Consider the following 51,404-nt stretch of genomic DNA (forward strand, 5'->3'; position numbering starts at 1 on the left):
GGTCAGCCAGTAGCGCGGGTGCAGCAGGGCAGCACGAAAACGGGGTTTTTCCATAAGTTGCGGACAGCAGAGATCGGGGAACAGGCACCAGGCGGCCAATGCCCCCGGACGAAAACGGCGCATTATAGCCGCGCAGCACCGCCCTAGGGTACTCCCGGCGGCCCGCCCGCCCTGTGACCGATCTCTTTTGGACGCAACAAACTCCAGAGAGTCTCAGTGCCGCAGCAGTGCGTCCAGCTCGTCCACCACTTCGCACCAGTCGGAATCTTCCAGAATCGCATCGTGCAGGAATTTGCGCTGGCTCTCGTTCCAGAATCTGGCGTGGAAGAGCTTGTCCTCACCGTCCAGGTGATGTTTACCGAGAAATTCCTCGATGGCGCGATCGTCAGAACGCAACCCCAGCTGGGCGAACAGATCGTTGAGGGTGTGGTAACCAGCCTGCATGAATACTCCCTTTGACCCGAGCATCGAATCAGCGTTGATCGGCGCGAAACACTACCTCGAAGTATAGACATTCAGAGGTGGGGTTCACGCCTTACGGTATTGTTCACGGTGCCGGATTGGGATTCTGCCGGTGCACCGCCTCAATGGCTTCCAGTTGCTCGCTACTCAACTGCAGCTGACTGCTGGAGATATTGGCACGGAGCTGTTCCATGGTAGTGGCACCAATGATATTGGATGTCACAAACGGCTGCTGGTTCACAAACGCCAGCGCCATCTGCACCGGGTCGAGGCCGAACGCCGCCGCCAGTTTCACGTACTGCTCGGTGGCTGATACCGCGCGCTCATTGGTATAGCGCTGGAACCGCTCGAACAGGGTCAGGCGCGCGCCCGCAGGTCTCGCTCCATTCAGGTACTTGCCGCTCAGAGTGCCAAACGCCAGGGGTGAATAGGCCAGCAGGCCGCACTGTTCGCGAATGGCCATTTCCGCCAGTCCCACTTCGAAGGTGCGGTTCAGCAGATTGTAGGGATTCTGAATCGAGGCGATGCGCGGCCTGTTGCCGTGGGAGGCGAGGCGCAGGTAGCGGTGCACACCCCAGGGCGTCTCATTCGAAAGGCCGATGTGGCGCACCTTGCCCGCCGCCACAAGCTCCTGCAGCGCGCTCAGGGTTTCACTGATATCCACACCGTCGTCACCGCCATGCCGGTATCCGAGTTGCCCGAAGTAGTTGGACTGACGCTCCGGCCAGTGCACCTGGTAGAGATCGATGTAGTCGGTCTTGAGCCGAGCCAGGGAATCGTCACAGGCCCGCAGTATCTGGTCGCGGTCGAGGCGTGGGCCGCCACGAATGTGGCCGACACCGGAGTTGCCCTCACCGCGCCCTGTCACCTTGGTCGCCAGCACCAGCGACTGCCGCTTACCACGCTTCTCCAGCCAGTTGCCGATGATCTCCTCTGTGCGGCCGTAGGTCTCGGGTTTTGGCGGTACCGGGTACATTTCCGCGCAGTCGATAAAATTCACTCCCTGAGCAACCGCATAATCCAGCTGCTCGAAGGCCTCCGTCTCGCTGTTCTGTTCGCCATAGGTCATGGTACCGAGGCAGATCTTGCTTACCTCGAGATCGGTTTTTCCGAGCTTGCGGGTTTCCATGAAACGTCTCCTGCGGAATCAAAAGTGCGCAATTATAAAACGGAAACGCCGGGCAATTGCCCGGCGTTTCTTTTCGACGCAATTTTTAAAATGCCATGGGGCAGCGCTTATTTGAAGTCCGCTGCCACTAAAGGACTGATGTCGGCATCGTAATCGATACCTTTTACACCAAAGCCGAACAGTTTGAGGAAGTCGTCGGCGTAACCTTTGTAGTCAGTCAGCTCGAACAGATTTTCCTCGGTCACTTCCGGCCACAGTTTTTCGATTTTGGCCTGGGTTTCCGCGCGCAGTTCTTTCTCGTCCATACGGAAGCGGTTGGCGTCGTCGAGGCGCGGAGCGTCGGTGTACAGGCCTTCCGTGTAGAGGCGGTACAGCTGTTCAATACAGCCCTCGTGAGTGCCCTCTTCCTTCATCACTTTGTAAACAAGAGAGATATACAGTGGCATCACAGGAATCGCCGAGCTGGACTGAGTGACCAGAGCTTTCAGCACGGCGACATTGGCGCTCGCGCTGCCACTGTCACTGATGGCTTTGGCGGCGCGATCCAGATCTTCCTTGGCCTTGCCAATGGTGGCGTGACCGTAGATCGGCCAGGTGAGTTTGTCACCAATATAGGTGTAGGCGACGGTTTTGCAGTCGTCCGCCAGTACGCCGGCGTCGTTCAGGGCCTGCATCCACAGTTCCCAGTCTTCGCCGCCCATCACTTTGACCGTGGCCGCGATTTCTTCTTCGTTCGCAGGCTCGACGCTGATGTCGGAGATTTCCAGCTTGTCGGTGTTGAGGTTTTTCGCGGTATAGGATTTGCCGATGGGCTTCAATACGGAGCTGTACAGTTCGCCGGTTTTCGGGTCGGTACGTCTTGGAGAGGCGAGACTGTAGATGACCAGGTCGATCTTACCCATGTCCTGTTTGATCAGGTCGATAGCCTGGGCTTTGATTTCGTCGGAGAACGCATCGCCATTGATGCTCTTGGCATAAAGGCCGGCGTCATGCGCTTCTTCTTCGAAGGCTGCGGCATTGTAGTATCCTGCGGAGGCAGTACGCTTGTCGGTCGGCGGCTTTTCAAAGAATACACCGAGGGTACTGGCGCCACAGCCGAAGGCGGCGGTGATGCGGGACGCGAGGCCATAGCCGGTGGAGGCGCCGACCACAAGCACGTTCTTGGGACCGTTTTCAATGGCGGGCTGGGATTTGATGTATTCGATCTGCTCGCGCACGTTGGCGGCGCAGCCCTGTGGGTGGGCGTTGGTGCAGATGAATCCGCGAACTTTCGGCTGGATGATCATGCCGGGCTCTCTCCGTTGGGTGATTCCTAATTGACGGGACCGCTGAAAACCGTAACGAGCGGGGGGCTGGTGGCGACCGCCGGAGCGGAGCAACCGGAACGTACTGAAGTACGTGAGGATTGCGAGCACCGCCGGACGCCGCCAGACGCACGCGCAGTAGGTTTTCAGTGGTACCTAGGCCGACTGGCCGGCCATAAAGGCGCACATTCTAATGGCGTTTGCGGGCGACTCCCAGAGTGGCAAGTCACGATACGGTAATTTCGCGGCCAGAATATCTAGTGTTGCGGCCAGTTTAGCCAAGTTGGACTCCAAGTCCCCGCCCTCGAAAAGAGCGGGGCGCACATTTTTTGCACACTTTTGACTAAACCAGGCTTAGGGGTCCTCTTATTCAAGTTCAGTGGCGGAAAGCCACCGGGTGAAAGGTTTCAGAACCGCTGTGGATCCCCGCAAGCGGGCCCGGCCACCAATCACAGTATGGCGTCGTTCGCCTGCGCGCGAAGCAATGCTTCACAAACGCTTGTCTCACCCTTGTACGCTACGTCGGCGGCGTGGCCCGGCCGCTTCAGCGCGGCGCCTTCGGCCCCTGTCGCCGACGCTTCTGAAACCTTTCACCCGGCACCTTTCCTTCGCATTCAGGTATTCACTTCGAACCAGAAAATATTCACAGCTTCTTGGCACGCTAAATGCAATTTCTCTCCTGGGGCCGTTATGGAATACGGCAATATTTTCCCCCCAACCCAGGGTCAACCAGCGAGGTAAATTCTCATGAAGTACTACTCACGTCATTTCGTAAAACCCGGCGACCTGAATCCGGCCCAGCGTCTGTTTGGCGGCCAGGCACTGGCGTGGATAGATGAGGAGGCGGCTATTTTTGCAGGGTGCCAGATGGGCACCGCCAACATCGTGACCAAGCTGATGTCTGAAATTGATTTTGTGAGTTCCGCGGTGTGCGGGGATATCGTGGAGTTTGGGTTTGAGGTAGTGGATATTGGTCGCACGTCGCTGACGGTGCACTGCGAAATGCGCAACAAACAGACCCGGGACCTGATTGTGCGGGTGGATCGTATCGTGTTTGTGGCACTGGATGCGGAAGGGAAGCCGACGCCGCACAAAAAGGCGGGGATGAGTGTCGAGCAGGCGGCAAATGCAGCCAATTCGGAAAGCAGACTCGCCAGCTGATTTTCCCGTTGAAGAGGCCCGGAGCGTCATGCTCCGGGCTTTCAGTTTTCCGCCGGATTACGTCAACGCAGTAGCAGCAGTGGTTGATTGGTCCCCAACAACATTTTGGCAGTGACACTGCCAAGTAGCAGATCGCGCAATTTGCTGTGGCTGAACGCCCCCATCACCGTCAGGTCGATATCGTGCTCCTGCTGGTAGCTGATCAGCGTATCCACCGTCTTGCCCTGCAGGTTGGCGCTGGTTACCGAAACACCGCCAACACTCAACGCCTGAGCCCCTTCCGCCAGCACCGTCTCGGCGCCATCGCCCACATATACCAGATGGCACTCCACATGTTTGAACAGCGCACTGTGTGCCACCATATCCAGCGCCTTGCGCGCTGCTTCGCTGCCATCGTAGGCCAGCATGATGGAACGCGGCGCACAGAACTCGCGGTTCACCACCAGAATCGGCTTGTGCAGTGACCGCACGATCGACTCCAACTGCGCACCCAAACCCCGATTCTCCTCCCCGTGCTCCTCGCCGCGAATCCCCAGCACCAGAACCCGGATATGATCCTCCAGCTCCACCAGCGACTCGATCAGCGAACCGTGACGCTGGCAGGTAACCACCCTCTCAGCCCCCGCATCCACCGCCCGCTCCCGCGCACGCTCCAACATCTGCCGCCCCTGCTCAAGCTGCAACTTTGAGCGCTGCTGCTCCAGACTCGTCAGCTCCTCCAGCAATTCCTCCTGGCTGCCGAGCCCGATGCTCCCGGTCAGATCCGCTACCGCAGGTGTAGAGATTCGTTCGATGTTGTGCAGAAGCTTGATGGGCGCACCAACGGTGGTGGCAATCCACGTGGCATAGTCGCAGACAGCACCGCTGAAACGGGAGCCGTCGATACAGGAGAGTACAACAGGATCTTTCTGTTCGGTCATTATTATTTTCTCTCGTTATCGCAAGTCATTTTCGAAGTGCAAACATCAGACTTGAAGCTCTGGTGGCGGGGGAATGATTTCAAAAGCGTCGCAAACAGGGACGTTTGCGACGCAGCTTACATGGGTTAGGCAAGCGTTTGCGAAGCATGCTTCGCGCGCCGCCTAACGACGCCAATCTGTGATTGGCGGCCGGCCCCGCTTGCGGGTATTCACAGGGGGGCGCCTAGCCCGGTTTTGAAATCATTCCCCCGGTGCCTGAGCGCCACAGGGCGACACTACGAAGTACCCGACCAAACGAGGCCGGATCAGTGCCCGCCCAATACCTTCTCAATTTCCTCAGGCTTATCGTGCACCCCAAAGCGGTCCACAATCGTCGCACTGGCATCATTCAAGCCGATCAACTCAACCTCCGCGCCCTCGCGACGGAACTTCACCACCGCCTTGTCCAGGGAATACACCGCCGAAACATCCCAGAAATGCGCCCGGCTCAGGTCAATCACCACCTTATCCAGCGCCTCCTTGAAATCAAACGCCGCCACAAACTTATCCGCCGAATTGAAGAACACCTGCCCGATCACCTTATAAGTCCGGCAATTCTTCTCCTCATCCAGCTCCGAGCTCACATACATAAAGTGGCTCACCTTGTTGGCAAAGAACAGCGACGCCAACAGCACCCCAACAAAAACCCCAAAGGCCAGATTGTGGGTAAACACTACCACAATCACCGTCGACAACATCACCAGATTAGTCGACAGCGGCAGGCGCTTCAGATCGCGGATCGACCCCCAATTGAAGGTACCGATAGACACCATGATCATCACCGCCACCAGCGCCGCCATCGGGATTACCGCCACATAATCGCTCAGGAACACCACCAGCGTCAGCAAACCAACACCCGCCACCAGCGTGGAAAGGCGCCCGCGTCCGCCCGACTTCACATTGATCACCGACTGGCCGATCATCGCGCAACCCGCCATACCACCCAGCAGGCCCGCACCGATATTGGCGATACCCTGACCTTTGCACTCACGGTTCTTGTCACTGCTGGTATCCGTCAGATCGTCCACGATGGTGGCGGTCATCAGGGATTCCAGCAACCCCACCACCGCAAGACCGGCGGAATACGGAAAGATGATTTTCAGAGTCTCGAAATTGAGCGGCACGTCCGGCCACAGGAACACCGGCAATGTGTCCGGCAGATCGCCCATATCGCCCACGGTGCGGATATCCAGCCCCAGCGCTACGGCTGCCGCAGTACAGGCGAGAATGCACACCAGCGGCGACGGCAGGATCTTGCCCACCACCGGCACATAGGGAAACAGGTAGATGATGCCGAGGCCCGCCGCAGTCATCGCGTACACATGCCAGGTGACATCGACAAGTTCCGGTAGCTGCGCCATAAAGATCAGGATCGCGAGCGCATTCACAAACCCAGTAACCACCGCCCGCGATACGAAGCTCATCAGGCTGCCGAGTTTGAGATAGCCGGCGATGATCTGCAGAACCCCGGTCAGCAGCGTTGCCGCCAGCAGGTATTGCAGTCCATGCTCCTTCACCAGAGTCACCATCAACAGCGCCATGGCACCGGTGGCCGCGGAGATCATTCCCGGGCGACCGCCAACAAAGGCGATGACGACGGCGATACAGAAGGAGGCGTAGAGGCCTACACGGGGATCAACCCCGGCGATGATGGAGAAAGCGATGGCCTCGGGAATGAGAGCGAGGGCAACCACGAGGCCGGCGAGCACGTCGCGGCGGATATTGCCGAACCAGTCGTTTCTGGTGGACGACAACAGGGTGTTGGAGAACTGCATAATCGAAAGAGCCTGTCTGGAGAGTCTTGTTCTGGCCCTGAAAAGGGGGCGCGGATTCTAGCATCTCGGGGTTGCTGGCTAAACAACCGTCAGGGTTTCATCTCTCGAGCCTGCAAGGCAGGCTCCTACACGATCCACGTCGACCTATGTCGCTTTTTACCACCCCTGTCCGCTTCCGTGGACACGCCCTGTCCGGACACTTTTTCCGGACACTTCGACGGCTCCAATAAAATATTTAAAAAATTTATTTCCTTTAATTTTCAATGACTTAAATCCTAAATTCGCATTGGCACGGCAATTGCGATAAGGCCACTGCATCCGGAATTTCAACCGTGCATCCGCGGCGCAAGAAGCCCGCGTCTCACTGGCAGAACAAGACAAACCGATATTCAGTACTTGGGAGCAACATGATCAGAGATACCTCCGGGCAGGACGTCCAACTCACACCGCAAAGCCCCTGGAAGAACCCGCGCCTGCTGAAACGCGCTGGCCTCGGCCTCGGCGCCGCGGCTTTCGTGGTTTGGGGGATGATGAGCTGGCAGAGCACCAGTGCGGTGGACGCAAGCCTATCGCTGTCGCGTATCAACGTTGCCGCGGTAGAACGCGGGGACCTGGTGCGGGATCTGGTGGTGCAGGGCAAGGTGGTAGCGGCCAACAGCCCCACCCTGTTCAGCCCCGCCCAGGGCATCGTGAAATTTGCGGTAAAGGCCGGCGATGCGGTGGCCCAGGGGCAGTTGCTGGCAGAAGTGGAGAGCCCGCAGCTGCAGAACCAGCTTGCCCAGGAAAGTGCACTGTACAACAAACTGAGCGTGGAGCTGGCGCGCCAGAAGATCCAGGCCAAGCGCCAACGCCTTGAAAACACCCAGAAGGCAGACCTCGCCGAAGTGAATCTCATCGCGGCCCGCCGCGAGCTGAAGCGCGCGGAAATATCCATGGAAAAGCAGATCATCTCCCAACTGGACTTTGAAAAGGCCAGCGACGACCTGGCCCGCGCGGAACTCGAACACGCGCAGGCGGTACAAAACGCGGCGCTGGAAAACGAAGCGCTTACATTTGAAACCCAGACCCTGCAACTGCAGGTGGACCAGCAGAAACTGCAGATGGAAGAACTGCAGCGCAAGGTCAACGAGCTGCAGATCGTCTCCCCGGTCGACGGCACCATCGGCAGCCTCGCCGCCACCCAGCGCGCCGCCGTAGCCGCCAACGCACCACTGCTCACCGTCGTCGACCTCACCAGCTTCGAACTGGAAGCCGCGGTACCGGAAAACTACGCCGACGACCTCGGCCTCGCCATGGAAGTGGAAATCAACATGGCCGGTAAAAAACTGCCCGGCGAAATTACCGCAATCGCGCCTGAGGTGATCGACAACCAGGTCGTCGCCCGCGTGCGTTTCACCGGCGAGCAACCGGCCAACCTGCGCCAGAACCTGCGCCTCACCGCCCGCGTGCTGCTGGAAAACCGCAGCGATGTGCTGCTGGTCAAACGCGGCGCCTTCCTCGATCAGAGCGGCGGGCGTTTTGCGTGGAAGCTGAACGACCAGAGCCAGGCGGTGAAGGTGCCGATCACCATCGGCGCGCTGGGATTGAATCAGGTGGAGATCGTCTCGGGCCTCGACGTTGGAGACCGGATCATCACCTCTTCCGCGGAAGAACTGGACAAGGCGCAACTGGTCGCACTGAAAGATTGATAAACCGTAGGAGCCTGCTTGCAGGCGAACGAAATTGGCACCGAAGGTTCGCCTGCAAGCAGGCTCCTACGGCGAAGAACGATTTAGAACCGCACGGTGGATCGGCGCAGCGAATCCACCATTCGAAATACGGCGAAATACTTTTAATTCGAATCAAATGACAAGGAAATCCACCATGCTGAAAATGCACAACATCCGCAAAAGCTACCGCACCGACACCATTGAGACACACGCGCTCCGGGATTTCAGCCTGGAAGTGAACGAGGGAGAGTTCGTATCCGTCACCGGCCCCAGTGGCTCCGGTAAAACCACCTTCCTCAATATCGCCGGCCTGCTGGAAACCCCAACCGGCGGCCAGTACCTGTTGGATGGGCAGGAAGTGGGCAACCTCTCCGACCGCGAGCGCTCGCACCTGCGCAATGAAAAAATCGGCTTTATTTTCCAGGGGTTCAACCTGATTCCCGACCTCAGCCTGTTCGACAACATCGACGTGCCGCTGCGCTACCGTGGCTTCAACGCCAAGGAACGCCGCCGCCGTATCGAAAAATCTCTCGAACAGGTCGGCCTTTCCGCCCGCGCCAAACACCTGCCCGCACAGCTTTCCGGTGGCCAGCAACAGCGCGTTGCCATCGCCCGCGCACTGGCTGGCGAACCCCGCTTCCTGCTCGCGGACGAACCCACCGGTAACCTGGACTCCCTGATGGCACGTCAGGTGATGGAACTGCTGGAATTTATCAACCAATGGGGCACCACCATTGTTATGGTCACCCACGACCCGGATCTTGCGCGCCGCGCCCATCGGAATATCCAGATCGTCGATGGCCAGGTGTCCGACCTGCGCCAAAACATTGCTGCAGATGAAGCGGCCATCGCCTGAGGACGTTGCCATGATTGGATATTACATTTCTCTCGCGCTGCGCAGCCTGCGGCGCACCCCGATATTGAGCGCACTGATGGTCGCGGCCATTGCCGTGGGTGTGGGCGCCGCCATGACTACGCTCACCCTGAACTACATGATGTCGCGCAACGCACTTGCGGACAAAGACGATGTGCTTTACGCCGTGCAACTGGACAACTGGGATCCGCACGAGGCCGCCGACAACCCCAGCGAAATGCCGTGGGAGATCACCTATAAAGATGCCATCAGCCTGCTGCGCTCGGACATCCCGACCTATCACGTAGCGATGCACCGCTGGGGCGGGCCCATTACCCTTGAAGACTCCACCTTACGGCCCTACACAGCACAGGCGCGCGTAACCAGCCGCGACTTCTTTGCGCTGTTTGATGTTTCGTTTGTCTACGGCGGCACCTGGGCCGGGGAAGCAGACAACAATGCCGTGTTCCAGGTCGTTCTGAACAAGTCCACCAATGAAAAACTGTTCAACGGCGAAAATAGTGTGGGCCGCACGATCAACTTCAACGGAGCTCCCTTTACGGTGGTCGGCGTGGTCGAGGACTGGCATCCGAGCCCCAAGGTCCACGATCTGAACAATGGCGACTTCATGAAATCCGCGGACATTTATATTCCTTTCGGCCTGCATCGCGTGCTCGAAATCCAGACCTGGGGCAACACCAATGGCTGGAAGCCGGAAAAAATTGAAAGCTACGAGGATGGCCTCGGTGCCGAGTACGTGTGGGTTCAATACTGGGTGCAACTTGATAGCGCGGAGCAACGCCAGCGCTATGAAGACTTCCTGACCGGTTTTATCCAGGAACAGAAGAGCCAGGGCCGCTTCCCGCGCCCGCTGAAATTCGGCCTGAGCAAACCGTCCGAGTGGCTGGTGCTGAACGAAGTGGTCGACGGCGATGATCGTATGCTGAACTGGCTGTCGCTCGCCTTTCTGCTGGTTTGCCTGGTCAATGCTGTTGCCCTGCTGCTGGCGAAGTTCCTGCGCAAGGCACCGGAAACCGGTGTGCGCCGCGCCCTCGGCGCAAGCCGCAGCGCCGTGTTCAGCCAGCACTTGGTGGAAAGCGGCTGCATCGGACTCGCCGGTGGTCTGATCGGCATTCTGCTGACGCTGGCCGGGCTGGCACTGATCCGCCAACTGTCGATGGGTTATATGGACAGCGTCGCGTCCATGGACTGGCTGATGATGCTCAGCGCGATCGGGCTCGCGATACTTTCCAGTCTCCTGGCAGGGCTGTATCCCGCGTGGCGCATCAGCCGCACCAACCCATCCATCTATCTGAAAACCCAGTAAGGCCACACGTCAGCAAGACCCACAAGGAAACTACCATGCTGGAACTTAGACCTATTTTATCCGCGCTCTGGCGCCACAAGATTTCCGCGCTTCTGATCGCACTGCAGCTCGGCCTCACGCTGGCCATCGTCAGCAACGCGAGCGTCGTCATCCAGGAGCGCGAAGAGAGAATTGCCCGCCCCACCGGCATAGCCGAAGCGGACATCGTCACCGCCCATTTCATGCCGATCCCAAAGGACTATGACTTGCTCGAGGCCTTCCGCCTGGACATGGACATGATCCGCCAGCTACCCGGTGTTGCCGCCGCCACCATCAGTCGCGCACCCTTGGCCGGCAGTGGTTCCTCCGGTGGATTCCACACCAAGCCCCACCAGGAAGTCGGCTCCACCGGGGCCGCGTTCTTTAGCGGGGACGAACACTTCATCGATGCCCTCGGGATGAAGCTGGTCGCCGGCCGCAATTTCACTCCGAGTGAAATTCGGATAATGGAAAGCAGCTCCAGTGAACGTCCAACCATAACCATTATTACCCAGCAACTGGCGGACACCCTGTTCCCCGAAGGCAATGCGCTAGGCAAATCCCTCTACTTCGGTGGCGACGACAATCCAATGGAAATAGTAGGCATTGTCGAGCGCAATCTGGGCCCCTGGCCAAACTCGTCGGTCGCCGGCAACACTGTTTTTTTCCCGGCCATTATGGAGACCCAGTGGTACGACTATATTGTGCGCGCCGAACCCGGCCAGCGCGACGCCGTACTGAAACTGCTGGAGGAAAAAATGGCGGAGCGCGACGCAGAGCGGGTGATTGAAGTGAAAACCCTGACAGAGCAGAAAACCCGCTACTACGCCGGTGACAACACCATGATCAAGGTACTGACCGGCGTCGTTAGCCTACTGACGTTTATCGTCGCCCTCGGTATCGTCGGGCTCACCGTGTTCTGGATTACCCAGCGCCAGAAGCAGATCGGCGTGCGCCGCGCCCTCGGTGCCACCCGCACCGCCATCAGCCGCTACTTCCTGCTGGAGAACCTGATGATCGCTGCAACTGGCGTCGCACTCGGCACCGCCGCCGCACAGATCTTCAACCAGTTCCTGGCCAGTGAATTCGGCCAACCGGCACTGCCGCTGTCTACAACCCTGGTCTGTGCCTTTATACTGCTCGCTGTCAGCCTTACCTCGGCCCTGGTGCCGGCACTGCGCGCCGCGAATATCTCGCCGGCGATGGCAACGCGCAGCGTGTAAATTTTCCGGCACGGATGTAGGAGCCAGCCTGCTGGCGAACAGGAATAAGCACAAGAGACGGTTTGCCTGTAGGAGCCTGCCTGCAGGCGAACGAGATCTCGCACGCGAACCGGTTCGCATGCAAGCAGGCTCCTACAGGAACTGAGCTAATCAATCAGGGAGAGTTGGACTTGGACAAGGTCCTAATCATCGACGACAACACCGGCATCATCACCGCTCTCTCGCTGTTGTTGTCTCTCCACGACATCCACACCTTTTCCGCCATCACACCCCAGGCGGGCCTGCAGCTGCTGCGGGAAAACCCGGACATCGGCCTTGTCATCCAGGACATGAACTTCACCGCCGATACCACCTCCGGCGAAGAGGGCCGAGCGCTGTTTTTTGCCCTGCGCGAACTGCAACCGGATATCCCCGTCATCCTGCTCACTGCCTGGACCCAGCTGGAAATGGCGGTGGAACTGGTTAAGGCCGGCGCAGCCGATTATGTCGGCAAACCCTGGGACGACAACAAACTTATCGCCACCATTAAAAACCTGCTTGAGCTGCACGATCTGCAGCAACAGCAACGCCAGACCCAGCGCCGCGAACAACAGGCGCGGGAACAGCTGCAACAACAGTTCGACTTACAGGGTATCGTCTACCGCAGCAGCAGCGTGCAGAAGCTGCTGGAAGTGGCCACCCAGGTCGCCCACGCCGATGTACCGGTGCTGATCACCGGCCCCAATGGCGCCGGCAAGGAAAAGATCGCAGACATAGTGCAGGCCAACTCAAGCGTAAAAGACGGCCCCTATATCAAGGTCAATGTCGGCGCCCTGCCGGAAGAACTGATGGAAGCAGAGCTGTTTGGCGCGGAAGCGGGTGCCTATACCGGCGCTGGGAATAAAGTGCGGCAGGGCAGATTCGAAGCCGCCGACGGCGGCACCCTGTTTCTCGACGAGATCGGCGAGCTCTCAGCCAGCGGCCAGGTTAAACTGTTGCGGGTGTTACAGACCGGGGAATTTCAGCGCCTCGGCAGCAGCCAGACGCGCAAGGTCAAGGTGCGTGTGATCAGTGCAACCAACAGCAACCTGCCGCAGATGATCAGCGATGGCCGCTTCCGCCAGGACCTGTTTTACCGGCTGAACGTCATCGAACTCAAACTGCCGCCACTGGCGGACAGGCCAGAAGACGTCCTGCCGCTCGCGCGCGCCTTTCTCGCCTGGACCGGAAAACAGTTGAGCCCACAGGCTCAACAGCAAATGATGCGCTATAGCTGGCCCGGGAATGTGCGCGAGCTGCAGAATGTCATGCAGCGCGCCGCGGTCCTGACCCGCGGCGATATTATTGACGAAGCCACCCTCGCGCTACCGGAAGAAGCTCTGCAAAAAATCCCGGAGCACAGTTTCGAACCCGGCCGTGAACTGCTGGAACAGACACTCGCCAGCTGCAACGGCATCATCGCCCAGGCCGCGCGCGAGCTGGGCCTCAGCCGTCAGGCTCTGTATCGGCGCCTGGACAAATACGGAATTCCCTATTGATGCCCCGCACCTCCGTTGAAGGCAGGATTTTCGCCTGTACACTGTTCGCCGTCGCCATCGGGACCGGCCTTCCCTTTGCGCTACAGGAACTCGGCGCCGATGCCCGGCTCGCCTGGAGCGCGGGCCTGCTGCTGGCCATGGTCACCACCTGGTTGCTGCTGCGACCACTTACCCGCTCACTAAACCGCGCCCTCAGCAGCCTGCAAAGCGGCCTGCTGAATTTTCGTGACGGCGACTTTTCCATTTCCCTTGCACTCAAAGGCAACGACCAACTGGGTGAACTCGCCGAACTGTATAACGAAGTGGGAGAAATCCTGCGACGGGAGCGCGCGCACATTCACCAGCGGGAACTGCTGTTGGACACCGTCATCCAGAGTTCTCCGCTGGCACTACTGCTGATCGACCACAGTGAACACATCATCTACGCCAACACCAGTGCGCGGCACCTGCTGCATGGCGGCAGACCGCTGCAGGGGCACACACTTGCGCAGATTCTGCCCCACTGCCCCCCGGAACTGGCGCAAGCGATCGAGAAAAAGCAGGACGGCCTCACCAGTTATCTCGACAAGGAAAGCAGCCATACCCTGCACATCAGCAACAGCACCTTCGTGTTGAACTCGCAGAAACACCGCTTGATTCTGTTGCGCGAAATGACCCGGGAATTGACCCGCGCCGAAGTGCAGGTGTGGAAAAAAGTCATCCGCCTGATCAGCCACGAGCTGAACAATTCCCTCGCCCCCATTTCCTCGATGGCGCACAGCGGCAAAATGCTTTCGGAAAAGCTGCACTCGGAACAACTGGCCGGCGTATTTGATGTTATTGCCGAACGCTGCCGGCACCTGACTGACTTTACCCAGGGCTACGCCCGCTTTGCCAAACTACCTCCCCCCGTATGTGAGGAAGTTTCGTGGCACAAGCTGGTATCGCGGTTACAGCCATTACAGCCGTTTCAGTTACAGGGAAATGTCCCAGCGCGCCCGGGTTATTTTGATCCCGCGCAAATGGAACAGGCATTACTGAACCTGCTGAAGAACGCCGCAGAATCGGGCAGTGCAGAGGAGGAAATTACGCTGCGTATCGAAACCGATGTTCACGGACAACTGCTGACCGTCAGTGATCGCGGCACCGGCATGAGCGAGAAAGTACTGCAACAGGCACTGTTGCCATTCTTTTCCACCAAGCCCCAAGGGGTTGGCCTGGGGCTAGCCTTGTGCCGGGAAATTGTCGATGCTCACGACGGACAGATTCAACTGCACAACCGCGCCGGAGGCGGCCTGCAAATCAGCCTGTGGCTGCCATGGGCAAAAGGAAACCCAGCGCATTGAGTGTATGAATCCAGGTTCTGAAACAACCTGCCATTCCCGACCGCCAGTGAATATCAGGCTGATACCTGCTGTTCCCCGCGCAGCTTATTCACATCCGCGCGCGGCGGTGCACCAAACATACGGCTGTACTCGCGGCTGAAGTGGGATGGGCTCTCGTAGCCCACGCGGTAACTCGCAGAAGCCGCTTCCAGTCCCTCACTCAGCATCAACCGGCGCGCTTCATGCAAACGCAGTTTTTTCTGGAACTGCAACGGCGACATTCGCGTGACCTGTTTGAAGCTGTGGAACAGCGACGACTCACTCATATTGGCACGATCCGCCAGTTCGCGAATGCGCAGCGGTTCAGCGAAGTGGTCCTTGAGCAGAGCGATCACCCGCGAGATCCGGTTGGCCTGACTATCCGCCACGGCAAACTTGCGAATGCGCGCGCCCATTTCTCCTCTCAGCACACGGTAAAGAATTTCCTTGCGCGCCAGCGGCGCCAGAATCGGCGCATCCGCGGGATTGTCCAGCAAATTCAGTAGGCGGCTCACCGCATTCAGCAAGCCGATATCCATCTGCGCCATACACAGGCCACAGTTCACTTCCGGACAGCTGAAGTCCGCCTCCACAACCGGTGCCTTTTCTCCCAGCTCCAGAATCAGATCGGTCACTTCCTTGGGTTCCACCACCAGTTTGACGGCAAGGTACGGCTGCTCCGCCGAGGCGACCACCACCCTGGCCGACACCGGCAGGTGAACCGAGGAGGCCAGATAGTTTAGAGGGCCGTAGGCAATTTCCTTGTCGCCCAGCTGCAACACTTTTTCACCCTGCACGATAAAACCGAGTGAGGGTTCGTACACACTGGAAATACAACTCGTGGTGGCCACGTCTGAGCGGATCAGGCCGACGCCCGCGAGCGCGGACTGCTGCATCCCGGTTTCCGGTACCCAGCGCAGGATATTGCGCACCAGACCTTTGCGCATGGCTTCCATTTCCCGCTCGACCGCTTTACTGCGTTGTTCCCCCGGCATACGCCCTCCCGATAACACTTAAGACAGACCGCTGGCCAGTATACGGAGTTTCAGGCAAGCCACTTAGAACTTTGCAGTATTGGGCAAGCACTGGGCAGTAATATGCAAGCCACCCCCAGAATGTGACAAAAGCGCTACCAGTTCGGCAGGCAAGAACAACGCAAAAAAATATACGGCGGAGAATCGCGGCGACTCGGCCGCGAGTCCAACAACTCACCAATTGCGCGGGGATTACAGAATCAGGCAATCAGACAACAGTAACCGGATACCGTCCGATGGCGTGGAGCCGCTAAGGTATGCGACCGGTGGGGAGCTGTTCTCCCCACTCAAGTAAAGGAGTAAGCACCCAATGCCAAAACATATCCTGATCGGTCTCGCGGCCCTGTTACTGGCAGGATGCAATGCCGATGATACGGAAGGGCAGCGGCCGCCGCCCATGCCCGTGGAGGTGGTAGAAATAACCGCGGAACCAGCGACCCTGTGGAGTGACTTTACCGGGCGTGTGGCGGCACCGGAAACGGTGCAGCTGCGCGCGCGGGTCAGCGGTTATATCGATAAGGTCGCGTTTACCGAGGGCGAACTGGTGGCGCGCGGGGATCTGTTGTTTGAGATAGACCCTCGCCCCTACCGTGCGCGCGAGCGCGCCGCACAGGCGGAATTAACCCGCGCCCGCAGCCAGCTGACCCTGAGTGAAAGCCGCGCGCAACGCGCCAGCCAGTTACTCGCAAGCCGCGCCATTTCCCGCGAGGAAAACGACCAGCGTCAGGCCGCACTGGCATCCGACCGCGCCGCCGTCAGTGCTGCAGAAGCGGCGCTGGAAAGCGCGCGCCTGGACCTGCAGTTCACTCAGGTCAAGGCGCCCATCAGCGGCCGCGTGGGCCGCGCGCAAATCACCCGCGGCAACCTCGCCAGTGCCGACGATACGCTGTTGACCACACTGGTGTCCGTCGATCCCATGTATGTCTATTTCGAAAGCGACCAGACCAGCTTCGCCGGCAGCCGCGATTTCTTCACCCTGAAAGAGCGCCCGCAGGTGCATATCGGGCTGGTGGGTGAAAGCGGATTCCCGCACACAGGCGAGCTGGATTTTATCGACAACCGCCTGAACAGCCACACCGGTACCATGCAGTTCCGCGCCCTGGTGGCCAACCCTGAGGGCAGCTTCCGGCCCGGGCAGTTCGCGCGCGTGCAGATGCCCACCGCACAACTCGGCGATGCACTGCTGCTGAACCGCAAAGCGGTGCTCACGGACCAGGACCGGCGCTACGTGTATGTGGTGAACGCGCAGAACCTCACCGAACGCCGCGAGGTGCAGACCGGTCCGGAGCAGGATGAACGGGTCCTCATTCGCAGCGGGCTAGAGCCCGGCGAGCGGGTTGTGGTCAACGGCCTGCAGAAAATCCTGTTTCCCGGTATGCCGGTGGAACCGCAGCTGGTGCAAATGCGAGAAACAAAAACCTCGCAACAGATCGCCGGTCGCTGAACGCCTCTCCCCTCCCGTTAAAAATGACTGAATTTCAAATTTCCGTGCGGTTTCTCCCTCCGCACACGGGGTAACGCTGTATGAATTTTTCCCGATTTTTTGTCGACAGGCCGATCTTTGCCTCGGTGCTGTCGATCATCATCTTCGTGGTTGGCCTGATCAGTATCCCGGTGCTGCCGGTGAGCGAATACCCGGAAGTGGTACCGCCGAGCGTCGCGGTGACCGCACGCTACCCGGGCGCCAACCCCAAAACCATTGCCGAAACCGTCGCCACGCCGCTGGAGGAAGCCATCAACGGCGTGGAGGACATGATCTACATGAAATCCGTCGCCGGCAGTGACGGCACCCTGTCGCTGACCGTGACCTTCAAGCTGGGAACAGATCCGGACCAGGCCCAGGTGCAGGTGCAGAACCGGGTATCCCAGGCGCTGCCGCGGTTGCCGGAAGACGTGCGCCGCCAGGGCGTCACCACCCAGAAGCAGTCCCCCAACCTGATGATGGCGGTGCACCTGCTGTCGCCAGACGACCGCTTCGATGCGACCTACATCCGCAACTACGCGGTGCTGCATATTCGCGATGAACTGGCGCGCATCCCCGGCGTGGGTCAGGCGGGGCTGTTCGGCTCCGGCGACTACGCCATGCGCCTATGGGTAGACCCGCAGAAAGCCGCAGCCCTTGGCGTGACTGCGTCCGACATTGCCAGCGCGGTGCGCGAGCAGAACGTGCAGGTTTCCGCCGGCCAGATCGGCGCCCAGCCGATGCCGGGGGAAAACGACTTTCTGATCTCCATCAACGCCAAGGGACGTCTGACGAGCGCGGAAGAATTTGGCGATGTGGTGCTGAAAACCGGCAATGACGGCGAGATCACGCGCCTGCGGGATGTCGCGCGTATCGAGCTGGCCGCATCGGAGGACACCTTGCGCGCGCTGCTGAACGGCCGCCAGGCCGTGGGCCTGCCGATCTTCCAGGCACCCGGCTCCAACTCGCTGGAGGTCGCACAGGCGGTGCGCGAGAAAATGGCCGAGCTGGACGATCACTTCCCGGAGGGACTGGAGTGGGAGATCGCCTACGACCCGACGGTATTTGTCAGCACCTCGATCAAGGCAGTGATCAAGACCCTGCTGGAGGCGGTGCTGCTGGTGGTGCTGGTGGTGATCCTGTTCCTGCAGACCTGGCGCGCATCGCTGATTCCGCTGTTGGCTGTGCCGGTGTCCATCATCGGTACCTTCGCCGTGCTGCAGCTGCTGGGCTTTTCCATCAATACCCTGACCCTCTTCGGCATGGTGCTGGCAATCGGCATCGTGGTGGACGATGCCATCGTGGTGGTGGAGAACGTCGAGCGCAATATCGAAGAAGGGCTGAAACCACTGGCCGCCGCGCACCAGGCGATGCGCGAGGTGAGCGGGCCCATCGTCGCCATCAGTCTGGTGCTGTGCGCGGTGTTTATCCCCATGGCATTCCTGGATGGCATCACCGGCCAGTTCTACCGCCAGTTCGCCATGACCATTGCCATTGCCACGGTGATCTCCGCGGTCAATTCACTGACCTTGTCACCGGCGCTGGCGGCGACGCTGCTGAAACCCCACGGCGCCGCGCCAGACCTGCCCGCGCGGGTGATCGACCGCCTGTTTGGCTGGATATTCCGCCCGTTCAACCGCTTCTTCAACAAGAACGCCGAGCGCTACCAGCACCTTGTGGGCCGCAGCCTGAACCGGCGCGGCCTGGTGTTCGCGGTCTACGCGCTGCTGCTGGCGGGCACGGTATTCATGTTCAATCAGGTTCCCGGCGGATTTATCCCGACCCAGGACAAAACCTACCTGGTGGGCAGCATCCGGTTGCCGGAGGGCGCCTCGCTGGATCGCACCGAGGCCGTGGCGCGGCGCGTAAGTGAACTGGCACAGGAAACCGAGGGCGTGTCCCACGCCGCCGCGTTTGTGGGTTTCAATGCACTGCAGCGCACCAACACGCCGAACGTCGGTACGGTGTTTGTGCTGTTCGACGATTTCAGCGAGCGCGATCGCAGTGCCGAGGAGATTGCCGCGGAGCTGAACGGTAAGCTCGCGGGTATCAAGGAGGGGTTTGCGGTCAGCTTTATGCCGCCGCCGATCTTTGGCCTCGGTGCCGGTTCCGGTTACTCGCTGTACATTCAGAATCGCAGCGGCGCCCAAGACCCCACCGGCGCCGGTTACGGCGAGCTGCAAACCGCCACCAACGGACTGGCGGGCGCCCTCAGCCAAACGCCGGGGCTCAGCTATCCATTCAGTTCCTACCAGGCCAATGTGCCGCAGCTGGATGCGGAGGTGGACCGGCTGCAGGCTAAAGCGCAAGGCGTGCGCCTGGACGACCTGTTTGGCACACTGCAGCTGTATTTCGGCTCCCTGTATATCAATGACTTTAACCAGTTCGGGCGCACCTACCGGGTGATGGCCCAGGCGGATGCGCCGTTCCGCGACGAGATTGCCGATATCGACCATCTCTACACCCGCAACAACCGCGGCGAAATGGTGCCGATCAACACCATGGTGCAGCTGAAGCAGAGCTATGGACCGGACCCGGTAATCCGTTACAACGGCTACCCGGCCGCTGACCTGCTGGGCCAGTCCAACCCGGCGGTGCTGTCGTCAAGCGAGGCGCTGGCAACCGTGGAACGGGTGGCGGAGCAGACGCTGCCGGCGGGTATGACCATCGAATGGACCGATCTCAGCTTCGAGCAGGTTAACCGCAGCAACGCGTCGATGCTGGTATTCCCGCTGGCGCTGCTGCTGGTCTTTCTGGTGCTGGCTGCGCTCTATGAGAGCTGGGTGATGCCACTGGCGGTGATACTGATCGTACCGATGTGTCTGCTGGCCGCGCTGTTCGGCGTGTGGCTGACCGACGGCGACAACAATGTGTTCGTGCAGGTGGGTCTGGTGGTGCTGATGGGGCTGGCGTGCAAGAACGCCATCCTGATCGTCGAGTTCGCCCGCGAGCTGGAACTGGAAAAAGGCCTGGATCCTGTGCGCGCCGCACTGGAAGCCTGTCGCCTGCGCCTGCGCCCGATCATCATGACTTCGGTGGCGTTTATCGCCGGGGTGGTGCCGCTGGTGATGGCCAGCGGCGCCGGTGCCGAAGTGCGCAACGCGATGGGCATCACGGTGTTTACCGGCATGATCGGCGTGACGCTGTTCGGCCTGCTGCTGACGCCGGTGTTCTATGTGGCGCTGCGCAAGCTGGCGGGACCGGCAGCGCCGGCCGCAGAGACCACCGCGCCCCACAGATCCGGTACCGAGGAAATGCCGCAGCTAGCGCCGCTGGCGGATGCGGCAAATCACTGACGGCTTCGGCACTAAGCAACCCGGGAGGGCACCCCGCCCTCCCGGCCTCCCGCCCTCCCGGCCTCTCCGCGGGAGCGAGCCGATCTTCGCTCAACTCGCTCCCGCAACACCATCCGCCCGTTCACCCACCAACTGGACCATGACCCGGTACAGCGCATCGGCCTCAAGGGGTTTGTGCAACAGTGCCGAACCCACGCGCTGTACTTCGCGCAGGCGATCCGGGGCGGTATCACCGGTAATGACGATCGCAGGAATGTCGTCTCCGTAGCTCTGGCGCAACACATCGATCGCCTCGGCACCGGTTTCTCCACCACGAAGTCGATAGTCCACCACCAGCAGATGCGGTGCGGGCAGCCCCAGGCGCAATGCGTCCACGGCGGATTCGGCCACTTGGCAGTGGCAGCCCCAACTGGCCAGCAAGACGCGCATGGCCTCGCGCACCTCCGGGTCATCATCGACGACCAGTACCGAAATAGGCACCAGGAACTGGCGCTGGATCGCGGGCATTGGGGTTTCGACCACGGCCGCCGCAGCCAGCGGCAACGCGAGCCGGAACAGGGAGCCCCGCCCGGGACGGGACACCATGCTCAGATCCGCGTTCAGGGCCCGACACAATCCGGTGACGATCGCGAGCCCGAGACCCAGGCCCTTGCGGCGGTCGCGCTCCCGATTACCGATCTGGAAAAACTCGCGAAAAATCGCCTGCTGATACTCTGGCGCAATACCCACGCCGGTGTCCCTGATCTCGACCCAGACCCGATCACCGCGCCGCCGACAGGCCACCAGCACACCGCCGCGCTCGGTGTAGTTGATGGCGTTGTTGATCAGGTTTCGCAGAATCCGCTCCACCAGTACAGGGTCGCTGTTCACCGCCAGGCTGGTATCGCGGCTGCGATAGACCAGGCCGCGGGATTCGGCCATCGGCGCCAGTTCCTGCTCCAGTTTGTGCATCACCGCCTGCAGCGCAAAACTGCGCAGTGCGGGCACCACGACACCGGCATCCAGGCGGGAAAAATCCAGCAGACCGCCGAGCAGTCCATTGGCGGAACGGGACACCAGCTTCAGCTTGTCGAGGATGGAGCGTTGATCGACATCCAGGGAAGTCCGTCCCAGCGCCTCCAAAAACAGACCCAGAGCGTGCATCGGCTGGCGCAGATCGTGACTGGCGGCGGCGAGGAAGCGGGACTTGTCGCGGCTGGCCTCCTCCGCCGCCCGCCGGGCTTTGGCCAGCAACCGGGACTCCTCCCGCAGGCGGGCCACCAGTTCATCATTGGCGAACTGCAGCCGTATTTTCTCCTGGCTGGCGGCCTGCGCCCGAGATGCAAACAACAGCATACAGCCAATCAGCAGCACCACGATGATTCCCATGGCCACCGACAGACTGTCCGCGCGCAGGAAGAAGACCGCGGTCAGCGGTGCCAGCGACGGCAGCATAAAACTGCAGTACAGGGGCAGACTGGCACCGGTCAAGGGGAAGGTGCCGGCACAATGCACGGAAATCACCGTGGTGAGAAACAGCAGCGTGGTCAGGCTGTCGGGACCCGGCGCCACAAACAGGGCGAGCCCGCCCCACACCACACCGGCACTGCCGAATACGCCAATCATCACCCGGAACAGGGCTCGGGGTGGCAGGGTGCGCCGGGCCAGATCCCACAGCAGCAGCGCGGTAAGCAATTGCAGGAGGAGGTAGATCGGCAGCCAGTACAACAGGCGCCACTGTTCAAACAGCAGCGCCAGCGTCAGCACCGAACCGGTGCCCATTAGGGTAGCAACGACCACACCGGGGGGAAGATTGCGGCGGACCTCGGCCATCTGCCCGGCCAGTACGGTATCCGGCGGCAGGCGCCATAATCCTGCAAATCGGTGAATCACCTGGCGGTTCAACGAATCCAGCCCCGGCGGTGCGCGGCCATCACTGCCTCGGTCCGGCTGGTGGCGCCGAGCAACGCCAGAATCGCGGAGACATGTACGCGCACGGTGTTTTCCGACAGCCCCAGATGGCGGGCGATCGCCTTGTTGCTGAGCCCCTCGCCGAGATGCCGCAACACATCCTCCTGGCGGGGTGTGAGGCCGGTGGCCTGGGCTTCGGGAATTGGCGGGAAGACCCGATCACCGCGCCAGACCCGGAGGATCGCCTCGCAGATTTCCTCGCCGCTGGCGGACTTCTCCACGAAACCGGCCGCCCCCTGCCCCAGAGCCAGCTGTCGGTGAACCGGGTCTTCGCTGCCGGACAACACCAATACCGGTACCCCGGCAAATGCCTGTTGCAGACTCGCCATTCCGGCCAACCCATCCACACCGGGCAGGGCAATATCGAGCAGAATCATACCCACCGGCGGTGCCGCATCGACAAAGCCCAGGGCTTCATCGATGGTGCCTGCCTCATACGCGCGCCCGAGCCCGGGCCGGTCCCGCAACAGCAGGACCAGTCCTTCGCGGAACAGGCGATGATCATCCACCAATAACAACGAGCGGGATGTATTGTTCAACCCTTGTGTACTCCTTTCGCGGCTTGCCCGCCCGACTATGCGCCGTAGCCTTCACAGGTCTCGCCCTCGGCCACGGCGGTATACTCCCGGCTGGTGCGGCTCATGTCTTTGCCGTCCATCAGGATACCGCCGCGACTGCCGGTGAGAGGGCTGAAATTATCCTCTGGCAACTCCACCGCGCGCCACTGGGTTTCGCCCGGATGGCAGACCAGAATGGTCTGATGCTGGCGATGAATACCCCCTTCTCCCTCCTGCCATTTGAATACCACGTAGCTTTCATCGAAGCCGCCGTACCAGGAGCGGGTGTAGGCCGTGTCCTCCTCAAACCGAATCCAGAAGGCGGAACCACTGTCCAGAGAAAAATAGTAACTGTTACCGGGAAGCGCTTCCGCCAGTGAGGGTCCGGTGGCCGTGAATGCGGTCAGGTCCTGTGGGCGCTGCTGATAGGCCTCCGCCGCCGCGGCGGAAATCCCACCGGTGAAATGCACATAGGCGCTGGGCACGTTCGTCTCCGGCCCCGCGGTGTCATCCACCGCATCGAAGGCCCCGGTCACCACCATCGAAACCCCATCATCATCCACCTGCAGAGCGGACACCGTGGCGTTCGCAAAGCGGCCTGGATTTCCCTTTGCGTCAATCTTGCGCATCCAACCCGGCCGCCCGTCGCGGTCAAACTTCATCAGGGTCAGATATTGGCTATCCAGTGAATTGTGGTTTTCGGTATCCACCAGGGTCTGCGCCATCAGGTAGAAGCCACCATCCGGAGCGGGCTTCATAAACGACAGCGCGTGGCGATAGTAGTGGCTAAGTACATCGGCGGTCTTCACCCCGTCACCTTCCCCACGCAGACTGGTAGCAAAATCGCTTCCCGCGGTAACCTGATCGTCCAGTACTTCAATCGCAATGGCCGCTCCCGGCTGATCCGCACCGGGCTTCCTGGAGTAAGCCATAAACAGGCGGCCACCATCACCGGCGATGATCGCGTTGGTAGCGACCCGCTGATCATACCAGGTGCCGTTGTTGTCCAGGCACTCCGCACAGGCCGGCAACAGGTGCTCCCGGGCCGGCAAATCCACCCCGTTCAACAGGTCAGACAAGCGGAAACTGCGCACCCGCGAACGCTGGCTCTCAGCGTTGGGATATTCCGGCGAGTCGTACAGGGAGTAGCGCTCTATCACACCATCGCGCTCGTTGTAGACATTTTCATTTTCGCGTTCGATCAGGTGCAGCCAGTTGTCCTTCTCAATCACCTGATGTCCATAGGCGCGGGGTACCAGAGCAAAACTGTCCCTAGCCACGGTCAGGTCGGCCCGATTCAACAGGTGGAAACGGATATTCGTGATGTTCGGATTCTCGCCGGTATAGCTGTCGAGCAGGATGTAATCGTCCAGCACCTCCAAGGTACTCAACGCCAGCTTCTGGCCGGATAGCGCCAATGCCGGAGCCAGCACCTCGTGCGCCTCCGGTACCAGCTCGCCATCGGTCACCCAGTATCGGCTCAAAACGTGGCGGAGGTAGGCTTCGCCATTCTGATGATGGCGGCTTTCCGTCACCATAAACAGGCGCAGCCTTCCATCGGGATCGTGCACAACATCAAACAGACCACTCGCGGAGTTGATCAACTCCACCCCCGCCATCCCGTGGGCCGCCGCCAGGCCATCCACCGGCATCGGCATGAGCGAACGCGCCGCGGTTTTGCGATCCAGAGCCGCCACATACCAGTGGTCTTTGCCGTCGGCGGTGCCGCTGTTCAACAGTTTCAGCAGCATGTACTCCACGTCATCAACCATCGGCTTTTTGCCGTAGAAGTGCCCGGGATACGTCACCTCACCGGCTTCCTCCAGCCACAATTTGACATGCGCCTCATCAAGCGAAAAATCCCGGAGCTGGCCATCGCTGTCTACTTCGAGTTGCCAGGAAAGGAAGGGGGCACTGTTACCGCCACTGCTACTACTACTGCTGCTACTGCTGCTCCCACCACTGCTGCTGCCGTCGCCGCCCGGATCACCACTACCGCCCGCACTGCCGCCACCTCCGCCACACCCGCACAGGAGAAGCACGCTCATCAAACAAGCCCATTTGTTCATTATCGTTCACCTCAACATGGTCCCGGCACGGTTGGGGCGGGAATTTACTGGAGGCAAAGAACATAGAGCCGGAGCCGCGCGAATACCATTACACAGATGGACTATGCGGGAAGTGGGGTAACGGTCGGATGGATGTCTATCAGCGTCAGGCAATGCCGCTGTTTGCACTGCTGCAAAAACTGCGGCACGCAATTGCAACATGCCTACATGACCGTTGTATGAATATTTTCCACACGGTAAAAAAATATTTTTTTCTCATTTTTTCTGTCCCCTTTGGCCGAGGATTTCTCTCTTAGGTGATCGTCTGTAGACACATTAAAAGTCACCATTGGGGGAAACATGCAACAACGTCATTTGCGAAAAAAACTGCTGCCTACATTGATCGGTGCCATAGCCGCCGGCTCCATTTCACTGAACACAAACGCCCAGCAGGATATCGCCGAACTGGAAGAAATCATCGTCACCGGCAGTTACAGCCGCAGCCTGCAGTCCGCCATCGACGCCAAACGCAATGCGCCGAGCGTAACCGACGCCATCATTGCGCAGGACATCGGCCAGTTCCCCGCACAGAATATCGCCGAAGCACTGCAGCGGGTTACCGGGGTATCCATCGTGCGCGACCGCGGCGAAGGGGTCTATGTGCGGGTGCGTGGATTGGGTTCCAACTTCCAGGTCACCACCCTCAATAACCGCACCATGGCGGTCAATGAGAATGTCAGAACGTCCGGCCAGTTCGGTCGGCAGTTCCGCTTCGATACGCTGCCGGCGGAACTGGTATCCGCGGTCGAAGTCATCAAGAGCCCCACCGCCGCCCACGACGAGGGCGCCATCGGTGGCACCGTGAATGTAAAAACTTTCCGGCCGCTGGAACTGGGTGAAACCACCTTCAGCGCGTCCGCCCGCGCCAGTCACGCGCAGCTGGCGGAAGAGACCGACCCAAGATTTTCCGGTCTCGCCAACTGGGTCAACGAAGACCAGACGTTTGGCTTGCTGGTATCCAGTGCCTACGCCGAGCGCAGTGTACGCCAGGATCGCGCGATCAATTTCGGCTGGACCGAACTGGAAGAAGGCCTGGATACCGACGGCGACGGCACCCGCGATAGCGGCCCGCTGATCACACCGGGAGGTGTTCGCCCGACACTGGAACTCGAGGACCGCGAGCGCTTTGGTCTCTCCACCGCCATGCAGTGGCGTCCGTCCGACAATCTGGATATCAACCTGGACCTGCTCTACGTGGATCAGGAAGTACAGTACGACGAATTCACCTACAGCGCCGACTACGATCCCGCCAGTCTGGTGCCCGGCACCGCGATTATCCGCGACGGCGCACTGGTCGGCGGTACCATCACCGATGGCTCGGTGCAAATCGGTCGCGAGAGCTCCGGCATTCACGACGAGAACCTGTCTATCGGTCTGAATGCGGAGTGGCTGGTGGACGACTGGACGCTTTCCGGCGACCTGTTTCACTCCAGCGCGGACAGCGAAGATTCCGATCCCATCAGACGCACCCGCTTCCGCGTGACCGAGGGCATCGGCTTCTCCTTCCTGTTCCCGAAAGTAGACGGCGACTCCGTGCCCAGTATTGAGTACGCCAACGCGGACCTGAACGATCCATCACAGTGGCCGGGCCGCCGGCTGGAATGGCGCACCATCCGCGCCAATGACGAAGAGCAGTCCCTGCAGTTCGATGCCAGCAGAAGTATTCAGTTGGCCGGGTTTACCGAGTTCGCTACCGGTATCAAGTTCCGTGAACGCACGCGGGATTATTTCCGTCGCGACCTCCGCTTGAGCGAGGGAGTGGAAGGCGAGACATTTGACTCGAGCTATTTCACCGCGTTTCCCGCGGATGATTTTCTCGGTAATGCCAACGGCAGCCTGCCCCAGGTCTGGCTGGTACCCGACGAGGATAAATTCTGGAGTAACTTCCCCAGCGCAGAACTGCTCGCCGCCGATCTTACCAGTGGCGACCTCGGCAACTCCTATCGTATCGAAGAAAGCATCCGCTCTGCCTACGCCATGCTGAATTTAGACAGCGAACTGGCCTCCATGCCGCTGCGCGGCAATCTGGGTGTGCGTGTAGCCCAGACCGAGCAGGTTTCCTCCGGACATGCGACGGTGGATGGAGAGTCTACGCCGGTGTCTTTCAGCAACGAATATACCGATGTATTGCCTTCGGTGAATTTCGCTCTTGACCTGCGCGACGACCTGATCACCCGCGTCGCTGCCGCCAAAGTGATCACCCGTGCGGACCTGCAGGACATGGCGCCGCGCCTGACATTCAATTCCGGAGACATACTGACCGCTACCGGCGGCAACCCGAATCTGGAACCGTTCGAGGCCTGGCAGTACGACGCGACCCTGGAGTGGTACCCGCAAGAGAGTACCGCGCTCACCGCAGGGGTTTTCTACAAGGATATTTCCACATTCATTCAGACTCAGATTTCCGATCTGGAATTCAATGGCGAAGTCTACCGCCTGACCTCCAAAGTGAATGGCTCCAATGCCGAGGTCTCCGGTCTTGAGCTGGCCTACCAGCAGGTGTTCAATACCCTGCCGGCGCCCTTCGACGGACTGGGTGTACAGGCCAATTACACCCTGACCGACTCCAGCGCGGTCTACGTGGACGGTGATGAGCGCATCAAAGGTGAGCTGGAAGATGTGGCAAAAAACAGTTACAACCTCACCGCTTTTTACGAAAAAAATGGCCTGGCGCTGCGCTTTAGCTACAGCTGGCGCGACGGTGTGCTCAATCAGATCGGCACCAACAGCCTCGCCTCGGAAAACAACGCGGAATTTGGCTCCCTGGATTTCAGCGCGGCCTATGACCTCAGCGAAAGTACCTCGCTTTTCATTGAGGGCATCAATGTCACCAATGAAGTTCAGCAGCTGTTTGTGGATGGCGACGAGTTCCGCAGTTACACCGATTACGGGCGCACGTTTGTTCTCGGTGCCCGGGTAAAACTGTAACAGGCCCGGTTCGGGCGCCCACTCGATGCGGGAGCGGTTCACACCGCTCCCGCCTTTTTGCATTCACGAGGTAAAAATGACGCTTTCACGCAGACAGTTTCTGATCAACGCCGGCGCCGCCGCGGTGGCGTTTGGCGGCCTCTCCAGCCTGCCGGCACTGGCGCAGGTCTATGCCGTCGACCCTCTGCGCGGTACCGACCGCTTCGGCCAGCTTTTTCGCGATCCCGACGGTATTCTGAATCTGCCACAGGGCTTCAGCTACCGCGTTATCTCCCGCACCGGCGACACCATGTCCGACGGCCTCACCACCCCCAGTGCACCGGACGGCATGGCCGCGTTTCCCGCACCGGGCAAGCCGGGTTACAGCCTGCTGGTGCGCAATCACGAACTGGATTCCATCGGCCCGGAAATCGGCCCCTTTCACCATGCGCCGGCGCGCGCACGCGCGATGCGCGACCGCGCCTTCGACCTCTATCAAGACAAGCTGCCGGTCAATGGCGGGACCACCACCCTGCTGTACAACCACCGCAGCGGAACGGTGGAGAAATCGCACCTGAGCCTGCTCGGCACCACCCGCAACTGTGCCGGCGGCGCCACACCCTGGGGTTCGTGGCTGACCTGTGAAGAAAGTCTCGCGGGGCGCGCTGAAGGTTTCGGACGCGACCACGGCTTCGTATTCGAAGTCCCCGCCAACGCAGAAGGGTTAGTGACACCAGAGCCACTCACCGCCATGGGACGCTTTGTTCACGAGGCCGCCGCCGTCGACAGTAGCTCCGGCATTGTCTATCTCACAGAGGATTACGATAACGCGCTGTTTTATCGCTTTCTGCCTGCGCAATCAGAACAACTTCGGCATGGTGGGCAGCTGCAGGCGCTAGCCATTAAGGGGTGGCCGGGCGCACTCACCCGCAATTGGGAGGAGGACAAAAACAAGGCCGAGGCCAGTGCGGTGAGCGTGGGGCAGAAATTCCAGTGCACCTGGATAGATCTCGAGGATGTCGCGTCGCCGGACGGCGATCTCAGCCTGCGCGGTGCCGCTGCCGGCGCCGCACGCTTCTGTCGCTGCGAAGGCGTGGCTTTTGCACTGCGCGCCGACGGCCGCCGGGAAATCTACTTTGCCGCTACCGGCGGCGGGCCGCAAAAGATCGGCCAGATCTGGTGTTACCGCCCCGGGCGGCACGAAGGCGCCGGGCATGAAGTCGTCGGTGAACTGGAGCTGGTTTACGAGAGCCGCGACCGCGCACTGCTGGAGTCCTGCGATAACCTCGCCATCGCCCCCTGGGGTGATCTGATCATCTGCGAAGACAGCTATTCCAGCAGCCCGGATATGGTCAACTATATCCGCGGTCTGACACCGGAGGGAAAACTCTACACCCTGACCATGAACGCGCACCCTGACAAAGGGGAGTTCTGCGGTGCCTGCTTCTCGCCGGATGGATCAACGCTGTTTGTGAATATACAGCGCCCCGGCATGACTCTGGCCATCAACGGCCCCTGGAGCAGACTGCGGGCATAATCTTTGACGCTTAAATGTCACCAGAATGCCAGAATAAATTCATCGGATTTTATGTCCCCAGACGTCGATGTAATCGCTCTTTAAATTACCTGCAATTGGCAGGTGACACACAAAGAGGAAACATCTGATGAAATTTTTTTGCGTTCTGCTGATCGCGCTACTGTCCAGCGCGCAGGCAGTAGCGGATGGTCAATTTAACATACTGACCTACAACGTCGCCGGGCTTCCCGACGCCTTCAGTTCCGGCAGCCCGGCGACCAATACCGTGAAAATCAGCCCTTTGCTGAATGATTACGACATCGTGGTAGTACAGGAAGACTTCAGCTACCACAGCGATCTTGTCAGCCAAATTGTGCATGCACACACTTCAGCCCACTCCGGCGATATAGCCGTCGGCGACGGCATGAACCGCTTTTCCAAAATCGGATTTTCCGATTTTAGCCGCACCAAGTGGAACGACTGTTATGGCGTATTCAGCGATGGCAGTGATTGCCTGACGCCCAAAGGATTTTCATTCTCGAGAATGAATTTTGGCGATGGTGCGGTTGTCGATGTTTACAACCTGCACGCTGACGCCAGTACCGATGATGCCTCCAACGCAGCACGGGCGAGTAATCTGCTGCAACTGCTCGCGGCGATAGAGACTCGTTCCAGCGGGCACGCCGTGATCGTCGCCGGCGACACCAACTCCCGTTACACCCGATCCCCAGACAGACTGCACGATTACATTGCGGCCGGATTTTCCGATACCTGGGTTGAAGTATCCCGCGGTGGAATTATTCCGCAGAGCGGTGATCCGGCACTGACCGACTGTACCGATAAAAATAGCGGCAACTGCGAACGAGTGGACAAGATCCTCTACCGCAACGGCGCTGCGGTGCAATTGTCACTGGCGGATGCGCAGGTGCCTTCCAATTTCATTGATTCCGCCGGCGAGCCTCTGTCTGATCACGACCCCGTTGCCGCCACCTTTCACTATTCACTCAATAGTGGTTTGTATCTGACGGGTACGGCTGGCGGCCCTCACGGCGATTTCTTCAACGACCTGCCCGCGTTGTCGATGGCGGACTACCCTCAACCCGATGCCATCACCCTGCGTGCAGGGAGCCGGGTCGACCAGATGACGTTCCACTTCCCCGGGGGCCTGCAGTTGAGCCACGGAGGAACAGGTGGCTCCGCGCAAACTCTGCAACTGTCACCGGGTGAAACTATAAGCCGGATTACCGCATGCCAGGCAAAGCACAACGGACATACCCGTATTTTTTACCTGCAACTTCAGACCAGTGCGGGCAACAGTATGGCCGGTGGATCACAAACGGGCACCTGTACCACCTTTGACGCACCAGCCGGGAAAGCCTTTATTGGTGCTTATGGCCGGTCCGGCAGTGAACTGGACAGTATCGGCTTTATCGCCAAAGAACTCTGAGCATAGTTCAGAATCTGGCATCCACCCCTAGGGTAAACGTGCGGCCGTAGTAGCTGTAACCGGCGAATTCACCACCGGCTATGGATTCTCTCTCGGCCGCGCCGGTTAGATTGGAGCCCTCGGCAAATAGAGAAATGTCTCGGCCGAGGGCCACGCTAATACGTGCATCGAGGTTGCCGAACGGTTCACTGTTCTGCGTCGCCTGATTGAAGCTTCCCACCTGCTTCAGGATCTGATCCCGCCAGCCGTAGTCGACATTGACCGTCACCGCCGCCGACTCAAACCATATCCCGGCATTGGCGGTACGCGGCGCTACATCCGCAAGCGTATCTTCCACGTACTGATCGCCCGCCCGGTACCTGGCATTGGAGTCTGTCAGTGAAATGTTTGCCCGTATACCGAGGCCATCCCAGGGACTGGGCAGCTGGCTGAACCGCTCCCGGTATTCCATTTCCAGTCCATTGATACGGGCACTGCCCCCGTTACTGCGGCTGGTCAATTCATAGGTCTGACCGCCGATGTCGATGTCGCGAGTGTCGGTCTGGATAAAGCCATCCAGTGTCGTATGAAATACACTGATACTGAACAGCCCGTCCGCGGGTAGGTACCATTCCCAGGCGAAGTCAAACTGGTTACCCACGACCATTTTCAGCTCGGGATTGCCCCCCACGGCCGTCAGCGTGTCTCCGGAATTGAGGGTGAGCCGCGGCGCCAGGTCCTGCAGGTCCGGCCGGTTGACGACCCGTGCGGCGGAAAATCGCAGCAACTGATCCCGCGCTGGTGCGAAGCTCAGATTCAGCGACGGCAACAGGCGGTCCTCACTCGCCGTCACTGTCAAAGGAAGAACCTGCATACTCTCGTCCGGCCAGTGTCCGCGCGCATGTCGGCTTCCCTGGAGGTAACGCAGGCCTAACTCTCCTCGCCAGCGCTCCAAACGCATATCAGAGCGAACAAACAGCGCTCGGTTGTTTTCCGCAACGTTATAGGAATTCATACGGTCGGCCGAAGACTGCGCAGTGTCTGTCAGATATCCGGGGTCTGCCAGCTGCCAGAATCGCTCCTCATCGGGCACCAGCCACTGCGCGGGCAAGTGCGCCTGCACGCTGTGGAGGAAATCATCCACAGGTAGCGCAAGAAAATATTCGTCGGGAAAAAATGCACCCTCGATACCGTCGCTGATCATCCGATCACGGCGTTGATAATCCCTGCTGAAGAATTGCCACTCCGCGCCGAACTCCACTCGCTCAAGCGGACCGTCATCCAGTGTGCGTGAAGCCGCCAGCTTGAGGGTGTTTTTACCGTCTTGTGCATTGATGTACCGCCATTCCAGTCGCCGCCCCGGGAAGTCTTCCGGATCGTTCAGTGAGACATTGTGGTAGGTAACGGTTGGGAGTGCGCCTTCGCCACTTTTTGGATACCAGAACTGGAAAGCAACATCGCCGTCTCTGCGCAGCCGTGTTCTCCGTATCGGATCGCTGTTGTAACTGTGTGCGCGCGACATCGCCAGTGCGCCAGTCACTTTCCACTCATCCGTTTCTCGAGACAGGGACACACTGCCGTGATACAGCGAATCCGTAAGCCCGGCGCTCTCACGCCCAATCTGTACCGACCCCGTTTGTGTATCTCCACCAATCAATGCATCGCCCCGCCACTGCAGGCTGTCGGGAACTAGCTGGTCGATGTCGTAGTCGGCACTGTAGGAAAACTCCTGATAATCGCTGTGCCGCTTCACGCCAAACAGATCCACGTCCAGGGCGATTCCATTTCCAGACTGCCACTGCAGCGCGGTGCTGATTCCCAGCCGTTGGCTTTCTTCCCGCTCCAAGGTGGGGCGGATGCCACCGGGAGAAAGGGTACCGTTTTGCGACTCCAGCCAGCGGAAATTCAATACCCGGTCCTGCCGCAGGCTGCGCTGGGAATAGGCTGTGATCAACGACAATCCGAGACTGCTGTCGCGGTTTACCCAGTTGCCCGCAACCGATATACGCGGACTGGTTTCACCAACCAGTTGCGAAGAACTTCCCGCGACACGGGTGCTCACGCCACTGGCCCCCATTTCCAGGGGGCGGTGCGTCTGTAAGTTGATCTGGCCACCAATGGCACCGGCGGTGTCGGCGGCAGAGGCACTTTTGCTCAGAGCAACGGCCGAGACCAGCTCCGCAGGCAACAGGTTGTAGTGAAAGCGCCGCCCATACTGCTCGGACGTCCGCACATTTTCACTGCTCGCCAGTGCATTGCCGTTAAGCGTAACCTGATTAAACTGGGTAGGCAGACCGCGCATGCTGATAAATAACGCCTCGCCCCGGTCGCGCACCACGGAAATCCCGGCGCTGCGAGTAATTGCTTCGGCGATATTCGCTGCCGGTAAACGCTGGATATCGGCAGTCTGAAGAAAGTCCTGGTGCCTGTTGGAATGATATTTCTTTTGCAGCGAAGATTGCTGGTACGCAGCGGGAATGCCCTTCACCAGCACCTCTTCTACGCCTGCAGCCGTGGAGGGCGCGTTGCCAGTGGCGGGCTCGGGCGGTGAATCTCGGCGAGATACAATCAACCAGCTTGCGCCCTGACGCTCCGCAACCAGAGCGGCATTCTGTAGCAGGTGCGCAATGGCATCCTCCCGGGAAAATTCCCCGCTAACCGGGGGAGCTTCCAATCCTGACACCAGGCGCGGGTCATAGAGTACTGTCTGTCCGGTGATTCTCGAGAAATGAGCCAGCGCATCGGACAGAGGACCGGCGGGGATGGAAAAATCTGTAACCGCCGCCTGTAGCGGAACCGGAGCGAGCAGCGTACAGCAGACAGCAATTTCACACAGGAGATTGAATCGCCAGGCTCGTGTACGGCGATCATTCATGGACCGACGGAAAGTGGGAATAGGCAAACCTTCCATTGTCGGTGCCTATCAGTCGACAGCTCGCCTTAGCTCAATGCGGTCCGGCGAGCGGCTGACACTGAGCCCATACAGACGCGCGAGAAGGGCCAGGTTCTCATTGGTTTCCGCAAGCCTGAAGCGACCCGCGATCGGCAATTGCGCGAGCTCGCCCTCCGCCACAATGGGCGCGGGGCTATAGCGCGAGAGGCGCTCAAGCAAATAGGGCAGTGGACGATCGCGAATTTCAACCCACCCCTGGCGCCAGTCGAGCAGGTCATCGAGGGCGACGGCCTCGGCGGCCTCTATGCCAACAGAGGAAATACGCACCCGCTGACCGGCACTCAGTATTACCGGTTCTTCCGGGGCCCTTGTACGTACTTCGACACGGCCCTCATGGACGGTAACGTCGATACCGTAGGAGGAGGATTCGATATTGAACTCGGTGCCCAGAGCCGTCACACGCGCATCGCCGATGCCGACTTCAAACGGCCGCGATGCGTCGTGGGCGACATCAAAGTAGGCGGCGCCCTGGCGCAGCTCAATCCGTCGCGCCGTGGCGTCGAGCCGCACGTCCACAATACTCGCCGCATCCAATTGCAGCCGCGATCCATCCGCGAGACTCAGCTGTCGCGGCTGCATCGCCGGCGTTTCAAAGTGCGCGGTATACGGCGGCTGATGCTCGCGGAAAGGGAACTGCCACAGTGCCAGTAGCAGGCAGGCGGCCGCCGCCATTGGCATCAGCCAACGCGCGAGCGGATGGTTTGTTCCGCCGCGCCGGTCATCGTCAGTGGGCGCCGAGCTTGTCAGCGCCTCCTGCAAAATTGGGGAATCCCAGGTATTCACCATGCGCTCGAAAATGACGGCGTGTTGGCGGTCCGCCTTGAGCCAGTTCTCGAAACGGCGTGCCGTCACAGGGTCGGGCTCTCCCTCAGACAGCAGTTCCAGCCAGTAGGCGGCCTCCTGGTAAGCATCCGTTACAGGGCTCACGCTATCCTCCCTTCATCCAGCGCTCGCTGAATATCGGCCAGCGCGCGGCTGATGTGTTTTTTTACCGCCTCAACGCTGATACCCAGCGCGCGGGCAATCTCCTCGCGGCTTTCACCGTCAAGACGTCGGCGAATAAAGACTTCGCGGCGCAGTGCTGGCATGGTTTCCAGAATTGTCAGGATCTCCTGCAGTTGTTGCTGCCGGCTGGTGTTTTCCTCCGGAGACGGCCCCGGACAGACCATCTCCGTCTCTTCGGCGTGCGCCACCGGGCCGCGGTTGATGATCAGATTGCGGGCGATGCGAATCGCATAGGCGACCGGGTTGTTGATACGCTGTTCCCGCGCCTGTTCCAGTACACGTGTGATGGATTCCTGATAAAGGTCCGCCACATCCGTGGCATTGTCGGCATGACGCTGAACAAAACGCTTCAGCCTGGGAGCTCCCTCAATCAGCTGTAAAGTCAGCGATGATTGTTCCGCATTCAATTCAGGCATTCGCCCCCCCGGCTTGCACAGTGCGATGGAACGCCAGATGGTATTTCCGGGGAGTTACAGTTTGAGGTCAAAATCGGGAAAGTTGCCGATGAACCGCTCAGCGACGACGCGGAAAAAACACCGCGTACACTCTGGTAATCAGAGACAGTGGCAGGCACACCAGGATGATAAGAATACCGAGCACGCCCCGCATCAGGTCGCTGCCTTCGCGGTGCTCTTCGTCCTTGTCTCTGAGATAGGCGTTATAACAGTGATCGGGACCGTCAATGGGGCGAAAGGTGAAGTCGATGATGCGCTCCATTAACTGCCACCATGGCCGGAATGGAGTTTCCTTAACCCGGGCAAAATAGCCGGTACGGGCAGAAATGGTGGCATCCGGGTTGCCACCGGCGATGGCATTGCCCAGTTGATCAATGGCGACCAGTACGCCTTTCAGCCAGATCATCGGAAGTACTACCTGAACCCTGAGCGCTTCGCATGGGGTTCAGCACCGACCGTACCAACTACACGCCGACGGAATAGCAGCGCAGACCCTCGCTGTAGATCCGACAGTGGCCCTCATCCGGACACGGCGCATCCATGGTCAGCGGTGCGGTACCGGCCGGACACTGGGGCGCAACCCCCGCCGTACACCAGCTTCCGGTATCCAGCTGGTAGCAGATACTGTCACCGGTGAGGCAGGCGCTGGCGGTTGGAACCTGTGTGTCACCGGCAAAGCAATTGCGGGGATACAAGGGTGTGAGATTCTGCGGCAACCGTCCCTGGTAATAGGTCGCGGGGGTACCGGTCAGATCACACCAGAAGCCATCCATGCTTTTCACATTTTCGATATTGCCGGCAGTACCCGCGCAACCGGCAAAAAAAATCGTCACCACCAGAGCCAACAGACGCAATTTCATTTCACTTCCTCTGTGAACATCAATGGGATTCGCCGCCCATCCACTGCGTATTCCCGGAAATTACTTCTCGTAAACGATACAGCGGCGTCCGCGGGAAATTTCATAACACTGGGCCGAGGCCGGACAGATGGAACCGGGGGCCAACTCCTCGGCGTCCCCAGGGCAGCCGTCGTAGTTGGTTTTCTGCTCCGCATGCGCCGGCGCACGGGGAATGGGTGCACTGTTAGGGTAGACCACCTGATCGCGCACGCTGCTGGTACCGCAGGCGGCGAGTAACGAGGTGGACAACGTGGCTGCCGCCAAAAGAGTTAGGGGAAACACTCGGGTGCGCATGGGGCCTCCTGATCAACCGACGAAAAATTGCGGCCTTCCCTACCGAAAGGCCGCGTTAATCCAATCCGCTTCTATCCGGGAATCAATAGACCCGCATCACCGGAAAAAACCAGCAGGCGGAACCCACCCGGGTATGCTCAACATCCGTCGAACACTGGCGGCTGGCCGCGGGCGGCGCCGAGGCATTGGGCAGGTAATTGCCTACCTCGACGAAGTCCGCCGTCTGGCTCTTATCGTCCGGGTTAAAGAAAAACGGGTCGTAACTGTGTTCGTTATCAAAGGGGACAAATATACAACCTTGTAAGCACAGGGTGGCACCCATTGCCACCACTGCGATCCCTGTGCGACTCATGACGACTACCTCGCGATTCGCATTTCATCACTTCAGCAGGCCAGGAACATCCTCTTCCGGTCCTCGATTGCTGTACCTCTAGTTTAGTCCCCGGGACGTGTTCGACGACGCCGTACACTTTTTAATCAAAATTAAATGCGCGGAATTCAACCTCTACGAAAATAAGACGACACAGGAAGAACAGCAAGCATAAAAAAACGCCAGTGGTACCTCAACTGGCGTTCATTTCGACCGTCGTTTTGCAAAAACTTGCTCCCGAGAAATCACCTCTCCTATCAGGTGTCTTCAGAGGTTCGAGCGAGTTTTAATAGCCTTTCATACTCATGATCTTTTAATGAGTTATTCAATTCGAATTTGATTTTTCCAGAAACATCGTCAAATGACTGCTGTCGTTCCGTTACCTTGGCCACCCGAAATAACTGGACGCCTCGCATAGCAGAGACAGGTTTACTTACCCCACCTTCAGCCAATCCTTGCAATGCGTCGACAAGTTCATAGCTAACATTTTCTGCAGCTAAGCTAACACCCACGTCAGCGGTTACGATCAGGTTTTCCTCTCCCTCAAAAGCGCTCAAGATTTCTTCATGGCTTTTACCAGCAAGCATCTCATTCCTAAGCGATTCCATGGCCGCTTCTAACAATAATTCCGTATCTTGCCCAACTTTCCGCGGCCGTATTGAAAACCGATCAACCACAAAGTCACGCAGAACATATTTCTCCCGATTATTTTCGTAATAAGCTTTATACGCGTCTTCACTAATGTTATTAGACAGGTATTTATTAAAATATGCAGCAATGACTTTTTGATTCAAAGCTTCCTGAAGCTCTATCTTTATCGCATCATCATCCGAGAGCTCGCCTTCCAATAAATAGCTTGCTATCCGACTTCTATCCATAAACGCGTCATAAGCCGAGCGCTTACGCTCCGAAGCCCTTTCGGGAATTCGAGTAATTTCTGCGTACTTCTCTATTGAAATGCTATCTCCACTCACGAAAGCTCCGCGGCCATCGAAAGAATTCTTCCCAGAACATGCCGAAATTGCAGTTAACAATACCGGAATAAACCAAAATTTTTTATTGATCATTTTTCTTATTGACTCCAACTACTGAACCATGACCGATTCGCGAATAAAACTTGCAGAGGGATCGACAATCAACCGATCCATGCTCGGAAGCTCCAGGCGATCGTTACCAAAGCTAAGAGAGGCACCGCCAGCCACGGTTACAGATTCAAAGCGGTGAACGCCCTGTAACTCTTGGCCTAACATACCATTCAGGTCGTCCTGTGTACGCAGTGTAATTGTGTTCTCGGTGTTGCTTTCAATCAGATAGTGAGGACTACTGGCTTCACCAGCATCCAGATCTACCATTATTCCAGCAATTCCCCATTCCAACGTACCATCACTCGGCCGCCACGGTGACTCCGCCACACCAACGCGCCAAACACCATCCTCAGACTCAGTCACAGAATTGATCTGATGACGACCAACACTGCGAGCGGGCGTACTACCTTCATTGGCAATTCTTCCATTGTTGTCGACGATCAGGTGTCCATATAGCTCTGAGTAGCGTTGTACAAAGGCGGTACCGGCCCCAGAAACAGCTCCTCCGGTACCCCCATGAACCTTGAGTTCTCCCGTAAAGGTGTCTTCCTCGGTATAGATTGAAATCCGTCCTCCTGCGCCAGAAGGATATACACTGGAATATAGATTGCTTCCGCCGGTGGCCTCTAAAGTACCGGTGCCAACAATACTCGCTGTTTCAATATGGATCGCACCACCAGCACCCGCCACTTGGCTACCATTGAAGTAGCCGCCATTGCCGCCGTTGGCCCGTATCGCACCATTGACGCTAATACTGGTTGAGTACAGCTCGACGACGCCTCCGCCGTGTCCGGTTCCACTCCCATAGGGTTTTCCGCCACTACCCGCGAAGCGGGCTCTCTCAAGTCGTCCGTAGGTACAATCTTCTGCTGTGTTATGACGTATTCCACCATGACAGCCGGCACGGGACTGGTCCAGGAAATCCGGTCCACTCCAGTCGGTATCAGGATATCCCCTACCTGAAACATCAATTGCTGAAGTCTCGTCGATAACAAGTGCTCCATCCACTGCCAGATGAAGACCGTACAATGACTTACTTCCTGTCAGTGCAAACGGTGCAGATATATTGGCACCATTCTGTAAGGTGAGATCACCATTGATTTGCACAAACTGATCACGATTGCTCAATGCCCAGGATTCACCATCAAGCACCAGGGAGCCATCCCAAATCTGTTCGTGGCTAAGGACCACGGACTGTGAATCGATGTGGGATGTTGACGGATTGAGAACAGTGAGTCGATCTCCACCAAAACTGACTGAAGCCCCGCCCGTAACGCGGATTGACTCGAACGTGTGAACACCCACCAGTTCTTGCCCAACAACTCCACTGATATCATCGTCCGTGATCAACGTCAGTACATTTTCTGTGTTGCTTTCAATTCGATAATGACGACTTGTGGTATCACCTGCATTCAGATCCACCATCGTGCCATCTAGGCCCCAGCCCAAAGCAGTATCACTGGGTTGCCAAGGGCTCCCTGCTACCTTAATACGCCATTGATTATCAGCCACTGGTTCCACGGAAGTAATCTCCAGTCGACCTACCGTACGAATCGGTGTGCTCCCACTTTCCGATTGACGGTTGGCATTGTCGACGATTAGGGATCCGTATGTTTGACCGCCTTCACGAACGAAAGCAGTACCTGCTCCCGATACGCTTCCGCTAACGCCACCGTTGGTGAGGAATGTGCCAACGAATCCATTTACGTCGGTTTGCACACTGATTCGTCCTCCCGCGCCTGCGGGGTAACTGGCCGAGTAACTGTTGCTACCGCCTGTAACTTCCAAGGATCCCGAGCCCGAGAAGTTCTGCACCTCCAAATGTATAGAACCGCCAGCACCTGCCACCTGGCTACCGTTGTAATAGCCTCCATTGTGGCCATTAGCGCGGATTGCACCGTCAAGGTTCAGATTCGTGGTGTGGAGTTCTACCACACCACCGCCATGCCCGGTTCCGCTGCTGTATTGCTGTCCACCACTACCGGCATAGCGAGCCCGCTCGTAACGTCCATAAGTACAATCCTGTGCGGCATTTGCGGGCAAACCTCCGTGGCAACCTGGACGGGACTGTGAATTGAAGTCAGGTCCACTCCAATCGGTATCTGGGTAACCTTTACCAGACACATCAATCGCAGATGTTTCGTCGATATTAACCGTACCGGAGACCTGAAGCAGAACGCTATTGAGCTGTTTGCTTGTGACCTGTGCCGCCGGCGCAGTGATCGTACTACCATTACTCAGCGTAAGGTCACCGCTGATTCGAACAAGCTCCGCGCCATTGGTCAGCGACCAGCTTTGCCCATCCAGGGTGAGAGAGCCTTCCCACCACTGCTCGCTACTGAGCACACCTGACTGTGCATCAACATATGAAGCCTGGGGGTTGAGAACAATCAGTCGATCCTCCCCGAAATCTACAGATGCGCCACCAGTAATCAAAACAGTTTCAAAGGTATGCACACCGACTAATTGCTGACCTACAATTTCACTGAGGTCATCGTCGGTGAGGATAATGATCGTATCCTCAGTATTGCGTTCCACCAGATAGAAGCCGCTACCCGCATCACCAGAATTCAGGTCAACGATAAGTCCATCGATACCCCACCCATTTTCAGTATCCGTTGGCGTCCAGGGCGTTTCAGCCACCTGAATACTCCATTCCCCGGCCCCGATTTCCTCCACAGCGATAATCGAATGACGGCCTACAGCGCGGATTGGCGTACTACCAGTGTTTGCACTGCGTCCAGCATTATCAACAATCAAGTGCCCGAAGGATTGTGATTCCAGCTGAACATAGGCGGTACCTGCGCCCGATGCTGCGCCGCCAGTTCCACCGTTCACATTGAATTCACCCTCGAAGCTATCGCTGGCTGTATAGACACTAATCCGACCACCAGCTCCAGCGGGATAGCTGTTGGAATAGGCATTGTTACCACCAACTGCCGATAGCATGCCCGTACCGCTAAAGCTCTGCGCCTCGATATGAATTGCTCCACCGGAACCCGCTACCTGGGTTCCGTTGTAGTAACCACCGTTTGCACCATTCGCCCGAACAGCACCGTCCAGCAGAAGTTCACCAACATAAAGTTCGACTAGACCGCCACCGAAACCAGTGGCGTTACCGTACTGCCGACCACCACTACCTGGAAAGCGGGCGCGCTGGTAACTACCGTAGGTACAGTCTTCCACTGTGTTGCTGCGAATCCCGCCATGGCAACCACCCCGGGACTGGTCCGAAGAATCGGGGCCACTCCAATTTTCACTGGGAAATCCTTTTCCAGATACGTCAATAACTGAATCCGCATCCACCGCGAGTTTTCCACCAACCACCAAAGTAATTGGGTAGACAGCCTTGGATGACGAGTTTGTATCACGAGTGGTTAGGCTACTGCCCTGCAGAAAGAAGTCGCCTGCGGTGACGAACTCGGCAACATCCAGAGTGAGCGTCGTATCTGCGAGACTCACATTCCCACTGATCGAAAGCGATGGCGCTTTCAATGTGGAGTCTGAGACGCCCGTCAGTGCCAGAGACTCCAGCACCAGCGGCTGGGTTATTTCTACACGCCCCGCAGAGTGCAGTGCTGCGGTAATCAGCTCGTGATCCAGGGCGCCCGCACGAACCTGTCCGCCATTGGCAATGGTTGAGTTCGCAGGATCCAATACCACCAGCCGGTCTTCACCAAAGTCCAGTGAAGCGCCACCGGTGACACTGATACTCTCGAATGTGTGAACACCAACGAGTTCTTGTCCGGCTACACCGCTGAGATCATCCGTCGTACGGACAGTGAAGCTGTCCTCGTTATTAGACTCCACCAGATAATGCGGACTTGCTCCGTCGCTCGCATCCAGATCGACACTGATTCCATCAATACCCCAGTCATAGAGGTTGTCTGATGCCTGCCAGACATTCTCCGCAACGTAAACACGCCACTTATCCGGTGACAGCTGCTCGACTGCCTCAATGGTATGGCGACCAACCTGTCGAATGGGCGTACTACCTTCCACTGCCTCACGGCTTGCATTGTCTACGATCAAACGACCGTAGGTATGCAGCAAGGGAAAGACGAATGCAGTACCAGCGCCCGATGCAGTTCCACCAGTTCCGCTGTTGACAGCAAATGAACCGGTAAAACTGTCAACCTCGGTGTAAACACTGATTCGCCCACCACTGCCGGCGGGATAACTAGTGCTATAACTGTTATTTCCACCAGTCACCTCAAGTGCACCGGCACCGCCAAAGCTCTGGGTTTCGATATGAATCGCCCCCCCAGCACCGGGAACCTGGGTACCGTTATGGTATCCACCATTTTCACCATTGGCCCGAATAACCCCCTCAAGCACGACACTTGCAGCATAAAGCTCGACAAGGCCTCCGCCGTAGGCGCGGTTGCTGCTGTTGTAATAGTGACCGCCGCTACCGGCATAACGCGCGCGCTCGTAGCGGCCATAGGTACAATCGGCCGTTGTGTTTCGGCGAACTCCGCCGTGACAACCACCACGCGACTGCGTTTCAAAGTCAGGTCCACTCCAGTTGTCGTTCGGGTAACCACTTCCTGAAACATCAATGACGGAATCCAGATCAATGGAAACCGTGCCCGCGACTTCCAATCGAAGTCCATACAGGGATTTCGAAGAACTCTGGGCAGAGGGGGCTGACAGCGTCGCGCCATTAACCAATGTCAGATCGCCATTGATCTGGAGCAGCTTATCCCGGTTGCTGAGCGACCATGCACGACCATCCAGAACAAGAGAACCGTCCCATAACTGCTCCGCGCTGTGCAGCGAGGATTGCGCATCAATAAAGGACGCTGATGGGTCGAGGACGATTACACGATCCTCGCCGAAATCGACCGACGCACCACCGGTAACCGTGACAGCATCAAAGATGTGGACCCCCATCAGCTCCTGCCCGACAACCGCCGAAAGGTCGTTTTCAGTCAATACCGTGATGGTATTTTTGCTGTTCTTCACGACCTTGTAATGCTCGCCGGCAGCTTCACTTGCATCGAGGTCGACACTGATGCCGTCAATGCCCCAACCCAGATCTGTATCTGTGGGTATCCAGGGTTCCCCCTCAACTTCAATACGCCACTCATCACTTGCCACTTCATCCACGCCGACAATGCGATGGCGACCAATGGTGCGAATTGGTGTGCTGGCGTCTTCTGCTCGCCGACCACCATTGCCAACAATTAGATGGCCATGGGTCTGTGAGGACAGCAGTACATAAGCAGTCCCGGCACCAGCAACACGGCCACCAGTACCGCTGTTTACACGGTACTCACCGATAAAGTTTTCACTTTCCGTGTAGACACTGATACGACCACCGGCGCCGGAAGAGTAATTACTGGAATAGCTATTGCTTCCCCCTTCCGTTTGCAGAGTACCGCTACCGGTAAAGTGCTGCGCCTCAATGTGAATGGAACCACCGGCTCCTGCAACTTGTGTTTCGTAGTAGCCGCCGCCGTTAAGACCATTTGCGCGAATGGAACCGTCGACGTTGACAGTGTCCGCATAGATCCGGATGAGACCACCACCGTGCCCAGGGCTTGCGTTGTTGTAATAGCGGCCTGCACTACCGGCGAATTCGGCGTACTGGTAGCGCCCATAGGTACAATCTTCAGCGGCACCGAAACGGATACCCCCGTGACAGCCACCACGGGACTGAGTTTCGAAGTCGGGCCCACTCCAGTCTTCACTGGGATAGCCCCTGCCGGAAACATCAATCGACGAATCGCTGTCAATATCCAGAGTTCCGACGACATTGATGTCCAATGCCTGCAAGGTCTTCGTAGAGGACTGCGCGTAAGGCGCCGTCAGGCTGCTCGCCATCAGAATGACATCACCGCCGACAGTCAACTCATTGGTGTCGAGCGTCAGCGCCGCATTGGTCAATGACACGCCAGATAAGACACTTACCGAAGGCGCCTTCAACACAGCGGACGTAACGTCACTCAACGATAAGGTCTCGATCACCAGCGGGCGAGTCAGTTCCACGGCCCCCTGAGACTCCAGTACGTTGGCCAGGAAGGCATCATTTAGCCACCCCGCCTGCACTCTCGCACCACTATCGACTCGAGAGTTTTGCGGGTCACGAACCACCAGCCGGTCATCCCCGAAGTCCACATCGGCGCCGCCAGTAACGGTGATGGTTTCCAGCGTATGGACGCCCACCAGTTCTTTACCCAGTACACCACTCAGATCATCGCTGGTAAGGATCGTTATGGTATTGGTGGAGTTTCGCTCAACGACGTATTGCTCGCCGGCAACATCGCTCGCATCCAGATCTACGGTAATACCGTCGATCCCCCAACCGAGCGCAAGGTCCGTTGGCCGCCATGGCTCACCTTCTACTTCCAGGCGCCACTCGCCCGGCGCCACCTGATCGACCCCCGTCACAAGGTGTCGGCCAATGGTCCGGATCGGCGTGCTGCCTTCTTTTGCGTTGCGGCCACCATTATCGATGATCAGATGACCGTACTCCTCCGAAATTAGTTGTACATAAGCGGTGCCAGCCCCGGATACGGTGCCAGAAGTACCTGCATGGGTACGAAGCTCACCGGTAAAGCTGTTGCTTTCGCTGTACAGGCTGATGCGGCCACCAGCACCAGCCGGATAACTGGTGGAGTACGCGTTATTGCCACCGATCACTTCAACGCTACCTGTGCCCGCAAAGCTCGCGGACTCGATGTGAACACTGCCCCCCGCACCTGTTACTAGGTTGTTGTAGGCACCGCCACTCAAGCCATTTGCACGGATAGCACCATTCAGAGAAACGGTTCCGGCATAGAGTTCAATAATCCCGCCGCCGTAGCCCGGAGAACCCGCGTTGTAGTAACGGCCGGCACTGCCGGCAAAACGCGCCCGCTGGTAACGTCCGTACGTACAGTCCAAGGCGACATTACTAGGTACACCGCCGTGGCAACCCGCTCGGGATTGTGTGTCAAAGTCAGGGCCACTCCAGTTTTCGCTGGGGTACCCCTTGCCCGAAACATCAATGGACGAAGTTCCATCTATCTCCAGGCTTCCACTGACTTCCACAATGAGCGGTGAAACGGTCTTGGTATCTGCATTCGCTGCGAATCCGAGTAATTTCGAGCCATCGTTCAAAATCAGATTGTCGGATACCAATTTCTCGACGGTAAGATGAGAGCCGCTAATCAGGGCGACATCGTCTGCCACCAAGGATTGCGACACTTGTACATCCGCCAGGTCACTGAGAACCAGTGTTCCGGCTACTTGCAGTCCTCCCCTGAAGTTGAAGCTTCCGCCTTTCAAGGTGAGATCACCGGCGGTAACCGGGCGCAAAAAGGTCACAGGCTGCTCGGGGGAGGAGTGAAGCTCCGCTTCCGTCAGCGCTATGGTTTCGGACAGGATGAGCTGCCCTTCGATACCCGGATTGCGGAAATGAAATGCAGACGCCGGTATCAACTCCTCTGTCACCGCACCATAACTCCAGCGCAGATTGACGTATGTTGAGCCTGTTGCCTGCTCGTACTCCACCAGAATGCTGTGACGGCCGGCAGTCAGCGTCACCGGATCAGCCTGATAGTCACCACAACAGGTAGTGTTTACAACCAGCGCCCCGTCAATCCATACCCGGATTTCATCGTCTGCTCGACCGCTAAAGGTGTAGTCCCCGTCTTCGGGCACTTCCAGTTCACCCTGCCAACGAATACTGAAGTAATCGTGTTGCAGTCCAGAGGGATAACCGGAGCCCCAATCGAAGCTGATCTGTTCATCCACCTGCGAGAAGCGCTTGGCGGTGAAGTCCTGGTTGTCGTAATAGGTTCCCCAGAGACCGCCCTGTTCGTAAGCAGTGGGAGTAAATACCAGCATACTTACTTCGTCCAGCTCACCCACGAGCAGTGAGCTACCGAACGCTATTTCCGATCCTGCGGGATCCAACAACACCAGTCGGTCGTCCCCCAAATCCAGCGAGGCATTTCCGGAAACCGTTATGGTATCGAAGGTGTGTACACCCACTAGGGTCTGGCCAACAACCGCGGATAGATCATCTTCGGTATACAGGGTGATGGTGTTCGTGGTATTTCGCTCGATACGGTACAGCGGACCAGATTTGTCCACCGCATCCAAATCAATGGATATACCGGCAATCCCCCGCTGCAGCGTCACATCTGTAGGCTCCCAAGGCTCACCTTCAACCTCGATACGCCAGACTCCGGTATCGATCAGGTCTGCACCGGAAATCACATGGCGACCGACAGTGCGTATCGGCGTGCTGCCCTGAGGCGCCGTGAGATTCGCATTGTTAATAATTAAATGGCCGTAGCTTTCTTGCGGATGCTGCAGATACACAGTGCCGGCGCCTGAAGGCTGGTAGCTACCACTTGCCGCCTGGTAACGGCCGGTAAAACCACTGCGATCCGACGCGTACACACTGATGCGACCACCGGTACCGGCACCGGAAAGATTGCCGCTATTCGAATAGCTACTGTGGTTACGACCTCCATTTGCCCGCAGTAAGCCCGTCCCCGATAGACTGGTGGCTTCCAAGTGGATACTGCCGCCCGCACCGCCGGTGTAGAGTCCCTCTGCACCATTCGCAATCAAAGATCCATTCAGCTGAATCTCTCGGGCAATCAGCTCAATTACGCCGCCACCGTTACCGGTGTAGGAGTCGTACCAATAATCCCCTGCACTACCGGCAAACTGTGCTCGCTCATGTCGACCGTAGCTGCAGCTATCGCCACTGCGTCGCTTACCGGCGTGACAGCTGGAGTGTCCGCTATCGAACCAGGTAGTCTGGTAATCCGGCCAGGTATAACCACTGTCACCGGTACCCGGATAACCCCGACCACTGGCATCAATGCTGGCCTTGTCCGACAGAATGACAGAGTCAGCCAACACTCGCAGTGGTCGAATTTCACGTGTCGAGGTGTTCGCATAAAACCCTCGCACGACTGAATCGCCAAGCAACTCGATCTGACCGATGCTTTCGATATCGGAAGCATTCAGTATCGAGCGATCCGCCAGCTGAATGGACTCCGCATACAAGCGGCCATGTACGGTCAAGTCTGTAAATTCACTCAGAATAAGCGGGCCATTTACAGTGAGATCTTCATTGAAGATAACGCTTCCCGACTGCAGGGTAAGTGCTCTGCTTGTCACGGAGCGACTGAACGTAATTGGCTGTTCAGCTGACGCATACAGCTCGCTCTCTTCAAGCTCATACACCTGAGAGAAAATTATTCGACCGCTAACTCCTGGGTTCCGGAAATAAAACGCAGAAAAAGGAATCAGCTCCTCAAATACTGGTCCATAGCTCCAGTACAGATTGACGTAAGTTGAGCCTGTTGCCTGCTCGTACTCCACTAGAATGCTGTGACGGCCGGCAGTTAGGGTCACCGGCTCTGCCTGGTAGCCATCACAACAGGTGGTGTTTACAACCAGCTCTCCGTCAATCCATACCCGGATTTCATCATCCGCTCGACCACTAAAGGTGTAGTCCCCGTCTTCGGGCACTTCCAGCTCACCCTGCCAACGAATACTGAAGTAATCGTGCTGCAGGCCACTGGGATAACCAGAACCCCAGTCGAAGTTGATCTGCTCATCAACCTGCGAGAAGCGCTTGGCGGTGAAGTCCTGGTTATCGTAGTAGGTACCCCAGAGACCTCCCTGCTCGTAAGCCGTCGGGGTAAAGACCAGCATACTGGCCTCATCCAGCTCGCCGACGTGCAGAGAACTTCCGAAGGTGATTTCTGATCCTGCAGGATCCAACAGCACCAAGCGATCATCCCCCAGATCCAGTGAGGCATATCCTGAGACGGTAACAGTATCGAAAGTGTGTACACCTACCAGTGACTGGCCGACTACCGCGGACAGATCATCCTCTGTGTGTACCGTGATGGTGTTAGTGGTATTCCGCTCAATAGGATACAGAGGGCCCGATTTATCCAATGCGTTCAGATCAACCGATATCCCCGAGAGGCCTCGCTGCAGAAAGTCATCAGTGGACTCCCAAGGCTCACCCTCTACTTCAATGCGCCAAATGCCGGTATCGATCAGGTCTACACCGGTAATTACATGGCGGCCGACCGTACGTATCGGTGTGCTTCCCTGTGGCGCAGTGAGACCCGCATTGTCGATGATTAACTGGCCGTAGCTCTCTTGCGGATTCTGCAGGTAGACAGTACCGGCACCGGAAGGTTGGTAACTGCCACTCGCAGCCCGGTAGTGGCCGCTAAAGCCACTGCGATCCGAGGCGTATACACTGATGCGGCCACCAGTGCCGGCACCGGAAAGGTTGCCATTGCTGGAATAACTGCTGTGATTGCGCCCACCATCCGCTCTTAGTAAACCGGAACCAGCCAGTGTTTCCACCTCCAGGTGGATACTGCCACCAGCGCCACCTGTCTCATAGCCAGCATGTCCGTCTGCCAATATCGAACCATTGACGATGGCCTCCCGAGCGAACAACTCAATTACACCACCGCCGTTAGCAGTTTCTGTACTCCGCCAATAATCCCCTGCACTACCGGCAAACCGCGCACGTTCGTATCGACCATAGCTGCAGCTATCTCCGCTGCGGCGCTTACCGGCGTGACAACTGGAATGCCCGCTATCGAACCAGGCAGTCTGGTAATCCGGCCAAGTGTAGCCACTGTCACCGGTTCCCGGATAACCGCGACCACTGACGTCAATCGCCGCCCCTGCATCAACCTTTATGACATCTGCAAAAATGGAAAGGGCAGAAATGCGCTTATTGGTAACCGAACTATTAGGGACAGTGATTGTAGCCCCGTTTTGAACAATCAACTCACCCGCGACTTCAAGACCATCCACTAGATCCAAAGTGACCGAAGCACCATCAATTACCAGGTTCCCCGCAACGGACAACTGCTTCAAGGATACTTGTACAGGACTGGTGCCCGTGATTAGTGCATCACCATTTACCTGTAACCGGTAGTCACCACCATCCACTATGGAATTGTTCAGTGTCAATGCCTGAACCTGGCGATCCGTAGTCATGGCAATTGTCTGGCTGGCCCAGTTCTGCAACGCCGGCCCGGAGATATGAACGGGCACCTGAGCGTTCAGCCCTGCGAGCGAGGCTGAGATATTCGCCGTGCCTTCATTCAGCAAATAGATACCATCCTTTTGGTGCTGAGCTACCGCAGAATCGGAACTAAATACAACGGGGAACAGGTCCTCGCGGTCCACGTTCAACAGATAGGACTGATCTCCGACGGTTATCAGCGCTTGCAGATCAAATTCGATGATATTGGAATCCACCTCCAGGTCGACCACGCGATCACTGGTGTCATAGACAAGGCTGGTCACATAAGGCGTGATATCAGCATCCCCATGAACAATCGGAGAAGCTCCCAGGGCCACCTCCAAACCGTCCGGAACACCATCGCTGTCGGTATCCGAATTGTAGCTGTCTGACTGATGAATCGTTACTTCATCGATATCGCTCAGGCCGTCACCATCCGAGTCCCGGGCGCTCACCGCATCCCCAAGCTCCTGATACCGATCTCCGCCCCAGTCAACGGAAGCACCATTACTCACAGTTACAGATTTGAACAGGTGCACACCGACCAGACTGTTTCCAACTACGCCGGTCAGGTCATCAAACGATTCAAGGACTAGTGAAGATTCCGCATTACTGATTACCAGATATAGCGCGGACTCCGGGTCCGTGCTATCCAAGCTCACAAGCAAACCGTCCAGACCGTGGCTGAAGGACTGACCAGACGACTGCCAGACCGCGTCGGCAACGCTCACCCGCCAGCGGTTCGGCGACAATTGCTTCACTGCTGTAATCTGGTGCTCGCCAATAGCCCGTATCGGCGTAGAGTTTTCCTGAGCTTCAGCACCGCCGTTATCGACAATGAGACTACCTACTGAATCTGCCAGGTCATGCACATACACCGTACCCGCACCGGCAATATCGCCAGGACCGGAAGAGGCAGAAATAGACCCCGCGTATTCCTCTGTCGAGCCGGTGGAAATGGAGATTCGGCCACCGGCGCCTGCAGAATAGCTGGTATGAGTCGCATATCGATTCCGCTGCCCACCGCCATTGGCAGTAATTACACCGGATTCTCCGCCTGACACCTTCTCAGTCTCGATGTAGATCGACCCGCCGGCACCACCGAGAATATATCCGCTTTGGCCATTCGCCAGAATGCTGCCGTGAACCACAAGCTCGGCCACCGAAATGTCCATGGCGCCACCGCCATGCCCCGGATACTCAACGCCGTAATCGTCACCACCGGAGCCTGCAAAGTACGCGGCTTCATAACGGCCAGTCGCCGACTTCCCGTGACGTCGATGCCCGCCATGCCCCGATGCGAGACTGCTATTCGAAGCGAAATCCGGAGCAGCGTAGTAATCGTTCGGATAACCCTTCCCGACCAGATCAATCGATGCCGTTTCGGCAATACTCAACTGTCCGTCAGCAATCACAGAAAGCCGGTAGATATGTTTAGCGCTGACATTTGCCGCGGGAACCGTAACGCTAGCCCCCGCACCAATCGCAAAGTCCCCGAGCAAAGAAATAGACTCGGTAATAAGCTGACTGTCATTGACCGTGATCTGATTTGCAGTAATTGACAGGGAGTAAACCGAAGCCCCATTGTCAATCAGCAGGTTGCCAGCAACGTCCAAACCACCGTCAAAGTAGACATTCCCCGAAGTCACCGTGAGCTGGTCGATACTGACTTTGTCACTGAAGCGCAGGGTGCTAGTACCCAGATTATCTAGAAGTAGATTGGAAAGCTGCGGGGTGTGGCGCAGTGTGATTGCCGCACCACCTTCGCCTGCAAGTTGAATCAATTCCTGGCTGATCTCGCCCGCAAGCAGTGAACTGTTCGCGGCAAACTGCGAATTCACCAAATCCAATACAACCAATCGGTCTTCACCAATATCCAGTGAACTACCACCCAGCAACTGCACGCTGGCAAAGGTTTGCACACCGATCAGCTCTTTCCCAAGCGCGGAGTAAAGATCATCGCTGGTGTGAATCTCCAGTACACCTTCGCGGTTGCTGACGATCTGATAGTGAGTACTGGCGGCTTCACTGCCATCCAGGTCGACCCAGAGTCCGTCTACACCGTAGCCATAGGTGTTATCGGAATCTTTCCAGGGGGTACCGCTGACTTCGATCTTCCAGACACCATTGGTGGGCTGGTACACATCGACGATCTGATGACGGCCCACTGAGCGCAGCGGTGTACTGCCGGACTGTGCCACTCGATCGGCGTTATCCACGATGAGATGTCCGAACTGCTGCAGTGGGTCGAGGACATAAATAGTGCCCGCCCCGGAAGCATCACCAGCTC

The 51,404-nt window shown here is 58.0% G+C and carries 31 protein-coding genes (1 of these 31 only partly in view); 12 read left to right on the forward strand and 19 right to left on the reverse strand.

Annotated elements, in window-relative coordinates; all coding sequences use genetic code 11:
- The 4 genes from lpxL to fabV form a co-directional block, all read right to left on the reverse strand.
- Positions 1 to 123, reverse strand: the start of a protein-coding gene (gene lpxL / locus FDY93_RS12265; protein ID WP_240914109.1) for an LpxL/LpxP family Kdo(2)-lipid IV(A) lauroyl/palmitoleoyl acyltransferase. The gene continues 903 nt to the left of window position 1, outside the view; the window shows 123 of its 1,026 coding nt (coding positions 1–123); the start codon lies at positions 121 to 123; the stop codon falls past the left edge of the window.
- Between the two features lie 90 nt (positions 124 to 213).
- Positions 214 to 444: a DUF2789 family protein gene (locus FDY93_RS12270; RefSeq protein WP_138236051.1), complete on the reverse strand. Its 231-nt coding sequence runs from the start codon at positions 442 to 444 to the stop codon at positions 214 to 216.
- A 103-nt stretch (positions 445 to 547) separates the two neighbouring features.
- Positions 548 to 1,591: an NADP(H)-dependent aldo-keto reductase gene (locus tag FDY93_RS12275; protein ID WP_138236052.1), complete on the reverse strand. Its 1,044-nt coding sequence runs from the start codon at positions 1,589 to 1,591 to the stop codon at positions 548 to 550.
- A 107-nt stretch (positions 1,592 to 1,698) separates the two neighbouring features.
- On the reverse strand, positions 1,699 to 2,877 hold the full coding sequence (gene fabV, locus FDY93_RS12280; protein ID WP_138236053.1) for an enoyl-ACP reductase FabV: 1,179 nt from the start codon (positions 2,875 to 2,877) through the stop codon (positions 1,699 to 1,701).
- Positions 2,878 to 3,642: 765 nt separating this feature from the next.
- Here fabV and FDY93_RS12285 point away from each other — a divergent pair.
- A complete protein-coding gene (locus FDY93_RS12285) occupies positions 3,643 to 4,056 on the forward strand; it encodes an acyl-CoA thioesterase (protein WP_138236054.1) in 414 nt (137 codons plus the stop codon).
- A gap of 62 nt (positions 4,057 to 4,118) precedes the next feature.
- Here FDY93_RS12285 and FDY93_RS12290 read toward each other — a convergent pair whose 3' ends face one another.
- Both FDY93_RS12290 and FDY93_RS12295 read right to left on the reverse strand, forming a co-directional pair.
- Entirely contained in the window at positions 4,119 to 4,976 is an 858-nt protein-coding gene (locus tag FDY93_RS12290; RefSeq protein ID WP_138236055.1) for a universal stress protein, read from the reverse strand.
- A 305-nt stretch (positions 4,977 to 5,281) separates the two neighbouring features.
- Complete coding sequence (locus tag FDY93_RS12295) at positions 5,282 to 6,790, reverse strand: SulP family inorganic anion transporter (RefSeq protein ID WP_138236056.1); 1,509 nt, start codon at positions 6,788 to 6,790, stop codon at positions 5,282 to 5,284.
- Between the two features lie 407 nt (positions 6,791 to 7,197).
- Here FDY93_RS12295 and FDY93_RS12300 point away from each other — a divergent pair, with 407 nt between their 5' ends.
- The 6 genes from FDY93_RS12300 to FDY93_RS12325 all read left to right on the forward strand — a co-directional run bounded on the left by FDY93_RS12300 (position 7,198) and on the right by FDY93_RS12325 (position 14,762).
- The gene (locus tag FDY93_RS12300; protein WP_138236057.1) at positions 7,198 to 8,478 is read left to right on the forward strand and encodes an efflux RND transporter periplasmic adaptor subunit; all 1,281 of its coding nucleotides are present in this window, start codon (positions 7,198 to 7,200) and stop codon (positions 8,476 to 8,478) included.
- 175 nt (positions 8,479 to 8,653) lie between these two features.
- Complete coding sequence (locus FDY93_RS12305) at positions 8,654 to 9,355, forward strand: ABC transporter ATP-binding protein (RefSeq protein ID WP_138236058.1); 702 nt, start codon at positions 8,654 to 8,656, stop codon at positions 9,353 to 9,355.
- Between the two features lie 10 nt (positions 9,356 to 9,365).
- On the forward strand, positions 9,366 to 10,679 hold the full coding sequence (locus FDY93_RS12310; protein WP_138236059.1) for an ABC transporter permease: 1,314 nt from the start codon (positions 9,366 to 9,368) through the stop codon (positions 10,677 to 10,679).
- Between the two features lie 35 nt (positions 10,680 to 10,714).
- Positions 10,715 to 11,920, forward strand: coding sequence for an ABC transporter permease (locus FDY93_RS12315; protein WP_138236060.1), 1,206 nt, complete (start codon positions 10,715 to 10,717; stop codon positions 11,918 to 11,920).
- 170 nt (positions 11,921 to 12,090) lie between these two features.
- A complete protein-coding gene (locus tag FDY93_RS12320; protein WP_138236061.1) occupies positions 12,091 to 13,437 on the forward strand; it encodes a sigma-54-dependent transcriptional regulator in 1,347 nt (448 codons plus the stop codon).
- Positions 13,437 to 14,762 (forward strand): sensor histidine kinase, encoded by a 1,326-nt coding sequence (locus tag FDY93_RS12325; RefSeq protein WP_138236062.1) that lies wholly within the window; start codon positions 13,437 to 13,439, stop codon positions 14,760 to 14,762. The genes FDY93_RS12320 and FDY93_RS12325 overlap by 1 nt, the downstream gene beginning before the upstream one ends.
- A 53-nt stretch (positions 14,763 to 14,815) precedes the next feature.
- On the opposite strand, the gene FDY93_RS12330 is transcribed toward FDY93_RS12325, so the two are convergent.
- Entirely contained in the window at positions 14,816 to 15,775 is a 960-nt protein-coding gene (locus FDY93_RS12330) for an AraC family transcriptional regulator (protein ID WP_205828012.1), read from the reverse strand.
- Between the two features lie 349 nt (positions 15,776 to 16,124).
- On the opposite strand from FDY93_RS12330, the gene FDY93_RS12335 reads away from it, so the two are divergent.
- Together FDY93_RS12335 and FDY93_RS12340 are read left to right on the forward strand one after the other, a co-directional pair.
- On the forward strand, positions 16,125 to 17,258 hold the full coding sequence (locus FDY93_RS12335; RefSeq protein ID WP_138236063.1) for an efflux RND transporter periplasmic adaptor subunit: 1,134 nt from the start codon (positions 16,125 to 16,127) through the stop codon (positions 17,256 to 17,258).
- An 80-nt stretch (positions 17,259 to 17,338) separates the two neighbouring features.
- Positions 17,339 to 20,572: an efflux RND transporter permease subunit gene (locus FDY93_RS12340; RefSeq protein ID WP_138236064.1), complete on the forward strand. Its 3,234-nt coding sequence runs from the start codon at positions 17,339 to 17,341 to the stop codon at positions 20,570 to 20,572.
- A gap of 90 nt (positions 20,573 to 20,662) precedes the next feature.
- Here FDY93_RS12340 and FDY93_RS12345 read toward each other — a convergent pair whose 3' ends face one another.
- The 3 genes from FDY93_RS12345 to FDY93_RS12355 are packed head-to-tail and all read right to left on the reverse strand — an operon-like array spanning position 20,663 to position 25,148.
- On the reverse strand, positions 20,663 to 22,444 hold the full coding sequence (locus tag FDY93_RS12345) for an ATP-binding response regulator (protein WP_138236065.1): 1,782 nt from the start codon (positions 22,442 to 22,444) through the stop codon (positions 20,663 to 20,665).
- A gap of 8 nt (positions 22,445 to 22,452) precedes the next feature.
- The gene (locus FDY93_RS12350) at positions 22,453 to 23,061 is read right to left on the reverse strand and encodes a response regulator transcription factor (protein ID WP_138236066.1); all 609 of its coding nucleotides are present in this window, start codon (positions 23,059 to 23,061) and stop codon (positions 22,453 to 22,455) included.
- 35 nt (positions 23,062 to 23,096) lie between these two features.
- A complete protein-coding gene (locus FDY93_RS12355; RefSeq protein ID WP_138236067.1) occupies positions 23,097 to 25,148 on the reverse strand; it encodes a hypothetical protein in 2,052 nt (683 codons plus the stop codon).
- Positions 25,149 to 25,487: 339 nt separating this feature from the next.
- Between FDY93_RS12355 and FDY93_RS12360 the strand changes: the two genes are divergently transcribed.
- The 3 genes from FDY93_RS12360 to FDY93_RS12370 all read left to right on the forward strand — a co-directional run bounded on the left by FDY93_RS12360 (position 25,488) and on the right by FDY93_RS12370 (position 31,057).
- Positions 25,488 to 28,115 carry a TonB-dependent receptor gene (locus FDY93_RS12360; RefSeq protein ID WP_138236068.1) on the forward strand — a complete coding sequence of 876 codons (2,628 nt, stop codon included), beginning with the start codon at positions 25,488 to 25,490 and terminating at the stop codon, positions 28,113 to 28,115.
- A gap of 76 nt (positions 28,116 to 28,191) precedes the next feature.
- Positions 28,192 to 29,631 carry an alkaline phosphatase PhoX gene (locus FDY93_RS12365; RefSeq protein ID WP_138236069.1) on the forward strand — a complete coding sequence of 480 codons (1,440 nt, stop codon included), beginning with the start codon at positions 28,192 to 28,194 and terminating at the stop codon, positions 29,629 to 29,631.
- A 127-nt stretch (positions 29,632 to 29,758) separates the two neighbouring features.
- On the forward strand, positions 29,759 to 31,057 hold the full coding sequence (locus FDY93_RS12370) for a jacalin-like lectin (protein ID WP_138236070.1): 1,299 nt from the start codon (positions 29,759 to 29,761) through the stop codon (positions 31,055 to 31,057).
- A 7-nt stretch (positions 31,058 to 31,064) separates the two neighbouring features.
- Here the strand turns inward: FDY93_RS12370 and FDY93_RS12375 are convergent, their stop codons facing one another.
- The 9 genes from FDY93_RS12375 to FDY93_RS12415 all read right to left on the reverse strand — a co-directional run bounded on the left by FDY93_RS12375 (position 31,065) and on the right by FDY93_RS12415 (position 51,333).
- Complete coding sequence (locus FDY93_RS12375; RefSeq protein WP_138236071.1) at positions 31,065 to 33,947, reverse strand: TonB-dependent receptor; 2,883 nt, start codon at positions 33,945 to 33,947, stop codon at positions 31,065 to 31,067.
- 12 nt (positions 33,948 to 33,959) lie between these two features.
- Positions 33,960 to 34,916, reverse strand: a complete 957-nt coding sequence (locus FDY93_RS12380) for a FecR family protein (protein ID WP_138236072.1) — start codon at positions 34,914 to 34,916, stop codon at positions 33,960 to 33,962.
- Positions 34,913 to 35,410 (reverse strand): RNA polymerase sigma factor, encoded by a 498-nt coding sequence (locus FDY93_RS12385; RefSeq protein WP_138236073.1) that lies wholly within the window; start codon positions 35,408 to 35,410, stop codon positions 34,913 to 34,915. The genes FDY93_RS12380 and FDY93_RS12385 overlap by 4 nt, the downstream gene beginning before the upstream one ends.
- A gap of 97 nt (positions 35,411 to 35,507) precedes the next feature.
- Positions 35,508 to 35,855: a hypothetical protein gene (locus tag FDY93_RS12390; RefSeq protein WP_138236074.1), complete on the reverse strand. Its 348-nt coding sequence runs from the start codon at positions 35,853 to 35,855 to the stop codon at positions 35,508 to 35,510.
- Between the two features lie 58 nt (positions 35,856 to 35,913).
- Positions 35,914 to 36,309, reverse strand: coding sequence for a hypothetical protein (locus FDY93_RS12395; protein WP_138236075.1), 396 nt, complete (start codon positions 36,307 to 36,309; stop codon positions 35,914 to 35,916).
- A 60-nt stretch (positions 36,310 to 36,369) separates the two neighbouring features.
- Positions 36,370 to 36,642, reverse strand: coding sequence for a hypothetical protein (locus FDY93_RS12400; protein ID WP_138236076.1), 273 nt, complete (start codon positions 36,640 to 36,642; stop codon positions 36,370 to 36,372).
- Between the two features lie 82 nt (positions 36,643 to 36,724).
- Positions 36,725 to 36,994, reverse strand: coding sequence for a hypothetical protein (locus FDY93_RS12405; RefSeq protein WP_138236077.1), 270 nt, complete (start codon positions 36,992 to 36,994; stop codon positions 36,725 to 36,727).
- 275 nt (positions 36,995 to 37,269) lie between these two features.
- The gene (locus FDY93_RS12410) at positions 37,270 to 38,079 is read right to left on the reverse strand and encodes a peptidyl-prolyl cis-trans isomerase (protein ID WP_138236078.1); all 810 of its coding nucleotides are present in this window, start codon (positions 38,077 to 38,079) and stop codon (positions 37,270 to 37,272) included.
- An 18-nt stretch (positions 38,080 to 38,097) separates the two neighbouring features.
- Positions 38,098 to 51,333, reverse strand: coding sequence for a PA14 domain-containing protein (locus FDY93_RS12415; RefSeq protein ID WP_220446185.1), 13,236 nt, complete (start codon positions 51,331 to 51,333; stop codon positions 38,098 to 38,100).
- Between the last annotated feature and the right edge of the window lie 71 nt (positions 51,334 to 51,404).

The organism is Microbulbifer harenosus (assembly GCF_005771435.1).
Lineage (GTDB): Bacteria > Pseudomonadota > Gammaproteobacteria > Pseudomonadales > Cellvibrionaceae > Microbulbifer > Microbulbifer harenosus.

Coding starts and splice junctions, on each gene's coding strand:
- FDY93_RS12270 (WP_138236051.1), bottom strand. CDS start 444: ATGCAGGCTGGTTACCACACCCTCAACGATCTGTTCGCCCAGCTGGGG.
- FDY93_RS12275 (WP_138236052.1), bottom strand. CDS start 1,591: ATGGAAACCCGCAAGCTCGGAAAAACCGATCTCGAGGTAAGCAAGATC.
- fabV (WP_138236053.1), bottom strand. CDS start 2,877: ATGATCATCCAGCCGAAAGTTCGCGGATTCATCTGCACCAACGCCCAC.
- FDY93_RS12285 (WP_138236054.1), top strand. CDS start 3,643: ATGAAGTACTACTCACGTCATTTCGTAAAACCCGGCGACCTGAATCCG.
- FDY93_RS12290 (WP_138236055.1), bottom strand. CDS start 4,976: ATGACCGAACAGAAAGATCCTGTTGTACTCTCCTGTATCGACGGCTCC.
- FDY93_RS12295 (WP_138236056.1), bottom strand. CDS start 6,790: ATGCAGTTCTCCAACACCCTGTTGTCGTCCACCAGAAACGACTGGTTC.
- FDY93_RS12300 (WP_138236057.1), top strand. CDS start 7,198: ATGATCAGAGATACCTCCGGGCAGGACGTCCAACTCACACCGCAAAGC.
- FDY93_RS12305 (WP_138236058.1), top strand. CDS start 8,654: ATGCTGAAAATGCACAACATCCGCAAAAGCTACCGCACCGACACCATT.
- FDY93_RS12310 (WP_138236059.1), top strand. CDS start 9,366: ATGATTGGATATTACATTTCTCTCGCGCTGCGCAGCCTGCGGCGCACC.
- FDY93_RS12315 (WP_138236060.1), top strand. CDS start 10,715: ATGCTGGAACTTAGACCTATTTTATCCGCGCTCTGGCGCCACAAGATT.
- FDY93_RS12325 (WP_138236062.1), top strand. CDS start 13,437: ATGCCCCGCACCTCCGTTGAAGGCAGGATTTTCGCCTGTACACTGTTC.
- FDY93_RS12330 (WP_205828012.1), bottom strand. CDS start 15,775: ATGCCGGGGGAACAACGCAGTAAAGCGGTCGAGCGGGAAATGGAAGCC.
- FDY93_RS12335 (WP_138236063.1), top strand. CDS start 16,125: ATGCCAAAACATATCCTGATCGGTCTCGCGGCCCTGTTACTGGCAGGA.
- FDY93_RS12340 (WP_138236064.1), top strand. CDS start 17,339: ATGAATTTTTCCCGATTTTTTGTCGACAGGCCGATCTTTGCCTCGGTG.
- FDY93_RS12355 (WP_138236067.1), bottom strand. CDS start 25,148: ATGAACAAATGGGCTTGTTTGATGAGCGTGCTTCTCCTGTGCGGGTGT.
- FDY93_RS12360 (WP_138236068.1), top strand. CDS start 25,488: ATGCAACAACGTCATTTGCGAAAAAAACTGCTGCCTACATTGATCGGT.
- FDY93_RS12365 (WP_138236069.1), top strand. CDS start 28,192: ATGACGCTTTCACGCAGACAGTTTCTGATCAACGCCGGCGCCGCCGCG.
- FDY93_RS12370 (WP_138236070.1), top strand. CDS start 29,759: ATGAAATTTTTTTGCGTTCTGCTGATCGCGCTACTGTCCAGCGCGCAG.
- FDY93_RS12375 (WP_138236071.1), bottom strand. CDS start 33,947: ATGGAAGGTTTGCCTATTCCCACTTTCCGTCGGTCCATGAATGATCGC.
- FDY93_RS12385 (WP_138236073.1), bottom strand. CDS start 35,410: ATGCCTGAATTGAATGCGGAACAATCATCGCTGACTTTACAGCTGATT.
- FDY93_RS12390 (WP_138236074.1), bottom strand. CDS start 35,855: ATGATCTGGCTGAAAGGCGTACTGGTCGCCATTGATCAACTGGGCAAT.
- FDY93_RS12395 (WP_138236075.1), bottom strand. CDS start 36,309: ATGAAATTGCGTCTGTTGGCTCTGGTGGTGACGATTTTTTTTGCCGGT.
- FDY93_RS12400 (WP_138236076.1), bottom strand. CDS start 36,642: ATGCGCACCCGAGTGTTTCCCCTAACTCTTTTGGCGGCAGCCACGTTG.
- FDY93_RS12405 (WP_138236077.1), bottom strand. CDS start 36,994: ATGAGTCGCACAGGGATCGCAGTGGTGGCAATGGGTGCCACCCTGTGC.
- FDY93_RS12410 (WP_138236078.1), bottom strand. CDS start 38,079: ATGATCAATAAAAAATTTTGGTTTATTCCGGTATTGTTAACTGCAATT.